The 56,572-nt window shown below is 49.4% G+C and carries 64 protein-coding genes, 2 pseudogenes and 1 other annotated feature (1 of these 67 running past the window's edge); of the genes and pseudogenes, 3 read left to right on the forward strand and 63 right to left on the reverse strand.

Annotation, left to right across the window (positions count from 1 at the left end):
* Positions 1-14: 14 nt before the first annotated feature.
* The 3 genes from PLA01S_RS22585 to PLA01S_RS22595 all read right to left on the reverse strand — a co-directional run bounded on the left by PLA01S_RS22585 (position 15) and on the right by PLA01S_RS22595 (position 1,985).
* Entirely contained in the window at positions 15-440 is a 426-nt protein-coding gene (locus tag PLA01S_RS22585; protein ID WP_127594132.1) for a DUF2487 family protein, read from the reverse strand.
* A gap of 104 nt (positions 441-544) precedes the next feature.
* Positions 545-724: an IDEAL domain-containing protein gene (locus PLA01S_RS22590; RefSeq protein ID WP_006209497.1), complete on the reverse strand. Its 180-nt coding sequence runs from the start codon at positions 722-724 to the stop codon at positions 545-547.
* 109 nt (positions 725-833) lie between these two features.
* Positions 834-1,985 carry a hypothetical protein gene (locus PLA01S_RS22595; protein ID WP_127594133.1) on the reverse strand — a complete coding sequence of 384 codons (1,152 nt, stop codon included), beginning with the start codon at positions 1,983-1,985 and terminating at the stop codon, positions 834-836.
* A gap of 364 nt (positions 1,986-2,349) precedes the next feature.
* Here PLA01S_RS22595 and PLA01S_RS22600 point away from each other — a divergent pair.
* Positions 2,350-3,106, forward strand: a pseudogene (locus PLA01S_RS22600) (methyltransferase domain-containing protein).
* A gap of 69 nt (positions 3,107-3,175) precedes the next feature.
* Here the strand turns inward: PLA01S_RS22600 and PLA01S_RS22605 are convergent.
* The 45 genes and pseudogenes from PLA01S_RS22605 to PLA01S_RS22820 all read right to left on the reverse strand — a co-directional run bounded on the left by PLA01S_RS22605 (position 3,176) and on the right by PLA01S_RS22820 (position 40,746).
* Positions 3,176-3,763: a histidine phosphatase family protein gene (locus PLA01S_RS22605; RefSeq protein ID WP_127594134.1), complete on the reverse strand. Its 588-nt coding sequence runs from the start codon at positions 3,761-3,763 to the stop codon at positions 3,176-3,178.
* 29 nt (positions 3,764-3,792) lie between these two features.
* Complete coding sequence (locus tag PLA01S_RS22610) at positions 3,793-4,395, reverse strand: anti-sigma factor family protein (RefSeq protein WP_127594135.1); 603 nt, start codon at positions 4,393-4,395, stop codon at positions 3,793-3,795.
* Positions 4,392-4,985, reverse strand: a complete 594-nt coding sequence (locus tag PLA01S_RS22615; protein ID WP_015734542.1) for an RNA polymerase sigma factor — start codon at positions 4,983-4,985, stop codon at positions 4,392-4,394. The genes PLA01S_RS22610 and PLA01S_RS22615 overlap by 4 nt, the downstream gene beginning before the upstream one ends.
* A 410-nt stretch (positions 4,986-5,395) precedes the next feature.
* Positions 5,396-6,490 carry a prephenate dehydrogenase gene (locus PLA01S_RS22620; RefSeq protein WP_127594136.1) on the reverse strand — a complete coding sequence of 365 codons (1,095 nt, stop codon included), beginning with the start codon at positions 6,488-6,490 and terminating at the stop codon, positions 5,396-5,398.
* Between the two features lie 47 nt (positions 6,491-6,537).
* Positions 6,538-7,635: a histidinol-phosphate transaminase gene (hisC, locus tag PLA01S_RS22625; RefSeq protein ID WP_127594137.1), complete on the reverse strand. Its 1,098-nt coding sequence runs from the start codon at positions 7,633-7,635 to the stop codon at positions 6,538-6,540.
* 40 nt (positions 7,636-7,675) lie between these two features.
* A complete protein-coding gene (trpA, locus tag PLA01S_RS22630) occupies positions 7,676-8,482 on the reverse strand; it encodes a tryptophan synthase subunit alpha (protein ID WP_127594138.1) in 807 nt (268 codons plus the stop codon).
* Positions 8,479-9,675 (reverse strand): tryptophan synthase subunit beta, encoded by a 1,197-nt coding sequence (trpB, locus tag PLA01S_RS22635; protein WP_127594139.1) that lies wholly within the window; start codon positions 9,673-9,675, stop codon positions 8,479-8,481. The genes trpA and trpB overlap by 4 nt, the downstream gene beginning before the upstream one ends.
* Positions 9,672-10,346, reverse strand: coding sequence for a phosphoribosylanthranilate isomerase (locus PLA01S_RS22640; RefSeq protein WP_127594140.1), 675 nt, complete (start codon positions 10,344-10,346; stop codon positions 9,672-9,674). Before PLA01S_RS22640 ends, trpB begins: the two co-directional genes overlap by 4 nt.
* 12 nt (positions 10,347-10,358) lie before the next feature.
* Positions 10,359-11,168 carry an indole-3-glycerol phosphate synthase TrpC gene (gene trpC / locus PLA01S_RS22645; RefSeq protein ID WP_127594141.1) on the reverse strand — a complete coding sequence of 270 codons (810 nt, stop codon included), beginning with the start codon at positions 11,166-11,168 and terminating at the stop codon, positions 10,359-10,361.
* A complete protein-coding gene (gene trpD / locus PLA01S_RS22650) occupies positions 11,158-12,198 on the reverse strand; it encodes an anthranilate phosphoribosyltransferase (protein WP_127594142.1) in 1,041 nt (346 codons plus the stop codon). Before trpD ends, trpC begins: the two co-directional genes overlap by 11 nt.
* Positions 12,199-12,217: 19 nt before the next feature.
* Positions 12,218-13,771: an anthranilate synthase component I gene (gene trpE / locus PLA01S_RS22655; RefSeq protein ID WP_127594143.1), complete on the reverse strand. Its 1,554-nt coding sequence runs from the start codon at positions 13,769-13,771 to the stop codon at positions 12,218-12,220.
* 357 nt (positions 13,772-14,128) lie between these two features.
* The gene (gene aroH / locus PLA01S_RS22660; protein ID WP_009595253.1) at positions 14,129-14,503 is read right to left on the reverse strand and encodes a chorismate mutase; all 375 of its coding nucleotides are present in this window, start codon (positions 14,501-14,503) and stop codon (positions 14,129-14,131) included.
* 3 nt (positions 14,504-14,506) lie between these two features.
* Positions 14,507-15,601, reverse strand: a complete 1,095-nt coding sequence (gene aroB / locus PLA01S_RS22665) for a 3-dehydroquinate synthase (RefSeq protein WP_127594144.1) — start codon at positions 15,599-15,601, stop codon at positions 14,507-14,509.
* Between the two features lies 1 nt (position 15,602).
* Complete coding sequence (gene aroC, locus PLA01S_RS22670; RefSeq protein ID WP_127594145.1) at positions 15,603-16,772, reverse strand: chorismate synthase; 1,170 nt, start codon at positions 16,770-16,772, stop codon at positions 15,603-15,605.
* Positions 16,773-16,941: 169 nt separating this feature from the next.
* Positions 16,942-17,745 carry a CheR family methyltransferase gene (locus PLA01S_RS22675; protein WP_127594146.1) on the reverse strand — a complete coding sequence of 268 codons (804 nt, stop codon included), beginning with the start codon at positions 17,743-17,745 and terminating at the stop codon, positions 16,942-16,944.
* A gap of 40 nt (positions 17,746-17,785) precedes the next feature.
* Complete coding sequence (ndk, locus tag PLA01S_RS22680) at positions 17,786-18,229, reverse strand: nucleoside-diphosphate kinase (RefSeq protein ID WP_127594226.1); 444 nt, start codon at positions 18,227-18,229, stop codon at positions 17,786-17,788.
* A 111-nt stretch (positions 18,230-18,340) separates the two neighbouring features.
* Complete coding sequence (locus tag PLA01S_RS22685) at positions 18,341-19,315, reverse strand: polyprenyl synthetase family protein (protein WP_127594147.1); 975 nt, start codon at positions 19,313-19,315, stop codon at positions 18,341-18,343.
* Positions 19,312-19,459, reverse strand: a pseudogene (locus PLA01S_RS32690) (ABC transporter substrate-binding protein); the annotation flags it as partial. The gene PLA01S_RS22685 and the pseudogene PLA01S_RS32690, both read right to left, overlap by 4 nt.
* 44 nt (positions 19,460-19,503) lie before the next feature.
* Positions 19,504-20,106: a UbiX family flavin prenyltransferase gene (locus PLA01S_RS22695; RefSeq protein WP_127594148.1), complete on the reverse strand. Its 603-nt coding sequence runs from the start codon at positions 20,104-20,106 to the stop codon at positions 19,504-19,506.
* Positions 20,106-20,978: a UbiA-like polyprenyltransferase gene (locus PLA01S_RS22700; RefSeq protein WP_100536315.1), complete on the reverse strand. Its 873-nt coding sequence runs from the start codon at positions 20,976-20,978 to the stop codon at positions 20,106-20,108. Before PLA01S_RS22700 ends, PLA01S_RS22695 begins: the two co-directional genes overlap by 1 nt.
* On the reverse strand, positions 20,971-21,702 hold the full coding sequence (locus PLA01S_RS22705) for a demethylmenaquinone methyltransferase (protein WP_164817500.1): 732 nt from the start codon (positions 21,700-21,702) through the stop codon (positions 20,971-20,973). The genes PLA01S_RS22700 and PLA01S_RS22705 overlap by 8 nt, the downstream gene beginning before the upstream one ends.
* Before the next feature lie 36 nt (positions 21,703-21,738).
* Complete coding sequence (locus PLA01S_RS22710) at positions 21,739-22,599, reverse strand: heptaprenyl diphosphate synthase component 1 (protein WP_127594150.1); 861 nt, start codon at positions 22,597-22,599, stop codon at positions 21,739-21,741.
* Between the two features lie 112 nt (positions 22,600-22,711).
* Positions 22,712-23,254 carry a hypothetical protein gene (locus PLA01S_RS22715; RefSeq protein WP_127594151.1) on the reverse strand — a complete coding sequence of 181 codons (543 nt, stop codon included), beginning with the start codon at positions 23,252-23,254 and terminating at the stop codon, positions 22,712-22,714.
* A 113-nt stretch (positions 23,255-23,367) separates the two neighbouring features.
* The gene (locus tag PLA01S_RS22720) at positions 23,368-24,330 is read right to left on the reverse strand and encodes a 1,4-dihydroxy-2-naphthoate polyprenyltransferase (RefSeq protein ID WP_127594152.1); all 963 of its coding nucleotides are present in this window, start codon (positions 24,328-24,330) and stop codon (positions 23,368-23,370) included.
* A 172-nt stretch (positions 24,331-24,502) separates the two neighbouring features.
* A complete protein-coding gene (gene mtrB, locus PLA01S_RS22725) occupies positions 24,503-24,727 on the reverse strand; it encodes a trp RNA-binding attenuation protein MtrB (protein WP_071223937.1) in 225 nt (74 codons plus the stop codon).
* 84 nt (positions 24,728-24,811) lie between these two features.
* A complete protein-coding gene (gene hbs, locus PLA01S_RS22730) occupies positions 24,812-25,084 on the reverse strand; it encodes a non-specific DNA-binding protein Hbs (RefSeq protein ID WP_006209463.1) in 273 nt (90 codons plus the stop codon).
* Positions 25,085-25,343: 259 nt separating this feature from the next.
* On the reverse strand, positions 25,344-26,822 hold the full coding sequence (gene spoIVA, locus PLA01S_RS22735) for a stage IV sporulation protein A (RefSeq protein WP_113056935.1): 1,479 nt from the start codon (positions 26,820-26,822) through the stop codon (positions 25,344-25,346).
* A 605-nt stretch (positions 26,823-27,427) separates the two neighbouring features.
* Positions 27,428-28,180: a YphF family lipoprotein gene (locus PLA01S_RS22740; protein WP_127594227.1), complete on the reverse strand. Its 753-nt coding sequence runs from the start codon at positions 28,178-28,180 to the stop codon at positions 27,428-27,430.
* Positions 28,181-28,204: 24 nt separating this feature from the next.
* On the reverse strand, positions 28,205-28,564 hold the full coding sequence (locus tag PLA01S_RS22745) for a 2Fe-2S iron-sulfur cluster-binding protein (RefSeq protein WP_100536308.1): 360 nt from the start codon (positions 28,562-28,564) through the stop codon (positions 28,205-28,207).
* Between the two features lie 62 nt (positions 28,565-28,626).
* Complete coding sequence (locus PLA01S_RS22750) at positions 28,627-29,217, reverse strand: hypothetical protein (RefSeq protein WP_127594153.1); 591 nt, start codon at positions 29,215-29,217, stop codon at positions 28,627-28,629.
* A gap of 42 nt (positions 29,218-29,259) precedes the next feature.
* On the reverse strand, positions 29,260-29,439 hold the full coding sequence (locus PLA01S_RS22755) for a DUF2768 family protein (protein ID WP_071223929.1): 180 nt from the start codon (positions 29,437-29,439) through the stop codon (positions 29,260-29,262).
* Between the two features lie 142 nt (positions 29,440-29,581).
* Positions 29,582-29,857, reverse strand: coding sequence for a stage VI sporulation protein F (locus PLA01S_RS22760; RefSeq protein WP_006209456.1), 276 nt, complete (start codon positions 29,855-29,857; stop codon positions 29,582-29,584).
* A 63-nt stretch (positions 29,858-29,920) separates the two neighbouring features.
* Positions 29,921-30,961 (reverse strand): NAD(P)H-dependent glycerol-3-phosphate dehydrogenase, encoded by a 1,041-nt coding sequence (locus PLA01S_RS22765; RefSeq protein ID WP_127594154.1) that lies wholly within the window; start codon positions 30,959-30,961, stop codon positions 29,921-29,923.
* Positions 30,954-31,580, reverse strand: a complete 627-nt coding sequence (plsY, locus tag PLA01S_RS22770; protein WP_100536305.1) for a glycerol-3-phosphate 1-O-acyltransferase PlsY — start codon at positions 31,578-31,580, stop codon at positions 30,954-30,956. The genes PLA01S_RS22765 and plsY overlap by 8 nt, the downstream gene beginning before the upstream one ends.
* Before the next feature lie 11 nt (positions 31,581-31,591).
* Entirely contained in the window at positions 31,592-32,914 is a 1,323-nt protein-coding gene (gene der / locus PLA01S_RS22775) for a ribosome biogenesis GTPase Der (RefSeq protein ID WP_071223925.1), read from the reverse strand.
* A gap of 211 nt (positions 32,915-33,125) precedes the next feature.
* Positions 33,126-34,343: a 30S ribosomal protein S1 gene (gene rpsA, locus PLA01S_RS22780; RefSeq protein WP_100536304.1), complete on the reverse strand. Its 1,218-nt coding sequence runs from the start codon at positions 34,341-34,343 to the stop codon at positions 33,126-33,128.
* A gap of 120 nt (positions 34,344-34,463) precedes the next feature.
* Positions 34,464-35,054 (reverse strand): lysophospholipid acyltransferase family protein, encoded by a 591-nt coding sequence (locus PLA01S_RS22785; RefSeq protein ID WP_127594155.1) that lies wholly within the window; start codon positions 35,052-35,054, stop codon positions 34,464-34,466.
* A gap of 21 nt (positions 35,055-35,075) precedes the next feature.
* Positions 35,076-35,756, reverse strand: a complete 681-nt coding sequence (cmk, locus tag PLA01S_RS22790; RefSeq protein ID WP_100536302.1) for a (d)CMP kinase — start codon at positions 35,754-35,756, stop codon at positions 35,076-35,078.
* 176 nt (positions 35,757-35,932) lie between these two features.
* Entirely contained in the window at positions 35,933-36,220 is a 288-nt protein-coding gene (locus PLA01S_RS22795; RefSeq protein ID WP_127594156.1) for a DUF5359 family protein, read from the reverse strand.
* A 64-nt stretch (positions 36,221-36,284) separates the two neighbouring features.
* Complete coding sequence (locus PLA01S_RS22800) at positions 36,285-36,947, reverse strand: flagellar brake protein (RefSeq protein WP_127594157.1); 663 nt, start codon at positions 36,945-36,947, stop codon at positions 36,285-36,287.
* Between the two features lie 198 nt (positions 36,948-37,145).
* Complete coding sequence (gene ypeB / locus PLA01S_RS22805) at positions 37,146-38,495, reverse strand: germination protein YpeB (protein WP_127594158.1); 1,350 nt, start codon at positions 38,493-38,495, stop codon at positions 37,146-37,148.
* Between the two features lie 89 nt (positions 38,496-38,584).
* Positions 38,585-38,731, reverse strand: coding sequence for a hypothetical protein (locus tag PLA01S_RS32095; RefSeq protein ID WP_009595221.1), 147 nt, complete (start codon positions 38,729-38,731; stop codon positions 38,585-38,587).
* Positions 38,732-38,804: 73 nt separating this feature from the next.
* Positions 38,805-39,500, reverse strand: a complete 696-nt coding sequence (prsW, locus tag PLA01S_RS22810) for a glutamic-type intramembrane protease PrsW (RefSeq protein WP_076320947.1) — start codon at positions 39,498-39,500, stop codon at positions 38,805-38,807.
* A 57-nt stretch (positions 39,501-39,557) separates the two neighbouring features.
* Positions 39,558-40,169: a genetic competence negative regulator gene (locus PLA01S_RS22815; RefSeq protein WP_071223917.1), complete on the reverse strand. Its 612-nt coding sequence runs from the start codon at positions 40,167-40,169 to the stop codon at positions 39,558-39,560.
* 202 nt (positions 40,170-40,371) lie between these two features.
* Positions 40,372-40,746 (reverse strand): hypothetical protein, encoded by a 375-nt coding sequence (locus tag PLA01S_RS22820; protein ID WP_127594159.1) that lies wholly within the window; start codon positions 40,744-40,746, stop codon positions 40,372-40,374.
* A gap of 93 nt (positions 40,747-40,839) precedes the next feature.
* Between PLA01S_RS22820 and PLA01S_RS22825 the strand changes: the two genes are divergently transcribed.
* A complete protein-coding gene (locus tag PLA01S_RS22825) occupies positions 40,840-41,751 on the forward strand; it encodes a polysaccharide deacetylase family protein (protein WP_127594160.1) in 912 nt (303 codons plus the stop codon).
* A gap of 51 nt (positions 41,752-41,802) precedes the next feature.
* On the opposite strand, the gene PLA01S_RS22830 is transcribed toward PLA01S_RS22825, so the two are convergent.
* From PLA01S_RS22830 to PLA01S_RS22840, 3 genes are all read right to left on the reverse strand, one after another.
* Positions 41,803-42,621: a metallophosphoesterase gene (locus tag PLA01S_RS22830; RefSeq protein WP_127594161.1), complete on the reverse strand. Its 819-nt coding sequence runs from the start codon at positions 42,619-42,621 to the stop codon at positions 41,803-41,805.
* Positions 42,618-42,875 (reverse strand): hypothetical protein, encoded by a 258-nt coding sequence (locus PLA01S_RS32695; RefSeq protein ID WP_246059776.1) that lies wholly within the window; start codon positions 42,873-42,875, stop codon positions 42,618-42,620. The genes PLA01S_RS22830 and PLA01S_RS32695 overlap by 4 nt, the downstream gene beginning before the upstream one ends.
* A 139-nt stretch (positions 42,876-43,014) precedes the next feature.
* A complete protein-coding gene (locus PLA01S_RS22840; RefSeq protein WP_127594163.1) occupies positions 43,015-43,614 on the reverse strand; it encodes a CPBP family intramembrane glutamic endopeptidase in 600 nt (199 codons plus the stop codon).
* A gap of 226 nt (positions 43,615-43,840) precedes the next feature.
* Positions 43,841-44,071 (forward strand) — a binding site (T-box leader).
* Positions 44,072-44,263: 192 nt separating this feature from the next.
* Here PLA01S_RS22840 and serA point away from each other — a divergent pair.
* Positions 44,264-45,856, forward strand: coding sequence for a phosphoglycerate dehydrogenase (gene serA / locus PLA01S_RS22845; RefSeq protein WP_127594164.1), 1,593 nt, complete (start codon positions 44,264-44,266; stop codon positions 45,854-45,856).
* Positions 45,857-45,980: 124 nt separating this feature from the next.
* On the opposite strand, the gene PLA01S_RS22850 is transcribed toward serA, so the two are convergent.
* From PLA01S_RS22850 to PLA01S_RS22905, 12 genes are all read right to left on the reverse strand, one after another.
* A complete protein-coding gene (locus PLA01S_RS22850; protein WP_127594165.1) occupies positions 45,981-47,414 on the reverse strand; it encodes an ATP-binding protein in 1,434 nt (477 codons plus the stop codon).
* Position 47,415: 1 nt separating this feature from the next.
* A complete protein-coding gene (locus PLA01S_RS22855; protein ID WP_009595176.1) occupies positions 47,416-48,132 on the reverse strand; it encodes a response regulator transcription factor in 717 nt (238 codons plus the stop codon).
* A 101-nt stretch (positions 48,133-48,233) separates the two neighbouring features.
* Complete coding sequence (gene ccsB, locus PLA01S_RS22860) at positions 48,234-49,487, reverse strand: c-type cytochrome biogenesis protein CcsB (protein ID WP_127594166.1); 1,254 nt, start codon at positions 49,485-49,487, stop codon at positions 48,234-48,236.
* Positions 49,474-51,177 (reverse strand): cytochrome c biogenesis protein ResB, encoded by a 1,704-nt coding sequence (gene resB, locus PLA01S_RS22865; protein ID WP_127594167.1) that lies wholly within the window; start codon positions 51,175-51,177, stop codon positions 49,474-49,476. The genes ccsB and resB overlap by 14 nt, the downstream gene beginning before the upstream one ends.
* On the reverse strand, positions 51,174-51,701 hold the full coding sequence (locus tag PLA01S_RS22870) for a redoxin domain-containing protein (RefSeq protein ID WP_127594168.1): 528 nt from the start codon (positions 51,699-51,701) through the stop codon (positions 51,174-51,176). The genes resB and PLA01S_RS22870 overlap by 4 nt, the downstream gene beginning before the upstream one ends.
* Before the next feature lie 125 nt (positions 51,702-51,826).
* Positions 51,827-52,582 carry a pseudouridine synthase gene (locus tag PLA01S_RS22875; RefSeq protein WP_071223906.1) on the reverse strand — a complete coding sequence of 252 codons (756 nt, stop codon included), beginning with the start codon at positions 52,580-52,582 and terminating at the stop codon, positions 51,827-51,829.
* A 21-nt stretch (positions 52,583-52,603) separates the two neighbouring features.
* Positions 52,604-52,942, reverse strand: coding sequence for an N-acetylmuramoyl-L-alanine amidase (locus PLA01S_RS22880; protein WP_100536287.1), 339 nt, complete (start codon positions 52,940-52,942; stop codon positions 52,604-52,606).
* Positions 52,943-53,069: 127 nt separating this feature from the next.
* The gene (locus PLA01S_RS22885; protein ID WP_076320934.1) at positions 53,070-53,603 is read right to left on the reverse strand and encodes a spore maturation protein; all 534 of its coding nucleotides are present in this window, start codon (positions 53,601-53,603) and stop codon (positions 53,070-53,072) included.
* A gap of 6 nt (positions 53,604-53,609) precedes the next feature.
* Complete coding sequence (locus tag PLA01S_RS22890; protein ID WP_127594169.1) at positions 53,610-54,242, reverse strand: nucleoside recognition domain-containing protein; 633 nt, start codon at positions 54,240-54,242, stop codon at positions 53,610-53,612.
* A 62-nt stretch (positions 54,243-54,304) separates the two neighbouring features.
* Positions 54,305-55,486, reverse strand: coding sequence for a D-alanyl-D-alanine carboxypeptidase family protein (locus PLA01S_RS22895; protein ID WP_127594170.1), 1,182 nt, complete (start codon positions 55,484-55,486; stop codon positions 54,305-54,307).
* Positions 55,487-55,642: 156 nt separating this feature from the next.
* A complete protein-coding gene (ytfJ, locus tag PLA01S_RS22900) occupies positions 55,643-56,092 on the reverse strand; it encodes a GerW family sporulation protein (RefSeq protein ID WP_127594171.1) in 450 nt (149 codons plus the stop codon).
* Positions 56,065-56,572, reverse strand: partial view of a DUF2953 domain-containing protein gene (locus PLA01S_RS22905; RefSeq protein WP_127594172.1) — the 3' portion only. Its footprint extends 176 nt past the window's final position; only the last 508 of its 684 coding nucleotides appear in the window; its start codon lies off the right edge, out of view — the gene reads right to left on this strand; its stop codon occupies positions 56,065-56,067. Before PLA01S_RS22905 ends, ytfJ begins: the two co-directional genes overlap by 28 nt.

Here is a 56,572-nt window from a genome sequence, read left to right on the forward strand (position 1 = left end):
TGTCACATTTGAACTCAGCTTTCCTGCTGCCACATTTCACTGATTTGACCGGAAACGATAGCTGACAGGGGGATACCCTCATTGCCTTCCAACCTGCGCCGGGACAGTACAAGCGTGCTTTCAGGCACATCCTCTTTAGAGAGCTCAACATCCGCTGTCATGATAACAACAAATTTAAACCCGATGGATTTGACATTGTGACAAACCTCATTTAGAAGCTTTATATCTTCAGTATTTCCATATTGTACAGCAGGATATGTAACCAATCTTCCCTTAAACGGAATTTCTGCCAAATCCATAAAATCCCGCAGCCGTTCAAGCGCAGCTGTAGCCTCCCATGGCGTTTCCAACCCCGATAATCCGGTAAACGGAATCAGGCAGGTATCAAAAAAAGGTTTAAGTTCCGGCCAAGTCTGCTTGTCTACTTCACTAAATTTCATGCATGGTACATCCTTTCTGCTCACTCATCATCATTTTGTTATCATTATACGAGTGGAAGAGCGGATAAAGCAAAAAAAAAGAAGAAATGCGATAAAGCATTTCTTCAATTCAAAGTCCTCAGTTCATCCGTCAGGTTTCGGAAAGCCACTTCGTCGCCGGAAGCCAGCGCTTCGTCAATTTCTTTATACAGCTCTTCACTCCGATGCTTGCGCAATGCTTCGTCCCACACCATTTCGGCCGCCAGACCTAACATAACCTCGTAAGTAACCTTCATCTTATCCATTAGGATGCACCTCCAAACTAAATTTTGCGTATACCTTATATTCTTTCCCTTTAAATGCTTTACTTCCAAAAATTTTTACGGCTGCTGCAAATGTAACCAAACAACCATGCTAGAGAATCAAATCGTTCGAATCGCTGATATGTATGCCGGCTTCCGCGGCCTTTAAGCCAAGAGCGGTCATTTTGTACGAAATTCCCATACTCTGACTCTCTCCTATTCTGAGCATCCCCAAATGCATCAGCATGCGGATAATCCGCTGCTCCAAAATGTTTTGCGGACTGTCATAATAGAAAGGACGGATTAGCCAGCCCAGCGATTCGTAAAGAGAGGCTGCGGTGACCCAATCTCTTGCGCATTGACTGATCCAGTATACAAGAGATGTGATATTGGGAATTGCGCCTTTATAAAGTCTTAACCAAAAGCGGAATATCTGTATCACGCTAACTTGATTTCCTTCCTCCATAAGCGCAGCTCCGCTTTCGGTCAGGATCAACCGGGCATTGTTTTCCCTGATCCATTTTTTAGCGTAAGCATAATCGTACAGCAGCGCAAACCGATCGGGATATTCAATGCAGGAGCGGCCATACCCGAACCGCCATGCTCCCTTGGTAATGAGCGGTTCCGTAATATGCAGCGTACTCATGAGCTGTTGCTGATTTCGCCTATACATGAATCCTTCCTGATTCAACTCGATATCATGTCTGCCGACATATTTAAGAATCAGCATGAGATCTTCTGCGGCTAGTCCCTGCTCATCCCGGTACACTTCCGGGTCATCACTCAATCTATGCAGATTTTGATGAAGCCGTTCACGCAGCACGTCACGAAACCGCTCCTTCAAATCCGAAGGCACTTGAAACAAATACTTGGTGGAATGGGTAAAGCCGTTAAACAACCAGCCGCTTCGGCGATAACGTGCGACCGCCTCACGCGGACTTTCCGGTTTGGCAGCGGCAGCTTTCTTATTTGAAGAAGCTTGATCATCTTTCTCCTCCATTTCCGCCGCATGACGGATCGCGGCCGTCAATTCTTCCAGACTGTAGCCTGTTCGAGTGTCAAATGCCAGGTTGTTCAGAAAACGCAAATCGCTTGGTGACAAGCTGCTGACCTGCTCCTCGATAAACTCTCTGCGTCCGAGCTTGGACAGGATGCTCTGGATCAGTTCATGCTTTGAATTCCGCTTAGCGTCACAATCATAGTGATTCGCTATATTGCTAAGCTGTCCAATATCGGCATATGTGAGCATATCCGCTAGATTCATCTTCCATCGCCTCGCCGTTTTACAACCATTATGGGAAGGTTTTGGACATTTGATACCTGATACACTTCGGTTTAACTAAATATTTTTTTATTTTTTTGTATATAGAAATGACTATGCTCTCTTATTTAATGATAGAATACTTACCGATTGTTGCAGAGAATTCGCTTATGATGTATTACATTTAAATAAAATGAAAAACCGCTTATATGAAGGTAATTATTCAACCACTACAGGAGGAACAAAATTATGAGAACTCCAGAACATGAGATATAACTTGGTGCAAATCGAATTCGGGGGCCTCCCTTAAGAGCTTTTTAAAAAATGAAAGAACCTTTCATTATCAAAAGCTTGGAGGTTATGAGAAATGATAAAAGATGCAGAATTTATGGCCTTTATTCAAGATGTGGATCAACATTTTTCAGGATGGGACTTTTCGCGCATTACAGCTTCAGGACGCATGCAGTCCCATGCTCTACCCTGGTCTTTGGGCAGCATGGTGATTCCGTTCATGCGAGACTCCACAACGATGCTGGACATGGGGACAGGCGGAGGAGAGTTCTTATCCTCCCTCCATCCACTGCCGAAAACGGTCTATGCAACCGAAGGGTATAAGCCAAACGTACCGATTGCACAGCAAAAACTTGAGCCGCTTGGCGTAAAGGTCGTCTATTTTGAAGAGGATGCCTCGCTGCCTTTGAAGGATCATTTTTTTGATCTGATCATCAATCAGCATGAGTCCTATTCCGTAGCGGAAATCCAAAGAATTCTAAACGATCATGGCGTATTCGTAACCCAGCAAGCCGGGGGAACCGACTGTGATGGAATCAACGAATGGTTTGGCGTTCCGTTAAATGAAGAGTTCGCTCATTGGGATCTGGAAACCGCTGTCCAAGAACTGCAGGACATGTTTCAACGTCACCTTCAGCCGGGAGGACTTTTCACCGCAGCGGTTTTATGACATCGGTGCACTGGTCTATTACTTAAAAGCCATCCCCTGGCAGATTCCTGATTTTACGGTTGAACGCTACGTCGAACCCTTATATCAGATTCATCAGGTTATCCGGACTAAGGGCTACTTCGAGGTGCAGCAGCATCGGTTTATTTTAGTAGCAGAAGCGTAAAACTCATCTTAGAAACAAATAAGAGCCTTCCCGCGGGAAGGCTCTTACTTCTATTCATGAAGCTCCATGTTACGACTGTTTTGTCAACAGATGTTTGGTACAGTTAAACAGCAGGGGCGACCAGTCATCGTCTTTTCTCTCCAGGACCGTGAGCGACAGATTGCCGATCCGCTCGCTCAGAACGCCGCGGCACACCAGCCTGTATAGCTGCGCTAAAAATCCACCGTGGCTGACAACCAGAATATTGGCATCCGGGTGTTTATGCCACATATCATCCAGAAAGACAAGCCCTCTGGATTGGAGCTCCAGATCCGTCTCCTGTCCCAAATCGAGCAGGTGCCAATCAGCACCGAACCGGGATTCACGCTCCTTCGCTGTCAAACCTTCCACCTGACCGTACTTGCGCTCCCGCAAACGGTTATCCGGTGGCATCAATGGAATGTTCAGCATGGACGAGATGATCTTAGCTGTTTCCTCAGCCCGGGAGAGTCCGCTGCTAACCGCAAAGTCCCATCGGTAAGGCTCCTGCAGAAGTCTATCCCCAAGCAAACGCGCTTGACGACGACCTTCCTCATTCAGTGGAATGTCCGTTTGGCCTTGGATTTTGCCTAACGCATTCCAATCCGTTAATCCATGACGAACCAAGCCGATTTGCATGCCGCATCTCCTCCATCCTAACCATTTTTTTATCTTCTGACCCGATTTAATCTCTTCAGGAAAAACATGGCGAATCCAATGCCCAACAGGGATAATATCATCCAATATTCTGGCTGGGTCGGATTCATATCAACCACAAAAGGATCAATAATGCCGCTGTTCGTTTTCGGAATGTTGTAATCGTCCTGAGAGTTCAGGGTTTGGGCCGTGTCAGCCACCCCCGTAGGGATGATCCCTGTCGTTACCGCTTCCGGAACCGGCTCCGGCTGGTTGCCGGTCGCTGCAAAATAAACGAAGCTGCAAACAAATAGAGCCAAAAAACCGGCAATCATGAATGTCAGCCGCTTGCGGAACACTCGGCTTACCGCCCGACTCTTAGACGTTTCCTCCACCAGCCATGGGAAATCGCGATAGATGCGGTCCATCACGTTGCGGTTGATCTGTTCAGCGTCCATGTCGGGGATCTCATGTTCCAGAACATGAACCATGTTCTGGCTTTCCACCCACATTTCGTACTCCGCTGCACACGATCTGCAGGTTTGAACATGTGCGATCAGCCGTTGTCGCCGCAGATCATTGTCCGGCAAATCCCAGACCGTTTCCATCAGCTCTTGGGCTTCATCGCAAGTCATCTATTCTTCATCCCTCTCAGATCCTCAAAAACCGGCTCATAAAAATAGGGTTCGAGCTGAATTTTGACACTGCCGCGAGCTCTGAACAACAATGACTTAACCGAGCTGACGCTTTGACCTAAAATATCTGCGATTTCCTGATAATCCAGTTGATCATACTCCCGAAGAATCAGCGCCGATCTCTGTTTCTCCGGTAAATTATTAATTGCTTCCCTTACCATATGTACTCGTTCACTGCGTAGTATCGCCTGCTCAGGAGCAACCTCCAGCGGAGCCACAGGCACGACCCCGCTCTCCTCCAGCGGCAATGTGCCGCTCCGATGCTTGCGCAGTTCGCTGAGCACCGTGTTGCGGGCAATGGTATAGAGCCATGTCGAGAAGGATGCATCCACTTCCCGGAATGAGTGCAAACTCCGGAACGCCTTATAAAATGTTTCCGAACATAAATCTTCAGCCATAAGCTCCATGTGCGAACTTTTTAACATATGATAGACAAATGCTAATATTTTTCTCTGATAACGCCGCATTAATTCGGAATAAAGTTCGGTATTGCCTTGCTTAATTTCTTGGATTAGCTGGGAATCCGTCATATGATTTTTCGTTCCTCCTTCACCATCCGGTGCCTCTTCCCTGTCCTTTACATCTCCGCGGATGCAATGATCATGGATTTGTGCAAAAGTACCGTCAAACCATATATAGTTACGCCTCAAGATGTCTGACTATTCTATGTATTTGGCAATTTCCCCAAATCTTCTACACTAGCACTCTAGCATTATAGCACATATTGGAGAAAAGTTCAGGTTTGTGGCAGTAGGTTTGCCACGGATAGGAAAAAAGACAAAAAAAATCCGCCTTCAACATTGAAGGCGGTTGCACACAGTGCAATATTTTGGATAGGAGTGGAGAGAAACCATACTGTACTTTTATTATATGTATACGTTTTCATTTTGTCAACACTGAAAACGCATTTATTTCCGGTTGTTTAAAAACAACCGGAAAATTACTGGTACACCGAGTGTCCTTGCGACAACAATAGCTCTTTAGCCCGCTCCTGCTCGATTTCATTGCGGAAGGAAAGCCGCATCACGCCCGGAACATCTTCCCGACTCTCAATAATCTGCATGTTGCTGAGGTTGATGCTGTTCGTCCCCAAGTCCGTCGCTATGCGGCCGATGATACCCGGATGGTCAGGCACGTCCAAATACAGATCGTATTGGGATACAATCATCCCTTTCCGTCGCTCTGGGAGCACGCTGCGGAATTCCCCCGCTCTGCGGAAAGCCTCTTCGATAGCAGCCCCGTCCTTCGACTCCAGCATATCCATGAAACGCTGGATGCCTTCGTTCCAGTCTCGTAACAGCGGCAGCATGACATTGCGATTATTTAATAGAATGTCCCGCCAAACGACCGGGTCGCTGGAAGCGATGCGGGTAATATCCCGAAAGCCTCCTGCAGCCAGCGTACGGTACAATGGGTTATCGTCATTGTAGGAGCTGATCTGGTTCACCAAAGCCACGGCGATCACATGAGGCAGATGACTGATGGCTCCAACAATTTCATCGTGCAGTCTTGGATCAACCTTGACAATATGTGCGCGCGTATACGACAGAAGCTCTACAAGTACGTCCAGCTTCTCCTGTGGGACTTCATCCGGTGGAGTAAGCACATAATATGCATTCTCGAATAATACGGTGGAAGCAGCGCCTACACCGGATCTTTCCGAGCCGGCCATCGGATGTCCTCCGATAAAATAGGCATCCTTAAGCGCAAGCCGGGATGCGCATTCGGCAATACTCGCTTTGGTACTGCCTACATCCGTAATAATGCACCCGGGTTTAAGCTGCATTTCACTCAGACGTTTTATGTACATCTCCAGACTTCCTACCGGAACACACAAAAATATGATGTCCGCGTCCTGGACAGCTTCTTCTACCGAAAGCGTAACTTTATCGACAACACCCTTGGCGATAACCTGGTCGGCATATTCTTGCGTGTGGGCATAACCGGTAACGGTTATGCCTGGTTTTCCTTTGAAGTTTAAAGCTAACGAACCGCCGATCAAGCCGACGCCGAATATAGAAATTTGTATTGTCATGTTCTCTCTCACTCGTTTCAAGCTGCGATTATTGTTATGTCATTAGATTAGGCTCGTGCATTCACTTCTTGAAGCACTTGTTCCAATGCGCCGATGAAAGCCTTGTTCTGTTCTTCAGAGCCAACGGTTACGCGAATGTAGTTCGGGTATACTTCAAATCCAGGACGTACGATAATGCCTTTGCTTAGCAGGGACTTGAACACTTCGGTGCCCGGCTTTTTCACATCCACCATGATGAAGTTCCCGTTCGCAGGAAAATAGGATAACCCAAGACGATCAAACTCCCGCTGGACATAAGTGATTCCCTCGGCATTCAATTGACGGCATTTAGCTACGAACTCCTGATCTTTCAGAGCTGCCTTCGCCGCTACTTGGGCCAGCCGTCCTGTATTAAACGGCTCACGCACTCGGTTAATTAAGGAGATAACCTCAGGTTGCCCGATGCCGTAGCCGATGCGAAGTGCAGCCAGGCCGTATATTTTGGAGAAGGTACGCAGGATGACCAGATTCGGATAACGCTCCATTAATTGGATGCTGGCCGGATACGAAGCGTCCGTAACATATTCATAGTAAGCTTCATCGAGAACAACCATCACGTGAGCAGGAACTTCATTCAGGAAAGATATCAGCTCGCTTTCAGAAACGATGGTTCCGGTCGGATTATTCGGATTGCACACCCAAATGATTTTGGTTTGGTCCGTAACGGCTTTTGCCATGCCCGGCAGATCATGCTTCCCGTTAACCAGAGGTACCTCAATGCTTGTTGCACCTTCAATATCCGCATTCGTTTTATAAACCGAGAAGGTCTGATCGGCCATAATGGTTTCGTCTCCCGGCTCCAGGAACGCCCGAATAATGAGAGCGATGATTTCATCGGATCCGCATCCAAAAATAATCTGATTGCGTTCAATACCAAGCTGGTCAGCAAGCTCCGCCGTTAAATCGGCTGCACTACCATCCGGATACAGGCTGAGCGCTCCCAGTTCAGCGGTAATCGCTTCGGTTGCGCGCGGCGAGCAGCCATACGGATTCTCGTTGGAGGCCAGTTTAATGACAACATCCAGGCCTAATTCTTTTTTGACTTCTTCGATTGGCTTCCCGGGTTGATATACAGGAAGATTAACAATTTGTGCTTTCGGTTTCATTCGTTATTCGCCTCACCTTTCATAACTGCTTAACACAACACTATCCTTTTAATTGTGCCACAAACTCTCTGATTTGCAAAAGTCCCTGCCGTCTTGTCTCTTCCTTCTCAAGCAGAGGAATGGTTGATTCGATCTGACGCACAATAGCACTGCCAACAACGACGCCGTCGCAGATTTTCGAGAATCTGGCAACTTGTTCGCCCGACGAAATACCAAAGCCAATCGCGATTGGCACGTTACTGTACTGCTTCACCGTCTCAAGGAATGATTCCACTCCCGTATAAAAATCGGTGCGCTCGCCTGTTACGCCAAGCGAGGATACGCAATATACAAAGCCGGTCGCTTCCGAAGCGATGCTCGCAATCCGTTCATGGGAAGTAGGTGCCACCAGCGGAATTAGGTGAACGTCCGCGGCATGAGCCCGTTTCCTAACCTCTTCGGATTCTTCTACCGGCAGATCCGGAATGATCAGTCCGCTGATATCATGCCTTACCACTTCTTCGAAGAAGACATCCAGTCCGGTCTGCAGAACCGGATTGTAATAGGTGAACAGAATGAACGGCAGCTCGCTGCCCCGTTCTCTCGCCAAGCGTGCGGTCTCCATGCAAGTGCGAATGGTCACCTTGCTCTTCAGGGCGCGCTCGGAAGCACGCTGAATGACCGGGCCATCGGCAAGTGGGTCAGAATAAGGAACGCCGAGTTCGATAATATCGGCCCCTGCAATTTCAAGCTCATCAATAATATCCAGCGTCGACTTTACGTCCGGATCCCCAACGGTCAAATAAGGAATCAGGGCCGTCTTGTTTTGCTGTTTCAACGACGCAAAGGTCTGGTCTATTCGGTTCATTCGGTTTTCCCTCCCGTGTAAGCCATGATGGACTCCACGTCCTTGTCACCGCGACCGGACAAATTAATGACGACGATATCGTCTTCGGTCCACGCGGACGCCATTTTTACTGCTTGCGCTACGGCATGCGCGGATTCCAACGCGGGTATAATGCCTTCCGTGCGGCAAAGCAGCTGCAGGGCATCCAATGCCTCTTGGTCGGTTATAGGCACATACTGCACACGCTCAATATCTTTTAAGTAGGAATGTTCAGGCCCAACGCCGGGATAATCAAGGCCGGCAGAAATGGAATGCGCCTCCTGAACCTGTCCATACTCATCCTGAAGCAAATAACTCATCGATCCCTGGAATACGCCCTGGGTCCCCTTGGACATGGTAGCCGCATGAAAATCGGTATCTACCCCTTTGCCGGCCGCTTCGACACCGATCAAACCGACTTCCTTATCTTCCAGGAACGGGTAGAACATGCCGATCGCATTGCTTCCTCCCCCGATTGGTGCAAGAATCACGTTTGGAAGTCTTCCTTCCGTCTCGAGAATCTGTTTGCGGGTCTCGTCACCGATGATCCGCTGAAAGTTCCGCACCATCATCGGATACGGATGCGGACCTACTGCGGAGCCAAGCACATAGAAGGTATCCTCTACGTTGCTGACCCAGTAGCGAAGCGCCTCGTTGCCGGCATCTTTAAGCGTTCGGCTTCCCGACGTCACCGGAATCACTTCGGCACCGAGCATTTTCATGCGGAATACATTCAGCTGCTGCCGCTTGGTATCCTCTTCGCCCATGAACACCTTGCATTCGAGACCGAGCAGAGCGGCTACGGTTGCAGTGGCAACGCCATGCTGCCCGGCGCCCGTTTCGGCAATGACCTTGCCTTTGCCCATGCTCTTGGCTAACACGCCTTGAGCAATGGCGTTGTTGATTTTGTGTGCGCCTGTATGGTTCAAATCCTCACGCTTCAGATAAATTTTCGCCTTGCCGAGGTGTTTGCTGAGTCGTTCGGCATAATATAACGGCGTTTCCCGTCCGGAATACTGTTTAAGCAAATAAGCAATCTCCTCTTTGAAGGCAGGATCCTCCGAAAAGCGGTTATACTCTTGTTCAAGCTCTATTAAAGCGTTCATGAGTGTTTCCGGTACGAACCGGCCACCAAACACTCCGAAACGTCCATTACGGTCAGGAAGTTGTGTCATTTCCCCTTCACCCTTTCTACGAATGCAATCACTTTGTTTATATCCTTCACGCCAGGTTCACTCTCAACGCCGCTGGATACATCCACGCCGTACGGAGCGTATTGACCTATTAAATGCGATACATTATCCGAATCCAATCCGCCGGCTACAAACAAGGGGATCCCTTGCTTTTTCGCCCACTTCTGGTAAGGCGGAATGAGCTCCCAGGCAAATGTCTTGCCAGACCCTCCGCCATACACCGGATCGTACGTGTCGATCAGCAATCCGTCGATGGCGCCCGCATACGCATCCAGTGCTGACAGACGTTCCGCTTCCGGACGGTCACTCTCGATCGATACCGCCTTAAAAACGGAAACCGGGAAGCGCTCCTTCACTTCCCGGCAAAATTGCGGCGATTCCTGACCATGCAGCTGCACGACGTCGAGCGCTGCTTCTCGTAGAAGCTCTTCCAGCTCATTCACATCAGGGTTAACCAAGACGCCGACAGCGGCGGGAATCCTGTCATGATCCCATTCCCGCAATACTTGCATCAGCTGCGAAGCCTGCTGCGGCGTTACCTTCCGCCGACTCTTGGCAAATACGAATCCGATATAATCCACAGGTAAGTTTATCATAGATTTTAGCACTTCAACGCTTTGAAGTCCACATATTTTTAGCGCCGTACTCATCATCCAATATCCCCTTTATTCGAGGTCTGCAGCGATCGGCAAGGGTCCCATCAGATCGTTTACCGCGCGGAACACGTCCTGCTGGCGCATGAAATGCTCCCCTACCAGAACACCATGTGCCCCAACATAATGCAAGTAGGAAATATCGGCGGGGCCTGATATTCCGCTCTCGCTGATCAACGTAACTCCCTCCGGAACTTGTGCCGCGATATCGGCCGTTGTCTGCAGCGAGGTTTCAAATGTCCGCAGATTGCGGTTGTTAATCCCGATAAGCTGCGCCGTTCCCAGTTCAAGAACCGATTCCAGCTCTTGCCCATCATGGACCTCAATCAGGCAATCCAAGCCAATGGAACCAGCGATGTCTATAAAATCCGCGATCCGCCCCGGCTCCAGTATGCTCGCTATCAAGAGAACCGCGTCCGCACCTAAGAGGCGCGCTTCGTAAATCTGAGTCTCGTCGATAATAAAATCCTTGCGCAGCAAAGGAATGTTGACGGCTGCCCTTACCGCCTTCAAATACTCTCCACTACCCTGAAAATAGTCCTTGTCGGTCAGCACGGATAGGCAATCAGCATCGGCTGCCTCATAAGCTTTGGCGATCATAACCGGGTCAAAGTCCGGACGAATTAACCCTTTGGACGGCGAAGCCTTCTTCACCTCGGCGATTAACCCCATGCTGCGTTTACGCCCCGTGGACAACGCCTTCTCAAAACCGAGAGTCGGCGGTAAATCCGCTATTTGCCTCTCCGCCTCCGAGATGCTGAATGTATCTCGCAGCTGAGCAACCTCTCTGCGCTTCGTTTCTACTATTCGATCAAGATACATAACTCATTTCCCCCGTTCTTGAGATCAGCTGCTCCAGCTTGGACTGAGCCAGCCCTGAATCGATGGCTCCCGCTGCGCGCTGCACACCTTCGGCCAAACTATCTGCAAGCCCGGACACATAGATGCAGGCACCGGCATTGGCAAGCACGATATCCCGATAAGGACTGCGCTCACCACGCAGCACCGATCCGATGATGGCCGCGTTCTCTTTTGCATCGCCACCCAGAATATCGCTCATCGGATGAACCGACAGTCCCAGATCATGCGGATGAATATCATACGTTCGGACTTCTCCGCCGCGGAGCTCGGATACTCGCGTAGGCGCAGAGATGCTGATTTCATCCAAACCGTCATGGCTGGTTACCACCATGGCCCGCTTCAAGCCAAGCTCTTTGAGCACCTGCGCGATGGTTTCCGTTTTGTTCATATCGTAGATCCCGAGCATCTGCCGATCCGCCCCCGCCGGGTTTGTCAAAGGCCCCAGCATGTTAAATACGGTTCGAACCCCGAGCTCTTTGCGAGGAGCAGCCGCATATTTCATCGATGGATGATAGATTTGGGCAAATAGGAAACAGATGCCGATATCGTTCAGACAGGCTGTCGCTTGCTCTGCAGTCAAATGAATATTGACGCCCAGTGCCTCCAGCACATCGGCACTGCCCGCCCGTCCCGATGCTGAGCGGTTGCCGTGTTTGGCCACTCTGACCGAAACCGAGGAGGAGATAATGGCGGATACGGTAGAAATGTTGAATTTATGAATCCCGGATCCTCCGGTGCCGCATGTATCCAGCAGCTGATTTCGCTCGGTAACGACGCGCCCGCCCGCACCACGCATCGCCTCGGCAAAGCCGGTGATCTCTTCGACCGTCTCCCCCTTCATTCTCAAGGCCGTAAGCAGCGCCCCGATTTGAGAATGGGTTGCCTGGCCTTCCATAATGGACTGCATGACCCCGCGCGCTTCCTCTCGGCTCAGATCTTGACCTTGAATCAGCTTCGTAAGGCTGGATTGCATCGTTTCCATGACGTTCATTACGTTCTCCTCCTTCGGTTTAAGGTGTGTATTGGTACAGGTAATCCTGATTAATTAAATCGTTAGCATTCGTGCTGGACGGGAACATCGCTTCCGCGACGCGGATTGCCTTCAGCATCCCCTTGGCTTTGTTGACGGTTTCTTCATATTCCTTCTCCGGTACCGAGTCCCATACGATGCCTGCCCCCGCCTGGACATAAGCTTTGCCATGACGAAAAATGATCGTACGGATCGTAATGCAGGAATCCATGTTACCGCCAAAGCCCAGATAACCGATGGCCCCCGCATATGCGCCTCTGGCCTCCCGCTCCAACTCGGCAATGATCTCCATTGCTCTTAGTTTCGGAGCACCGGATACCGTTCCTGCCGGCAAGCAGGACAGAAAAGCATCGAAGAAATCCTTATCCTTGCTCAGCTGACCGGAAACGCTGGATACCATATGCATCACGTGGGAGTATTTTTCAATCTCCATGAACGTGTCGCACTTCACCGTGCCGAACTCTGACACACGGCCCAGGTCATTGCGGCCCAGATCCACCAGCATCAAATGCTCGGCGCGTTCCTTCTCGTCCTGCAGCAGATCATCAGCCAGCGCCTGGTCTTCGGCCTCGTCACGGCCTCTAGGTCTGGTGCCTGCAATCGGTCTTGTTTCCAATCTTCGTCCATCTACCTTCACCAGAGCTTCCGGCGAGGTTCCTACGATAATGTCGTCGTCCATTTTGAGATAATACATATACGGCGAAGGATTCAGCGTTCTCAGCACCCGGTAGACGTGCAGCGGCGATACTTCGGTCTCAATATGAAAGCGCTGGGACAATACCACCTGAAAAATGTCACCTGCGCGAATGTATTCCTTCGCTTGATCCACGTTGGAAAGATACTTCTCTTTTGTCATATTGGATTTAATGTCACCCATATCAACATCAGCCGGAATGCCTCTGGAGTTCACGTTCTCCCGCGGTCCCTGTTCTTGCAGCTGCTCGGCGGCTGCCTCTAAGGTACGGCATACTTCCCGATAGCTTTGCCCTATGGTTTCATCCGAATCCCCCGGGTTCACGTGTACGTTGCCCACCAGCATGATCTGCTGCTTCACATGGTCGAAGACAATGACTTGATCGCAAAACATGAACCGGATATCATCCATTCCGAGATCGTCCATCGCATGTGGCGGAAGCTTCTCATAATATTGGAGCAGGTCATATCCGAAAAATCCGATAGCCCCTCCGGTAAAAGGAGGCATCTCCTTCAGCTGCGGGCTGCGGTACGTCCGCAGCAGCGCCTTTAACTCCTCGACAGGTTTTCCTTCCAGAAGGGAACGCTCTCCGTTCCTTTCAATTTCGATCTTGCCTTTTTTGCCCGTGATCATTAAGAAGGGGTCTGTTCCGATAAACGAATACCGTGCCCACTGTACTCCACCCTCAACGCTTTCAAGTAAAAATGCCCGTTTCCGCTCCGCATACCGCTGAAAAATGCGAATCGGGGTTTCCATGTCGGCTAACAGTCTGATCGCTACCGGAATCAGGTTATATTCACCTGCCATAGCCACCACTTGCTCCATTGATGGATTCGCCATGTCAATCCCTCCTTAATTGATGATATACAACAAAAAAACCTCTACCGAAGTAGAGGTTAATGTTCAGAAAAAGTCTATGAAAAAAGAGCGCGGTCAAGGAATTACAACCCATTCAACGACGAACTACAGCGGCTATTGTTCCAAAGACGGATACAAGAAATAGGCTTGTAACCAGCCGTATGAACATGCTGTACTATTCATCATGAAATCAAGTTCATCCTTAATCCCGATTATGTTATTACCTAAACTGCCTCAGCTCTTCTCAACTCAACTCATCTGTAAAACCTAACTCTACTCAACTATTCTGATATCACTATACAGGATGATGCCGTGTTACTGCAACCCTAAATTTCTACATCAAGCGTTGGAGCCTGATAAATCCGGACGCAGCCGCTTGGCTTCGTTCAAATACACATGCTTAATCTCGCTCTGGCTTTTATCCGTATTGACCTGCACCATAAACCGGATGCAGCGCGGCAGACTGCCTTGAACCGGTATTTCAACCGAACACATTAAAGGGACGAGATCCCAGCCCTCCAGCTGGCGTATCGCTTTCGCCGGAAATGTCGCATCCAGATCCTGTGTCATCGTAATCCATATGTTGCTGATATACTCCGGCTGAAGCTCGTTTCGTCTCACCATCTCTTCAAGCAGCCGCAGCGTTTCCTGTACAATCTCCTGCTCATCGTTGCGGGTGACGGTTGTCGCCCCCCGGATTCCCCGATTCATCATGAACTATCCCTCTCCCTTCAACTGTTCAACCACGGATCGAACAGCTTCTACCGGTACATCCTTAACGATGCTGACGGTGCCGATGGATTCCGGTACGATAAATACCATATTCCCCTCGGCGAACTTTTTATCGTGCTGCATAGCGTCCATAATTCGCTCAACCGAGACGTCACACGGCAAGGTTACCGGCAGATTGACCGCCTTCAACATGCTCACTGTCTCGTTGTGCAGATCCGACGGTCTGCCGAGCTTTTCGGCAAGGCGGGCCGAACCGGCCATTCCGATTGCAATCGCCTCACCGTGCAAAAAGCGTCCGTAGCCGCCAACGGCTTCAATGGCATGACCGATGGTATGCCCCAGATTAAGGATGGCACGCAAACCGCCTTCCCGCTCGTCCTGGGATACCACATCCGCCTTGATCGCGCAGCCGCGCTCCAGGCCATATATCAGCGTATCGGGATCCAGGCTCAGCAGCTTCTGACCATTCTCCCGGCACCAATAGGCAAAATCACGGTCCAGGATCAAACCATGCTTCACCATTTCCGCAAGACCTGAGGATACCTCACGCGGAGGCAATGACATCAGCGTGTTTACATCATAAACGACCATAACGGGTTGATGGAACGCACCGATCATATTTTTGGCTAACGGATGATTGACCGCCACTTTGCCGCCGACGCTGCTGTCATGGGCCAGGATGGTGGTCGGGATCTGAACAAACGTCACGCCGCGCATGTACGTTGCCGCGACGAATCCGGCCAGATCACCTACAACGCCTCCACCCAGCGCGAATACTGCGGAGCTGCGGTCCAGCTTGCCGTTGATTGCTGTAGTCATTACCTCTTCATAGACTTGAAGCGACTTGGAGGATTCACCGGAAGGGACAATATGGGAAATAACCGTGTATCCTTCCGATTTTAACTGCTCCTCGACTTGAGACAAATAATGAGGCGCCACTTTATCATCCGTAACGATCAAATGTGGGCTCTTCCTAGTAATCCCATGCTTCGCGCTCAGCTCACCGATGGTATCCAATATCCCAGCTCCGATATAAATCGGATATGAGCGCTCTCCCAGTTCCACCTGAAGTGTTCTCATATTAGTAGTTCTCCAGCTGCTTCAGGTAGCTCTGGTAATTCGCATGAATCTCTTCCATCGAATCACCGCCAAACTTCTCCAGAAACGCCTTTGCTACCTCCCAGGTAACAACATGCTCCATGACAACGCTGGCTGCCGGAACCGCACAGGCATCCGAGCGTTCAACCTGAGCCGTGAAAGCTTCCTTCGTATCGATATCCACGCTTTGAAGCGGCTTGTACAGCGTTGGAATCGGCTTCATGACGCCGCGAACGACGATCGGCATGCCGTTGGTCATCCCGCCTTCAAATCCGCCCAGGCGATTGGTTGCGCGGTGATATCCGCGCTCTTCACTGTACATAATCTCGTCATGCACCTGGGAACCGGGCAATTGGCCTGCTTCAAATCCGATTCCGACCTCAACGCCCTTAAAGGCATTAATCGACATCACGCCCTGTGCGATGCGGCCATCCAGCTTGCGGTCATATTGGACATGGCTGCCCAGTCCGACCGGCACTCCTTCGATGATGCATTCCACGATGCCGCCGATGGAGTCGCCTTCTTTTTTGATCTGGTCTATGTAGGCTTCCATTTTCTTCTCGGTCTCTTCGTCCACCACGCGAACCGAGGAGGCTTCCGTACGCTCGATCAGCTCATCAATCGAAAGATTGTGCGGGGGAGCTTCGATCTCGCCAATCCGGATGACCTGGCCAGCCACTTTAACGCCGAATTGTGCCAGGAATTGTCTCGCGATAGCGCCAACCGCTACGCGAACCGTGGTTTCACGGGCACTGGAGCGTTCCAGCACATTACGCAGATCCTTCAGGTTGTACTTCAAACCGCCGTTCAAGTCGGCATGCCCCGGTCTTGGGCGGTGCACCCGTCTTTTCACCTCGTCGCTACCTTCAATCGGCTCCACGTTCATAATGTTCTGCCAATGCTTCCAGTCGTTATTCTGCACGACCAAGGCGATTGGCGCACCGGTTGTATATCCGTGACGCACGCCCCCAAGGATTTGCGCGGTATCCTTCTCGATCTGCATGCGGCGCCCCCGGCCATACCCCTTCTGTCTCCGATGAAGCTGAAAGTTCAATGCTTCGAAATCAAGCTCCAAATTACTTGGAAGTCCTTCGATTATGGTTGTCAACTGAGGACCGTGTGTTTCCCCAGCAGTTAAAAAGCGTAAGCTCATGATGCTTTTCCCCCTTTAAACTTTTAAGCGTTAAACCGCTAAACTCCGTAAATATCTTCTGCTCATTATAGTATAGGTCTAACGCTTTGACAAGAATGTCGCAAGACAAGCAAAAGCGCCTCTCATCCTACGGATTGAAAAGCGCTTTTGCGTTTATTGACAGCTGTCTCTATTGAATTTTACGGTAGAAAAAGGTCTCGTTGCTCTCCAGGCCATATTGTCCCGGATTAAAGATTTGTTCCGTGCTGCCCACAAACAAAAATCCGCCTGGCTTCAAGCTTGACGCAAACTTCTGGTACAGCTTATGCTTGGCCCCTTCCGTGAAATAAATCATCACGTTTCGACAAACGATCAGATCATACCCAGTCTCAAAGCGGTCCGTCAGCAGATTCTGCTTATGAAAGGTGACTTCTTTCTTCAAATGCTCACTGAAGCGATACACCGAACCTTCTTCCTTAAAATAGCGGGCGGCTACATCCGGAGGCACATCCTTCAATGACCTCTCGACATATAGGCCTTCCTTCGCTTTATGTAATGCCCCATCATCAATATCCGTCGCCGCGATTCGCGCACGGCCCAGCATCTTCTGTTCGGACAGTATCATGGCAAGCGTATATGGCTCCTCACCCGTGGAGCAGGCGGCGCTCCATATTTTCAATACCCCGGGATTCTGCTGGGATATCTCTGGCAATATTTTGTCACGGAGAACTTCCCACCGGTTGGGATTGCGCCAAAACTCCGAGACGTTAATTGTCATCCGGTCCAAAAACTCATGAAATAATGGCTTGTCCTTCATCATGGCGTCATAGAAGTCCGAAAAGGTTTCAAACCCCTTCTTCATACGCAGCGTTGTTAGCCTTCGCTTCATCTGGGCCTCTTTATAATCTGCCAGATTGATCCCCGTGCTTCGTTCGATACTGCGAACAAAGCCGATATAATCCGGATCATCCAGCACAGGTTCATGTTCCGTCATCGTATCATCCTGTTTAATCAGATTATTCCGCGTCCTTAGCTTACAGCCAAGGGGACAGCGTCTTGTTATATTCAACTAATTCCTTCTCTTCAAAAAAATTGGAAATTTCGCGTTGGGCGCTCTCCGGTGAATCCGATCCATGAATCAGATTGTGCGGCGTATGAGCTGAAAAATCCCCCCGAATCGTCCCGGGCAGCGCATCCTTCACATTCGTTTTGCCGATCACCTGACGGGACAAAGCAATGATGTCGTCCCCTTCCCAAACCATCGCAAACACCGGTCCGGACGTGATAAACCCAACCAGGTTCTCAAAAAAATCTTTGCCTTCATGTTCCGCATAATGGCGCTTGGCCTGCTCGTCTGAAATCTGCAGGAACTTGCCTGCAACCAGCTTGAATCCTTTATCCTCCAAACGGCCGACGATTCGGCCGATCAGCCCACGCTGTACACCATCGGGTTTAATCATTAAAAAAGTACGTTCCATTGGCCTCATCACGCTTCCCCTCATTCTAGGATATTGAACAATCATTCCATGCTCAGGTGATGTTACATGTTTGTACCCGTATTTTAACAGAAAGCAACCTCATGGTTAAGGCTAATATGACCGCTTCGTAATAAAATTTGCGATATCTCTTAGCTGTTTTTTGGTCTTGATGTCAGGCAAAGTATCCAATGCGGCCAATGCTTTACGGATATACCGATCAGCCAACGCCTCAGATCTCGATATACCATCGCTTGAGGTTACAAGCTCCACGGCGTCCGTCACATCACACTGGCCATTCAGTGCATGAATCCGATCCAGCGCTTGCAGCAGCGGCTCCCTCCGTTTGCTATCTTCGAGAGCAAATATAACGGGCAGCGTAATATTCCCCTGCCTCATATCGCTCCCCGGCGGCTTGCCAATCTGCTTCTCCGTCCCGCACAGATCCAGAAGATCGTCCTGAATCTGAAAGGCCATGCCGACGTTATATCCGAATCGATACAGAGCGTTTGCGACCTTGCGGTCCGCATCCGCAGCCAGTGCTCCGAGCTGGCAGCTGACGGCGATCAAGAGCGACGTCTTGCGGCGAATGCGAAGAAGGTACCTTCTGACGTCCTGATCGGTATTAAAGAAATCACGAATCTGCTCCATTTCGCCGATGGACATCTCGACCATGGCCTTGGCGAGAATTTGATGAATCTCTGGCTGCTTCAGGTGGGTCGTCAACTCCAGGGCCTTGCCGTAAATATAGTCGCCGGTATACATGGCAATCCGGTTGTCCCATTTCGCCTTTACCGTTGGCTTACCGCGCCGCGTGTCCGCATCATCGATCACGTCATCGTGAACGAGCGATGCGCTGTGAATCATCTCGAGCGGCACGGCCACATGCTTCAGCTTGTCAATGTCATAGTCGCCGAACTTACCGCCCATGAGCACAAAAACAGGACGGAGTCGCTTGCCCCCTGCTCGGAGCAGATGCAAAGAAGTCTCTGTCAGCTCGGGGCTGTCGCCTTCGACACTGAGATAGAGTTCCTTCTCGATAACGTCCATATCTTTTTTTAATGTTCCGAATATGTCAAATCGTTTCATCTTTTCACCCGTATGCTTAGATTCTCATTCCATAACTCCGGCACTACCTTGCAATCTTAGCAGGCCAAGTTCATCCACGAACTTGAAATATAAGCGTAACCCTTCCTGTTGTCGTTCGCCAAAATCGTAGCACAGGTTCGTAAAGCAGAATTGCAGCAGCCGCTAACTCCCCGATACACTCCGGCCTGCTAGTCACCCCATCTTGTATACAATTGATGTTCAATGCGTAAGCTGTCCAATACCTTGCCGACCAGAAAATTCACGATATCATCAATGGTCTTCGGTCCGTAATAGAACGCAGGCATCGCGGGAATGATTTTAACGCCAAGCTTGGCCAGCGCCAGCATGTTCTCCAGGTGAATCGCATGCAGAGGCGTTTCTCTCGGGACAAGCACCAGAGGACGGCCTTCTTTCAGCATCACATCCGCGGCGCGTCCCATCAGATTGTCGGAAGAGCCGTGTGCCACCGAGGATAATGTCCCCATGGAGCATGGCATAATGATCATGCCTTCCACCAGGAAAGATCCACTGGCTATCGTAGCCCCGATGTCGGAGATCGGATGGTACATCACATTTCCCTCGTATCCGCCGAATTTCTCGGCCAGCACTTCTTCGCGGTTGCCCGCCTGAAAGCCCATTTCCTCCTTCAGGACACGCCAGCCCGCATTGGAAATGATCAAATGCACATCATAGCCCAGCGAGAGCAGGCTCTCGGTGAGGCGAACACCGTATATGCTGCCGCTGGCTCCCGTAATACCGACAACCCAGCTTTTTCTGCGCATGGATTTCATCAGATATACCGCACCACCAAATCAATCAGAGTGAATACAAACAGGATGATGCTCAGTGTGCTGTTCATTGTAAAAAAGGCGGTTTGCAGACGGCTCATATCGTTCGGCGACAAGATGTAATGCTGATAGAACAAAATTCCGCAGGCGATGATCATGCCGATCAGATACCACCAGCCAACCGGTGTGACAAAGAAAAGAACGATAAAACCGATGGCTGTTACTACGTGAAAGCCGCGCGCGAACCACAACGCTTTATGCAAACCGAACCGGGATGGAATCGAGTACAGCCTTTCTTTGGCATCAAACTTCTCATCCTGGCAAGCGTAAACAATATCAAATCCGGCTGTCCAAAACGCAAGCGCGATATAGAACACAATGGCCTTCCAGTCGATTTGACCGGTTACCGCAACCCATCCGCCAAGCGGAGCCAATGCTGTTGTAAGCCCGAGCACCAGATGACAAAGCCAAGTAAACCGTTTGGTGTATGAATAAATAATGAGCATAAAAATAGCGATAGGCAGCAAACGGAAAGCAAACGGATCCAGCATGTAAGTCGCCCAGAAAAACACCGCGAAAGACAGAATAATGAATAAGATAACTTCCAGCGGTTTCAGCAGCCCAGCCGGAATGGCCCGATTTGCGGTGCGGGGGTTCTTGGCATCGATATGCTGGTCCGTGAGCCGATTCAATCCGAAGGCAGCGCTGCGTGCACCGAACATGGCAAGAAAGATCCAGCCGATATCTCCCCAGGATGGTAAGCGGTCAAACACAACGGCCGATCCTAGAATCGCCCCCATAAAAGCGAAAGGTAGAGCAAACAGTGTATGCTCCACTTTAATCATTTCAAGATAAGTTCCTATTTTCTTAAACATCCAGATTCTCCTTGATCCCAATATGTAAGGCTGCTATGCCACCAGTCAAGGGATAGGCCTGAACCTGTTTAAGTCCGGTCTGACGGAAAGCTTCGGCAAGCTCCTCTCGTCCTGGGAACAAAGCCAGCGATTCCGGCAGCCACTTATACTGCTCGTAACGCTTGGCTACCAGTTTCCCCATCCGAGGCAGCACTTGTTGAAAGTAGAAATAATAAATGCCTTTGAACGGCTGCCAAGTCGGCTTGGACAGTTCCAAACATACAACCATCCCGCCAGGCTTAACCACGCGTTTCATCTCATGCAGAACCTGCATGTAATCCGGCACATTGCGAAGACCGAAACCGATCGTCGCGTAATCGAACTGATTGTCTTCGAACGGCAGGCTCATGGCATTCCCCTGAACCAGTTCTATCTGTTGGTCCAGCCCCTGTTTGGCAACCTTCCCCCGGCCGACATTCAGCATCCCCTCACTGAAATCGAGTCCAACTATGTGTCCGGATTCACTTGCCTGTGCCATACTGATCGTCCAGTCGCAAGTACCGCAGCATAGATCGATGGCCGTATCGCCGCGACGCATATTCATCTTCTTCATCGTAAACTTGCGCCAGGCTTTATGTCTTCGAAAGCTGAGAATGTCATTCATAATATCATATTTTCCCGAAATGCTTTCAAAGACGGAATGGACGTATTGCTCTTTCGGATTTTTGCCGTCATGCTTGCTCATGTCTAACTTGGTTGTTTGATTATCCACAGCATCCCCCTACCCTTCACTTACGACGGACCGGTACGTGCTTAGCCGTTTCAGGAACGGGTCCAGCATACAGGCGTACGGGCTCTCTCCTACACGGCTTGCCAGCAGCAGCTGTACGGCATGAACGGACTCGCGCAGCTTGTCCAGCAGCTTCTCCGAAACCTTGTGCTTCAGGATCAGCTTCCTCCAGTCCTTCATATCCGTCTTCTTGCCAACCAGCATTTTCCGTTCCTCGTCGCTCCCCGACTCGATCAGATGCCAGTACACGTAACTGCATCTGCCGATTTCAGGCGTAGCACAGCGTTCCATCTCCTGAACAAGCGTCTCACATTCCGTAATTTCCTTGAGCAGCTTCTCCCATGTTTCTTGTACGGACTTCTCAAGCAGCGGAGTAAAAGAAAGAAACAGCTGCATATTCAGCTGTACCGTTAGCCGTAGATATTCTTCAGAAGGCAGCAACGTTTGTTTCATTTTGCCGTATAATCTCATCTTCATCACGTTAACTTCGCTAACAGCCTTGCTAAGAAGCGAGATGACAGCAATTTCGCCCTTTAAGGCAAGGAGTTGATAAAAACGGCTGCTGAAATAATCCCCTGCGAGCACTTTTAACTGCCGGGATCGCATCATCGCCTCTCCTTGATTGCCCTCCGTAACGTCGATGCTCTCATGCGTATCGAGTCCCACCTGAACCAGTGAGGTAACCAGTGCGTACAATTCTTCATGTCCGGCAAGATTTCGTCCCGAATCCTTTAAAAATATGTATAGCAAATGAACACGGGCATCCGGAAAATTCGGAAGTTCCGTGTGGTTCTGAATCATATCATAATTTAAATATTTCTCTGCCAGTTCTGGTACGCGATACGGTTTCATTCTCAGCCTCCGTGCACTTGATGTTCTTTTGTCCAATTGAGCCCACAATCCAATCTATTATAACACATGTTCAAGGCGCGTACATGCCCTGTCATCTACTATTTTACCCCTTTCAGGGGCTGCTGAACTGCTTAAGCCAAAGATTCGTAAATGTTAGGTTAAGAGCGGCTGCAATGGATGGCGGAACATCGCCGTTCTCGAGCTGGGTCAGAGCTTCTGCATAGCGTGAGTCCCAGGCATCCTTGTTCATATTCGAAGCCAGCAGCATATACCGCTTCCCTCCCCAACGATCGATGGCTACCACTCTTAGATACAGCTGCTGCACATTATCCGTTCCTTCGAACGTAAAGGACATAATGCTGGCGATATCCTCATAAACCTCGGCGGCCGTCTCCGAGGGATCGCTCAATTTGATATCCAGCGTCAGCGCGCCTTCATCATAATCTGCCCGGCTTATTTTCAGATGAAGAGGAAGATTCATTAGGGAGTCCACTAATCCGGCATCGCTTAATTCCCGGCTGTGATAGGGTATCGCCGCTGTCACAGCGCCGACCTTATAACGGGCTTGCGATTGAAGCCCCATTAACAGTGCGAGCAGGATACATGCAATCGCCGCGGGCAGGAGTACGGCTCGTACGGATTGCCAGTGCTTCATGTCCTAAACCTCCTCTATTCCTAGTTTCTTCCGCACCTCATTAGTCCATACCTCATTGTATAAAGAAAAAAAGCAGGCTATGCCTGCTTCAGGTAAAACGAGCCTTATTCGGTTTAGAAGAACGATCGAGAAGTCCACGCCGCTGCCACCCCCAGCGCTGCGATCCTCGCTAGATTCATGAGCACAAAATTTTGCACCGCGATCGCAAATGTTTTCTCTTTGGAAGGATGGGCGGTGAATACGGCGCTTTTTTTATAAACCGGGGCAAGCGTGACGAACACCAGAAGAACTAACACGGGGTGCACCTTCATCAGGAGAAGAGCCGCCAGGTCCAGATAAGCAAGGCAATACAGAATTCGGAACAGCTTTAGAGAAGGCCTGAATCCTATATATACGGGCAGCGTATACCGCTTGTTCTCCATATCCTCATCCATGTCGCAGATGTTATTGGCCAGCATGATGTTGGCAATCCCAAGTATGGCCGGCAGCGATACCACCAGCAGCAGCAGTACCTCAGGAAGGTTCACCTGAAGGGACAGAACGCTGCCGTGCAGGTCCAGAACCGCCAGATGGCTGTCCTCCGCGTGGATCCAAGCCGAAATAAATATAATGACAAATCCCATAAACAATCCGGAGAACAGCTCGCCCAGCGGCATCCGCGAGATCGGAATCGGTCCGAACGAATATAATATCCCTACGGCAAAAGACAATCCGCCCAGCAGCAGGATCAACCAGCCCGTAGACAGGAAAAGCGCGATCCCTGCACCAACGGCTGTCAAGAGCAGCACGATGATGACGGACACAACCGCAGGCTCCTTAAGGTTATAACGTACAATGGCATTGTGCTGCTCGTAACCGAAGCCGTTCTTTTTAATCGCTTTTTTGTAATCGTAATAGTTATTGATCGCCGTTGTTGCCATATCAAACGAGAGCAACGACGCGAGCATCAGGGCAAAATGATACCCGTCGAACTGCTGAAAACGAAACAGTGCATACAAAGTTCCGAACAGGAACGGAATCATGCTGGCTACCTTCGTCTGAATTTCCACCAGTTTAAAAAAAGCTCGGATTCCCATGACCATCATCCTTTATCCAATTAATCTGATTTCAGATTAAAGGATTTCATGGCCGCGGTCTGTTGGAATTGTACTTGACAAACGCGTTTGCAAAAGTGACGAATGTTACTTTTGGAGCGAGATAAAAAAGCCCCACCAATTTGGTGGGGCTTTGCCAAGATGGTAATCCTATTCAGATGCCGGATTCAATCTTCCCATGCTTGGTCATGACCTCAGCTTTGCCGCGTATTTTAACCGCAGACGTATGATCCGTGAACTGGGCGATGATGACCTCGCCTTTGTCCAGCTTCTCGGTATGATGAAACCGGGTGTCCTGACCGCGGGTAAGGCCGATCACCTGCACGCCATGGTCCAGCGCTTTGACGATAAAATAATCCCCGTTTTGAACGTTCTCCATTGTTCAGACCTCCTCACCGTAAGCTAAAAGAAAAGGCCGTGAACGAATTCACGACCTGTGCTCTTAGGTAATATGTAGAAATCTTTATTTGATTCCGTCTTTGAGCGCTTTACCAGGTTTAAATGCAGGAATTTTGCTCGCAGGGATTTCGATTTCTTCACCTGTTTGCGGGTTGCGGCCTTTCCGTGCGGAACGCTCGCGAACCTCGAAGTTGCCAAAGCCGACCAGCTGTACTTTGTCTCCACTTTGCAACGCTTCGGAGATTGCATCGAAAACGGCATCAACCGCTTTAGTTGCATCCTTCTTGGAAAGCTCAGTAGATTCAGCTACTTGTGTAATCAGATCCGATTTATTCATTCTTTCACCTCCCTAACAAGGAATGTGCTCCACTTGCTATTCACTGTTTCCGTTTTACCGCAAATTATACGTGCAATCGGGTATTTTACCCCTATCTCGCGTTTAGAATGCATGACGCGGAACAAATTTATAGTAATACAGCCATCTCATAATTTCAAGCGTTTTGCTCTGCACTACCAAAGAAAACACGAAAAACAGCCGCTAATCGGGACTTTAGACCCGTTAGCGACTGCGTATTCAACACCTTAGCGATACTCACTTAAAGAATGATCGCGATCAAACCGCCGGAACCTTCGTTGATGATCCGACCCAAAGTTTCTTGCAATTTATATCTCGCATTGTCAGGCATCATTGCAATTTTGCCTTGAATTCCTTCACGGACGATCGAGTGCAGCGAGCGTCCGAATATATCGGATTCCCAAATCTTGATCGGATCGTTCTCGAAATCCTGCATCAGGTAGCGCACAAGCTCTTCGCTTTGCTTCTCTGTGCCGATAATCGGCGAGAACTCGGATTCCACGTCGACCCGAATCATATGGATGGAAGGCGCGGTCGCTTTCAATCTTACCCCGAAGCGGGTGCCTTGACGGATAAGCTCAGGCTCATCCAGCGCCATCTCAGCCAGGGAAGGAGCAGCAATACCGTAACCTGTCGTTTTAACCATTTCAAGCGCTTCAGCGAAGCGGTCGTATTCCCGTTTGGCATGGGAGAACTCCTGCATCAGCTGCAGCAAATGATCTTTACCGCGAATCTCGACACCCACAACCTCCATCAGGATCCGGTCATACAGTTCATCAGGTGCAAAGAGATCGATCTCGGCAACGCCCTGACCCATATTCATGCCGCTAAGTCCGGCATGGTTGATGAAGTCATACTCCATGAACTGGCTGACCACCCGGTCCACGTCACGCAGACGGCGGATATCTTTCACGGTATCTCTGACCGAGTTCTCATAGTTGCTGCGCAGCCAGTGGTTCTCGTTAAGCACCATAACCCAGCTAGGAAGATTAACGTTCACTTCATGCACTGGGAACTCATACAATACTTCACGAAGAACACCGGTTACATCATCTTCGGTCATCGTGGCTGCACTCAGTGTCATCACCGGAATGTCGTATTTCTCTGCCAGCTCATTGCGCAGCTGAAGCGCTTCTTCACTGCGTGGACGCGTCGAGTTAATGACCACCACGAATGGCTTGCCGACTTCCTTCAGTTCCTCGATAACGCGCTCCTCAGCCTCAACATAAGAGCTGCGCGGAATTTCCGCAATGCTTCCGTCTGTCGTGACGACGACACCAAGCGTGGAGTGCTCCTGAATAACTTTGCGCGTTCCGATTTCAGCCGCTTCCTGGAACGGAATCGGTTCTTCGAACCATGGCGTCGAGATCATTCTCGGGCCATTCTCATCCTCGTAGCCCTTAGCGCCTTCAACGGCATAACCTACACAATCCACCAATCTGACGTTGACCTCAAGACCTTCCGTAACTTTGATCTGTACCGCGTTGTTCGGCACGAATTTCGGCTCGGTTGTCATGATTGTTTTCCCTGCAGCACTTTGAGGCAGCTCATCCACAGCTCTTACTCGATCCGCCTCGTTCGTAATGTTCGGGAGAACAATCGTCTCCATAAACCGCTTGATGAAGGTTGATTTTCCCGTACGGACGGCACCGACAACACCTAAGTAAATGTCCCCTCCGGTCCGTTCGGCAATGTCCTTAAAAATGTCCACTTTTTCCAAAAGAGATCCCCTCCTCAAATTACTCCGAAGGAAAAATGCTTTAAGAGCATCCGCTTCGTGTTCCACTCATAGCCAAAGCCATTGCAACAGATGAGCAGCCTTTACAATGTCGCCAGCATCCCGCCGCCGGTATTCCATGAGTTTTGATGGAAACGGCAAAGCGGCGTAACTCGTACATGCATTTGGACTAGTAACATCATATGTACCGGGTTCAAAAATATGACGGTTGCCCCTTAAAGTCCGTCCAGTTTTTTTTAAGGATATCGAATAGGCCTAAACCAACTAGACACTGCCCTCGAATACCGTTAAAAACAACTACCGCTAAGGGCGCGGTTTGTCTTCATGCTGTGCGCCTTCAGACGTTTTCGTATGCCTCATGATGGGGGCAACCGGCTCTTGCCCGCACTACTCTTTCAGATTATGAATATGCGCGCACTTTAATAGATATTCCAAATAGATTCAACCAATTTCAAAAAATCTATCGAAGAAGGGTCTCAAGAAAAAAATGTTGGTCCGATCATTGCTTCCGAATCCCCTATCTTCACCAGTTATCGGTAACCATGTAGGTTCAACAAAAATACCCGCCGATCACGGCGGGTATAGGTTCAGGAAAGCGGCTGAGCTACGGGCTGCCCATCCTTCCATATATAAGGTACAGATTTTACGGGGACATAATAGGATTCCTTCTCCAGGAACACCCGTAAATCCTCTCCTTCTTGAGGATCGGAACCGTTCTTCTGGATAGCCTGCATAATATCGAATGCATAATCGGCGTATACCGTTCCCTCTTCATCCATCATAAAGGCCATCTCCTGACCCGAGTATACACTCAGTAATGAAAGGGATTTGGCATCGGTCTTGGACAGGTCCACTGCCGTATATCCCGGGTACAGGGCTTCCCCTGCAGGAAGAGCGTTGTCATGCGCCATTTTGTACAAATTCACGGCTCTCTGAACGTCATTCACCTTCTGGGCCGTGGTCAAGTCCATAACCTTCACGGTTGGCTCGGTTTCCTCATTGATAATGAGAAAATATCCACTTCCGCCCTTCTCAAATGCCGTATCCGGAATTTGGTCGATGTATCCCCGGTTCTTCAGCTGATCCAAATCGACCCGGTATTTCTCATACCGAGGAATTTCCGGACCTGCCGTAATCATCGGCAAGATTCCCTGTTCTTTATAAAAATCATCTACAGCCGATTGTATCCGTTTGACACTTTCCCTATATGAAACCTTGTTCTCCTGCAATTTCTCGTCAGGATAAAGACAACCTGTCAGCAACATCGGAAACAGCACCAGGATTAAGACGGTAGACATCCGCCTCGAACGGCCTGCCGCTTGGGTCATCCAAGTGATCATACTCAACTAACATCATCCTTCGCTTTAAATAAAGTCATCGGACTCCCGGTTTCTCGCTGCTTCGAGCTGTTTGCGTATCGCAGCTTTGAGCGGGTCCTCGGGAATCATTACCTTTATATGATTCGTGATTCTCGTCTGGCAGGATAGCCGGTAGCCTTGTTCCATCATCGATGTCCCCAGCTTCCTGATTTCCTTGGGCTCCGGAGCAGAGCAATGATCGCGTTCCTCGCTCGGAACTATGATTTTGCACATCAAACAACCGGCTTTGCCTCCGCAACGGGTAGGAATACGCACGCCGGCCCGACGGGAGGCATCCAGTACATTCGTGTTCGGACGAACCTTGACCTTCTTCTGATCCGGCAGAAATAACACCTCGTAGTCCAACGGTAAACGCGCTCCTTTTCTTATGTAAACATTCATCCATGCTGCCGGCCCTATTTGCCGTGTTATGGGTGTAGTCCGATTAATCGGTTCAACACCATCCGATGTTCCATGCTCAAACGGTTCCGGCTTAACAGCTGCTGAAGCAGCGGCATATGTTGGTCCATGTCCCTCAGGATCGCCTCTGCAATGGCATCGTACCGATCCGGCCGATCCCGAAGCACATTAAACACCAGTTCATGGGATAACGGCATCAGCCGTACCGTGACGCCCTGTATATGACTCTCTGGTGCTGCAGGATACAGCAATGGATCGATCTCAACACAGTAGGTGGACCCGTTTGAATTCACTTCAAATCCGCCTACCAGTTCAATCGGAACTTTCTCTATTTCATAGTGGCTCAGAATCGAAGAATATATCCCCTCTTGGTCTAATCGGGGAGCATCCACGGCCATAAAAGCCAGCGACTCATGCAATGGCTGGACGCCCCCTGCATCGGTATATATATCGATATCTCTCGGCGGCTTGTCCAATGTTACATCCTGCAGAAGCAAGCTGCAGCTTCCACCCAGCAGCCAAGCAATAGGTACCTGATTCAGCTTATGAATGGCGGTAGCTAACACACTCTCCAATTCCGGCAGATCATTCAGCGTCATGCTGCACCCCTTTACCGTATCGTCCCGGATTGACTTCCTACGTTATATGATGGAGGCCAGTCCAATAATAAAACCAAAAATCATCATCATAAAGGCCACGAACGACAGCGCGCCGCGCAGAAAACCCTTGGTCTTGCTTCGAGCAAGCGTAACCACTATGACGGACAGTGCCATAATCAATAATGCGACTAAGGACAGCCACATCTTTTGCATCGGATCCATGTCACGAAACTCTCCATTCTCTCATCAATTTCAACCTATTATATCACGAAAATGATAGCGCCTCACCCCAGGTATGTCGAAAAAAAGAACAAAAGCCGCTATCCAATCCGGAGCGTCTTTTGTTCAACATCATCATCGTATCTTATTTGTTCATCATCATTTTCATCAAGGCTTCCATATTGCTTGGATTCATGCCACTCTTCTTCACCGCGCCGACAATCTCTTGGATCGTGTCCTCACTAACAGGTATGTTCGCCATCGAAGATACCTGCTTGATCAGCTGGCGGAGCTGGGCTTCATTTTGCATTGTAGACGGCTTAACCGTGCTAGCCAGCTTATTGACAGCCCCTGAAGAAATTTTCTTGCCGCTTTTCTTGTTAATCGCATTCAGTACATCCTTGTGAAAGCTTTTGCTCATTTCCACCCCTCCTCCGACATCCTCACATCAATATATGAGTCAATCATCGGAATGGTGAATAAGCTAGGTGTGCCATTGCTCCCATGTTTCAAGCGGCATCATTTCCATCTCTGTCTTGGGATCCCGCCCCATCAAGGCTTCCACGGCGATGCGGGGATTCCGGTCTTTAAACAACACGTGATACAGCTGGTCAGCAATCGGCATCTGTACGCCGTATTTCTCGGAGATGGCATGTGCGGCTTTGGTCGTGCGTATTCCTTCCACAACCATACCCATGGAACCCAGAACCTCATCTAACTTCTTACCCTGACCAAGCATCGAACCAGCCCGCCAGTTTCGGCTGTGCTGGCTGGTGGCGGTAACCACGAGGTCACCGATTCCAGCAAGCCCGGCAAACGTCATTGGATTCGCGCCCATTTCCATGCCGATTCGCAAAATTTCTGCCAAACCTCTCGTGATAAGCGCTGCCTTGGCGTTGTCACCGAAGCCCAGCCCGTCGGACATCCCGGCGCCCAAAGCGATTATATTCTTCAGGGCCCCGGCCAGTTCAACACCGATCATATCCCGATTCGTGTACACTCTGAAATACGTGTTCATGAACAAATCTTGAGCGGCTACAGCCGCCTCGGCATTCAAAGACGCCACTACGACCGTTGTAGGGCAGCGTCTGACCACTTCCTCCGCATGGCTTGGTCCTGATAATACCACCACGCGGCCTTCCTCACAGCCAAGCTCCTCGGATATGACGGTGGACATCCGCTTCAAGGATTCAGTTTCGAATCCTTTGGTCGCATGAATCACTAGCATGTCCTCGGTCCAAAACTGCTTCAGCTGCCCCGTCACTTCCCGCATCGCGGACGAAGGTGCAACGATAACTACAGCAACAGCCGATGAGACAGCCTCTTTCATATCGGTTGTAGCCCGAATATTCGGTGATAACTCCACCCCGGGTAAATAACGGTTATTGGTATGCGACTCGTTGATTTCACGAGTCTGTTCCTCCGTTCTTGTCCAGACGACAACCTCCAGATCATTTGAAGCGAGAACACTTGCCAAAGCGGTTCCCCAACTGCCTGCCACCAGAACAGCGACTTTGTCAGACAACGCGCTTCCCTCCTTTGTCCTTTCCTTTTCCAGAACCCAGCTTGTTTTCACGCCCCTGCACAAGCTTCACGATGTTCGAGCGATGCCGCCAGAAGGCGAATATGCATATGATCAAGCTCGTCCAAAAGATTGGCCACGAATAATCCGCGATCAATAGAAAAACAGGGGTAAGCACTACAAAAATAAGGGAACCCAAAGATACATAACGGGTAAAAACAATGGATAGAATGGCGATAATGCCTGCTATAAACGCTGGTATAAAGCAAAGCGTAGCAAGCACCCCAATGGCTGTTGCAATCCCTTTGCCGCCTCGAAAGCGGAAGTAAAGAGGCCAATTATGACCGATAATGGCCGCAATACCGCACAATCCCGGCAGCCACGCATTGTCTCCCCCGAGCCATCGTCCGATCCAAACCGCAGCGATGCCCTTAATTACATCCAAAGCCAATACAAGTATGGCAGGTCCCTTTCCCAGGACGCGAAGGGTATTGGTTGCCCCGGCGTTGCCGCTGCCATGCTGACGAATGTCAATCCCTTTCAGGATTTTGGCAAGCAGCACGCTGAAGCTTACCGAACCGAGTAAATAACACACTACTATCGCTACGATCTCCAAAATCAAACTATTCTCCCCTAACTCTCATCAGACTTTCTTCGAGTAAATATCCTGATGGGTGTACCTTCAAAGTCAAACGCGGCCCGAATCTTGTTCTCAAGGTAACGCTCATATGAGAAGTGCATCAATTCCGGATCGTTGACAAATACGACCATGGTCGGCGGCTTGACCGCGACCTGTGTTGAGTAGTTAATACGCAATCTTCTTCCCTTATCCGTTGGAGGCGGATTGATGGCAATCGCATCGGAGATGACATCGTTAAGGAGATGCGTCTGCACGCGCAGTGAATGCTGATCAGCCACATGCTTAACGACAGGGAGCAGCTTCTGCAAACGCTGCTTTGTTTTGGCCGACAGGAAAACAACCGGCGCATAGGTCATGAACAAGAAATGATCGCGGATCTTTTTCTCGAACTGCTGCATCGTTTTGTCATCCTTCTCGACCATATCCCATTTGTTGACGACGAACAAAGACGCTTTACCGGCCTCATAGGCATAACCGGCAATATGCTTGTCCTGCTCGATGATGCCTTCTTCCCCGTTGATCAGTACGAGAACGACATCCGCGCGCTCGATAGCACGCATGGCCCGCATGACGCTGTATTTCTCCGTGGTCTCATATACTTTCCCACGTTTGCGCATGCCCGCTGTATCGATGAGCACATACCGCTGCCCATCCTTCTCGAACGGCGTGTCAATAGCATCGCGCGTAGTACCCGCAACGTCACTGACAATGACGCGCTCTTCTCCCAAAATGGCATTAACGAGAGAGGACTTGCCCACATTCGGTCTGCCAATCAGGGCAACTCGAATAACATCCTCGTCATATCCGTCGTCTTCCAGTTCCGGCAGGTTCTCGACCACAACGTCCAGCAGGTCGCCGATCCCTGTGCCGTGACTTCCCGATATCCCGACAGGATCGCCAAATCCGAGGGAATAGAACTCATAGATATCATCCACGCGCTTCAAATTATCCACTTTGTTTACGCTGAGTATGACAGGTTTACCTGATCGGAACAGAATCTGTGCAACTTCCTCGTCCGATTGGGTAACCCCTGTCTTCGCATCGCACATAAATACGATGACATCCGCTTCTTCAATTGCAAGCTCGGCTTGCATGCGTATCGATTTCAATATCATGTCATCGCCATCGATTTCGATACCTCCGGTATCGATGACACTGAACGCTTTACCGTTCCATTCGGCACTACCGTAAATCCGGTCACGGGTAATACCCGGTTTATCTTCAACGATGGCTAATCTGTCGCCAATCAATCGGTTAAATATGGTGGATTTACCGACGTTTGGCCGTCCGACGATAGCCACTACGGGTCTTGCCATAGTCACTCCTCCTGTCAATTCTTACGATTATCATCATAGCAAAAAACGTTACAATTGGCTAACCTTTCATCTGCATTTCTATTATGCTCTACCCCATGTTACAACATCCGTAAACGTTCGTCCCCTAAAAAAACAAATGGCGAACCCAGGTTTCTGGGTTCGCCGACTTCGTTATGATAGGTCAATAGACCGAACAAAACTGTTCCCGGGCTTACTTGAATTTGCTCAGCTTATCGCCGAAACGCTCTCCAAGCGTAACGCTCATGCCTTGATTGTTCAAAGAAACGTTCGGATTGTCTTTCAGGTCGATTTTAGGACCTTTGGACGGTTTTTCAGCTCGCGGAGCTTGAGCTGGCGCTTCTTCCGTTTCTTTGATGCTCAGGCTGATACGTTGCTCGGAAGTGTTGATATCAAGCACTTTAACCTGAACTTCTTGGCCTTCTTTCAATACTTCTTGCGGTGTACCGATATGCTTGTGGGAGATTTGGGAGATATGAACCAAACCTTCAACACCTGGTGCCAGTTCAACAAATGCCCCGAACGTAACCAGACGTTTAACAACGCCTGTTACGATGTCGCCTGTGTTGAATTGCTCGCCAGCTGTTTCCCAAGGACCCGGAGCGGCTGCTTTGATACTAAGGCTGATTTTGCCCTTTTCAGGATCCACCTTCAGTACCTTCACACGCACTTGATCACCTTCGGACAATACATCGGCAGGCTTGTCGACGTGGCTCCAAGCGATTTCGGATACGTGAACCAATCCGTCTACGCCGCCAACATCAACAAATGCTCCGAATTGCGTAAGGCGTTGAACTGTACCTTCCAGCACTTGGCCGTCTTGAAGCTCGGACATCACTTTAAGTTTGTTTGCTTCGAACTCTTCTTCCAGAACATCCTTCTGGGAAAGAATTACTTTGTTGTTCTCGCGGTCCAGTTCCTTTACTTTCACGCGAAGCGTGCGGCCTTTATAGTCGCTGAAGTCTTCAACGAAATGACGCTCTACCATGGATGCAGGAATAAATCCGCGTGCACCAACATCGGCTACGAGTCCGCCTTTCACCACGTCAGCCACCGTTACTTCGAATACGTCTTGATCCGCAAAATGCTTCTCAAGCTCTTCCCATGAATTCTCAGTGTCGATCGCGCGCTTGGAAAGAACCAGGCTTTCCTTGTCGTCGTTAATGCTAACGACTTTGCATTCTACCTCTTGGCCAACCTGAACCGCATCAGATGCATTATCAAGTTGTACAGAAGACAGTTCGCGAACAGGAATTACGCCGTCATATTTATATCCAATGCTTACGTAAGCTTGGTTGTCCTCCAGTTTGACGATCGTCCCTTTCACGGTGTCCCCTTTTTTCAAGGATACGATTTGGTCCATCTGCTCTTGGTTTTCAGCAGCCTCTTGATTTCTTGTTTCTTCCGACATGTCAAATAACCTCCTCAATTCAAACCCCATTTATTTAAACTCGCATTGGCGAAGTTCAAAACATAATTGCTGTAGTATCTTTCCAATCTTCCCATGCTTTTTATGCATGGAGCGAATAAATCAGTTCACGGTTGGCTTGCCGCTTGCGCGCATTTCGTGAATTTTTGCCATGATCAATTCGGTTGCCGCATCCAGAGCTTCCGGTGACTTGTCACCTTCAAACCGGGATAGGTCCACAGGTGCACCATAGATGATCTTCACTTTGCGAAAAAGCTTGTAATCTCCAATGATGGCAGCCGGTATGACCGTCGCCCCGCTGCGGAGAGCGAAGCTTGCCGCACCTCGTTTTGCCGCGGTTGAATCGGAATTGCGCGTCCCCTCAGGAAAGATACCCATGATCTCACCCGTGCGCAATATCGTGAGGGCGGTTTTGATCGAATCTTTACTTACTCCGCCGCGCTTGACCGGAAATGCTCCAAGCTGACGAACCAGCCATCCGAACACCGGAATGTTGAACAGTTCCGCTTTGGCCATGAACTTAACCTGGCGCTTGACGTGAATGCCCACAGATATCGGATCTCGAATGCTAATATGATTGCTACAGATTAGCACGCCGCCTTCTGAAGGTATGTTATGTACGCCGACAGATTCGAATCTGTAGAGAATAGCGAACAAACCGCGGACCACCGCTCTGCAAAAAACATAAATCATGCCCATTTCTCCCCATCCCACTTAAGTTTCGCAATATGAAAGAATTGCTTCCACAACCTGGTTGATATCCATATGTGTCGTATCCAGTATGATGGCATCCTCTGCGCATCGGAGCGGCGACACTTCACGTTCCTGGTCAAGCCTGTCACGTTCTGCGATATCTCTTTCCAGTTGTTCCAGCGATATGCCTTCATCACTCAACTCATTGAAGCGGCGGAGAGCACGTTCCTTGACACTGGCCGTCATGAAAATCTTCACCTCAGCATCCGGCAACACCGTCGTGCCGATGTCACGTCCATCCATGACAACGCCCTTGTCCTGTGCCATTTGCTGCTGTAAACGGACAAGCTTTATCCGCAAACCCTCGATTCGTGCATATTGGGATACCACTGCACTAACCTGATGTGAACGAATATAGGGTGTAACATCTTCCCCGTTCAGCCAGACCATTTGACCATTTTCATGCGGTTTTAATTCAATCACCATGTTTTGTGCATGTTGAAGCACTTTTTCGGGATTTTCTGGAGAAATCCCTTGGTTCAGCATGAACCAGGTGACTGCCCTGTACATGGCTCCGGTATCCACGTAGATGTACTGCAGCCTGCTGGCTACCATACGCGCTACGGTGCTTTTTCCCGCGCCTGCCGGACCGTCGATGGCAATATTAATTCTGTCGCGATAACCTGTCCCCTGCGTAACCAACGGGGCATTCCTCCTCAAACATATACCTCGAAATCGAAAGGGCTTACCATCCCTTACGGACGGAATCACCGTTTCTCTAGTGAAAATATACAAGATTGCGCGAATGAAACAAAGGCACAATCTTATATTTCAAGAAAAAAGCAGGCGCCCGCCTGCGACGTGAAAATTATACCACACTAGCTAGAGTGATGCAAAAGAGAAGGGGTGTTTTCCCCCATCCAATCGTTTACATTTGGCTCGTTAACGGGAACACCCTCCATCTGCTGAATGGGCGAAATATAGGGCCGGCTGGGCTCATAATGCAATAGCAGCTGGAAAATCACCAGGGCAAGCACAAGCCAGATCAGCAGCTTAAGCAGCACTTTTCCATAGCGGTCATGCAGGGCTTGTCCCTTCTCCTCATGCTTAACTTCCAGTCTTGTTTTTTTGAGCAGCTGATCTTGATCGTTTACTATTTTTGACATGGCAGGCAGTCCCTCCGGGACAAAATTTTCGGATAGTGTTCCACCGGCCTGTCCTTTTTATGCATTAACGATTGCGAAAATCAAACTGTCTCTCAAAACAAAAACGAATCAGCTTCTGCCGTTCCATATCTGCGATCTGATTAAACTTCAGCATAACGATGCTTCGATTGGTAGGCACCTGCTTCACCCTTACAACCTCGCCTTCAAACGGGACATGCTCCACGGATCCGTTCTTAAACGGGATGAGTATCCAGCAAGTTAATATACTTCCTTCCGCAATCGTTTGATCCGGCTGCAGATGAAAGGATACGCCGCCGCCGCCGACATCATCGGTTTTGGCTAAAAACTGGGTGCCGTCATTGGTCATGACTGCTACCTCGAGCTCGGCTTGCACCCTCAGGAAGCTCCTTCTCTGCACCTTCGTAATTTGATCCTGCTCCGGCTTCTTGATGCGAACCAGACGGATAATATCCTCATGGTGACTCAGGACGTAGGAATTGAAGAAATTCTTGACTCCGCCTTCCGTCAAAAAGTAAGCGGACAGCTCGTCCCCAATGTACAGCTTTTTCAGCTTGCCCGTCCCTTCCTGCAGCGGAACCTCCATATACATCGATTCGTCATCCATGTCTGAAACGCGGGATTTATATACAATATTGGCTTCCTTCTCATCCCCCGTATCCAATTGGATATAGAGGACATCGTTAATCTTTGGATACAATGCGCTCACCCACTAATTCATCATAATCTTATTTCCCATTATATCATGGGATGCCACGGCCCATAGGACAAAATCTTCAAAATCAAGGTCGATTCATGTCCTATCCTTGGGAAACATGGAACGGTCCCGGTTGCTTCAACTCCTTCATCCAAACAAAAAGCCGATTCAGGAAAGCTCCTGAACCGGCTTGAATCACGCAATCTTCGATTATTTGATTCCTGCCTGCGCATCCTTTACAACCTCAACCGTCTCCTCAAGGCCGGTATCCGAATTAATGTAAATCCGATACTGAGCCCCGTTGATTCGCCCGCCAAACTCATAACACAGGACATCCTCGGAACGGTCGTTTTTGATTAAGGCTTTACGGTGATAGAGCACCTTGAACTCAGGATTCAAGACCTTCTCCGCTTCGGCAAGACTAATTTTGGGCTGCGGGATTTCTCGCTTGATCTGATGCTCATACACAAAGTCGCTGGCCTGGAATCCAATGACATCCCCATTGTCCATAGCCGAACGAACGGTGATTTTCTCAGGATAAATCAGCACACCGTCCTCTTCACGGACAAAGGAAAAGTTGGCCAGGTTGTCATATTGGTCAGCTGAAACAACGGTCATGTCGGAGTAGCCTTTTTTCGTCAGGAATTGCTGGGCTTTGTCGATTGCAGCCTGAACGGACGCTTGCTTGGCGCCAACATTTCGCTCATCCGTATAGGAAATCAGCTGGCCGCCTTTTTCGGTAAAGTCCATGCTGAGCATATGCCCATTCGGATGTTGTACCTTCGCTGTATAAGATACCCACTCGGTGCCGCTTCCGTTCTTCGTCACTTGTACTTTGGCATTATTGCCCACATCCGAGAACTTCAGTGCTTTGCGTTTCACATCCTCTTCCGATATCGGCATGCCTGCCAATTGCTTCACGGAACGGCGGTCATAAATGCTGCTTACCGATGGTCCCCAGTCAAGCTCAGGGTAGGACTCCACCTTTTTGTCCACCGTTTTGAAGCCGTCAATAATGGAATTGTCTTCGACTTTATTCGTTGCCAGGGCCGTCTCTACATCCATCCAGCGCAAGCTGTTTGCGATAACCTTGTTCTGCACATGCTGCAAGTCCTTCGTAATTTCGCCGGAGTTGGTGTACAGGGATTTCAACGTTTTGACTTCACCCTCACTGAGCGGCTCCTTCGTTAAATCACGTACACCTGTTTTGTAAGCAAAATTAGAAATTCGGGAAAGGAACTCTTCGGTCTTGTTGAAGGGAAGGAGCGTAAGCGGCAGCTGGCTGATCTCATTTTGAGCCTCGCTGGTTAGGCGCCATACATTCATCAAGCCCTTCCGGTGCATCCCTTGGGAGGTAGAGCTTACCGCAAGTGTGTTGCCGAGCTCGGCATGAATCCTGTCCATATTGTATGACAAGTCATGGAATGCACGTTGGTATTGGTTCTCGGCATTAATCAATATGGCGTTTTTCTCTTTATTCTCTTGATAACCCCATACCAGAGCCCCGATCAATAAAATTGTGGCCACAGGAAACAGAATAGCGCTTAATCGTTTGTACATGATGCGATAGTCTCCTTTCTTCTACTCACTGCCGTTAGTTTGACTAGAAGAAAGAAGTCTTATGCATCTCTGTATAATTCCTTCATCCCTTAGAAATCTTCCTCAATATCGAAGTGATCGCGATTGTTGCACAGACACTGCTTAAATCCGGTTTCAATCCGGCCCTGCTCCTTTTTTCCTCGCAGCACAAAACGTTCACCGCAATCTTTGCAAAGAATTTTCACTTTTACACGCAAAAAAAGACACCTCCCTTTCTATGATTCCCTGGCTGTCAGCCGAGGTCTATAGAATGAAGTGTGCCCTGATTTGTTAAGTGTTAACCTCTTCCTCCCGCTTAATGAAACGAAAAGGAGAACGGTTGTTAGCTCTAGAGATTTTGCCCATGCCGCCATACCACAGCAGAACCATAAGCGGTACGATGAACCATACCCATGTGTGGGTCAGCAGGTTCAGAATCAGGTCGTACAGACCATGCCACATCCAAGGCAGGAACAAGGATAGAACGAGGAAGAATCTTCTTCGTTTCCCTTCCGTGAACCTCGCATGTCCCATGTAGTATCCCATGATCACGCCAAACATCGCGTGTCCCGAAACGGGCAGCAGTGCTCTTAAGAACATCGGACCAAAGGCTGCCTGGCTGTACCAGGCGTAAAGCAAATTCTCTACCGTAGCAAATCCCAGCGATATCGCCACTGCATAAAGGATGCCGTCATAAGGCTCGTCAAATTCCGTATGGTTAAAAATGATATGATACATTACGAACCATTTCAGAAATTCCTCAACGCCCGCCGAAACGAACAATGAGTTGACTACCGGATTGTCGCCAAGCCATAGTATCATTCCCCGCTGCAGAATCATAACCGGGAAAACGATCAGAACCCCTAACATGAACACCTTGATCACCATGTGCAGGGGCTCTTGATCATACCTATCTTTCAGGTAAAAATACGTGAGCAATGCGAGTCCCGGCGCCAAAGCTGACGCAATTACCGAGAACACCAGCACTAAAATTCCCCTTCCGTTAGTTGCGGGCCTGAAGTCCGGCACGCACGCCCACCTTCATTAATGCTGACGCTGGAAGTGTGTACAGATAACCTCAACTGCTTGCTGAGGCATGACTTTCTTCCCGTATTCCTCCAGCATCGCCTCGGTTACTGAAGAGGATTCACCGAATTCAGCCAGCATCGCAATAACCGCCGGCAGCTTCTCGCTATCCAATTCCTCAGGATCGAAGTATAAAAACCATTTATCCATATAGTGATAGAGCTTACCCGCTCCGCCTACAAGGTCCTTCAACATATGCGATGCTTCAATGAGCACTTCAAAATCCTGAAAAACATAGACGATCGTATCACTTTGATCCAGCGTTACTTCCATTTCATAAATCTCGTCCGGCATATCTTCTTCGGATAAGCCGCCGAAATGATGATCGTATTTCCCTCTCGTCACAATAACCACCATGCCCTGGGCAGGCAGTGCAAACACCTCAACGGCAAGAGGTCCGGTGGCATCAAATCCGAGTTCACTGTATGCCTGATCCATCATCTCCGTAAACAGGTCATAAACTTTCGGTATTTCCTGCCACATCTCTTCCTTCTGGATCCCTCGCTCACTCAGATCGTCAAACGTGAGGAAAATCCGTATCTTATCTTGACTCAAACGCTCTATTTTCATGACAGGATCCTCCTTACGTAAAACAAAAGTTTATAACAAATTATGATGTCTGGATTATGACGTGATAAAAATGGTTTTATATAATTGATTTTATCATTTAATAACCACAAATGCACGTAAATATGTAGCTAAAGAAAAAAGAATCATTCACAGGGAATCGTGTGGCCGCTCCCCGAGAATGATTCAAAATGGTTCATGCCGTTTACAAACCCGGTATGACGGTATGGGTCTCTTTCAAAATCTGTTCGACTTCGTTTTTGACATCAGGGTTGTTTCGGATGAAATCCTTGACTTGTTTCAGGTTGGCAGCCTTCGAATGAGTCGATGTCTGTACCCCTGCAGTTCCATTGGAATGAGTGGAATCATGTCGGCCTGAACTGGGAGACACGCTTTCTTGGCTGAAGCCAGAATATTGCTGGCTCTTTGTGCCCTGAATTTTACTCATCGCGGTATCCGCGAATCGGCCTAGATTCGCATCTTTCATCATTGAGGAGAAGAACCTGCTGTTGTTACGGGAAATCATCCGGCATGCAACGGCACCGATAATGACACCATATAGAAATGACGAAGTCTTCACAAATGATACCTCCTTCTATGATAAACTCGAGATTATTGTTCTCGCACCGCCAAGAACTCATGCTACATAAATACAGGAAAGTGAGATGGAATCATGGTTAGAACACGAACAGTACTTCTGCTGGCTTTCTGCCTTATGCTCAGCGCATGCGGCAGCAACGGCGCGGCTCAGAAGCAAAGCACGGCCACGGAAGTCGGTAATGACAGGGCAGCGCAGCAAAATGAAACCTCCGGTCAGGTGTCCACTCCGAAAGAAGGTGCCGACATGGCAACCGAAACGGACAAACCTGAAGCTGAGCCTGACGTGGATAAATCCGCGGACCCATCAGATGAAGCTGTCAAGAGTCCTGACACCGAGGCACCGTCTGAACCGAAATATCACATGAATAAGGTGTATCGCATCGTTCCCAATGATGATTCCGTACCAGAAAAAGTCGTGCTGCTCACGTTTGATGACGGCCCTAAGGATGAAACGATGATCAACCAAATGATCGATACGCTGGACAAACATGATGCCAAAGCGATTTTCTTTGTCAATGGATACCGTGCGAAGGAGCATCCAGAGCTGTTAAAACTGATCCATGACCGCGGTCAAATCATTGGGAATCATTCCTGGGATCATATCGACTTGAAAAAAGAAAGCAAACAGAAGGTAAAGGAACAGATCGGGGATGTACAGCAAATCGTCAAAGAAGCGACCGGATCGGAACCGAAGTTTTTCCGTCCTCCGTTTGGCTCAGGCGGAGATACCGTCAAGGAAGTTGCCCTGGATCATGACCTGCTGTTCATGACCTGGTCCAACGGTTCGCTGGATTGGGAAAGCAAAAACAAAAACAAACCCGAAGCCGTAGTCAGCAATGTGCTGGAACAGCTTCACCCTGGCAGCAACATTCTGATGCATGAGCTTCCCTGGACCGTAGAGGCCCTTGATACCTTGCTGACCAAGCTTGAAGCCAAAGGGTATGGCTTTGTGGATCCGCAATTAATCGAACCTAAAATAAGATAATCCGACAAAACACAAAAACCTTAATTCTGCCGTCGCCATTTGACGATCGAATTAAGGTTTTTTGCGTAATGTAAGCACATGATATTCTGCGGGACATTGCAAGCGCAGCGGGATATGGGAGGTACCGAATCCCCGGCTGATCAGCATCCTGGAAGAAGGTTGGGTTTCGCCCGTCTTTCTCGGCAGCGTATACCATCCGGATTTAAACTTCTTGTAAAAGCGCGCCAGACGAACGGCTCCGGCAATTGGCAGCACAATCTGTCCCCCATGGGTATGTCCTGCCAGCACTAGATCCCCATCTACTGCTTCCTTGCCTTTGACCCATATCGGATCATGCACCAGAATGATGTGATACTGGTCTTCGGCTGCATTTCCCCGAAATCTTGTGTACGGGTGCTTCCGGCTGGCCGGCTGCCTTACTCCGCTGAGAGCAATAAGCTCGTTACTCCGCTTTAACGTAACGGTTTTGTCATTCAGCAGAATGACGCCGCTCTCCCGCAATACTTTACGGACAGCGTCCTTGCCTGCATGCAGATCATGATTCCCCAAGACGGCATACACGGGTGCGATACGGACCAGCACCGACATGTTATGCCTCATCCGCTGAAGGGGTACCCCTCTTTCCGTAATATCTCCACCAAGCAGTACGCAGTCCACCGAGGATAGATTGGATAATAGCTTCACTTCTGACAATTGTCTGCGATGTATATCGGTGATGAACAATATCCGAAACCCGTCAAACGAGTGAGGGATACTTTCGGATACCACTTCTTCTTCACGCACTCGATAACCCTTAGCTTCAGCCCTCATCCAGCCGATAGCGCCTGCACCGAGTGCCGCAGCACCTGCTATCCACATCAACACACTCATAATAACTCCTTTAACAATTCCTTTAATGGAGGCGCTCCGATAAGTCCCCACCACAGAAGACCTACCATTAACAATATGAAAATGACGATCAATGAGTTCACAAACCATTTGCTCATTCTTACGCGATAAGAGGAATATGTATTCGTTCGTTTAGGAGCGGACACTTCCTCCTCTGATTGACGCTGGCGGGACCGGGTCGATCTGGAACGGCTCAATCCATCCGCTGTACTGCTGCTCTGGTGCTTTTGCTCCACGGAGCTTGTGGAGGGTGGCGATTTAGATCGATTCCTCGTTTCATCTGCTTGTTGCGACTTCGCTGCCGTTCTTTTTTCTGATTGAGCCGTTGACTTGTTCTTGCGGCTTTTATTTCGGCTCTGATGTCGTTGCATTCTGCTAAGTTCGTTCATGTTCCTCTTTCCTCCGAAACCGAATCAACATTCCTGATATGAAATCAATCAGAAAATGACACAGGATGGGCGCCCAAATGGTACCCGTTTGAATATAGACGTAGCCAAGACCGTAACTGCTTAAGAAAACCCACCCAGTTGGAAGCCAATGTTTTAAATATCTGACATGAATAAGTGCGAACAAGATACTTGTCCAATATGGTCCGAACGCATGCTGGATAGCTCCTCGAAACAATAACTCCTCGCAGATGGATACGATCAGAGCTATAACAAAAATATGCCAAACCGGCCTTTTCCGGAACAACATTTCATTGATTCCGCCATCGTCCATACTATCCTCTGACACAAACCGGGATAATATAAAATCCACGACCAGCATTGCTGCAGCAAGTCCGAGCCCCCAATAAACAAACTCGATATTCTTCGGGATGACAAAGAGCCCAAACGGATTCCTCTGCTGAAACAGGATCCAGATCAAACCTGCAATGAGTGTCAATCCTTGGGTAAGATACAGATTAATAAGCAGCAGCCGATCGTTTAATTGATGGGCTTCGATTCTTTTTACGCGTATTTTAAATTTTTTCATAGAAGATGGGCCTGTCTTTCATCTTGATTTTTAAGATTATCTTCGTGTACAACCACAGTAATATTAGAATAATTCAATCATAGGCGGGCATATGCATCATAGCAAATTAACGGCATGACATTCAAGGCTATCTCTTGTTTCTTCCCCTACTATAAGGCCTATGGACAGAATAAACACCTATTGACACAATGTTAGAGCCATGATACATTATGAAAAAATTAATCTGTGAAAACCGATGATGGAAAAGAGAAGCTGTAACGTCCTCAGAGAGCCGATGGTGGGTGTAAATCGGTGGCGTAAAAGTATTCTTGAGCGTTCCTGAGATATTTCGCTGAAACTTGAAGTAGGCGCAAATCGGATGATATCCGTTACCAATCATGGTCTGAACAGACCGCTTGAGGCTGCCGCAAGTTGGCAGCGAATAAGGGTGGCACCACGAATAACTCTCGTCCCTTACTACGGAGGTAGTATGCGGATTGGGAGTTTTTTTATGTTCCTGTCTCTTTGCCACGACACCGCGTCAAACCTGTATAGACCTCTTGCAGCTTTATTGGAATCTTTGGTGTATAACGGAATACGCCCCAGCGTAATCCTTATTCAATATTGCAGTACCGCATTTTATAGAGGATTTTAAGGAGGAAGAGAAACCATGTTTAAAGTATTGGTATCGGATCCGATCAGTGATTTGGGGATCCAGCAGTTAATGGATGCCGCCGACGTGCAGGTAGACAAAAAAACCGGGCTTAATGAAGATGAGCTCACTGCCATTATCGGTGAATACGACGGGCTCCTCGTACGGAGTCAGACACGTGTGACAGAACGCATTATGAATGCAGGAACCAATCTCAAGGTTGTCGGCCGTGCAGGCGTTGGCGTTGACAACATTGATCTTGAAGCTGCTACGAAGCGCGGGATCGTTGTTATTAATGCGCCTGACGGTAATACGATTACAACAGCAGAGCATACGTTTGCCATGATGATTGCCCTCGCCCGCCACATCCCTCAGGCCTATGCCAAAACTGTGGGCGGATCTTGGGACCGCAAATCCTTCCTCGGCGTTGAGCTGCGCAACAAAACGCTGGGCGTTATGGGAATGGGACGAATCGGCAGCGAGGTGGCTAAACGCGCCAAGGCTTTTGGCATGAACATTCTTGCCTTCGATCCGTTCCTGACGGAAGAGCGTGCGGACAAACTGGGCGTAACGCTTTCCTCGGTGGATAACATTATCCGCAATGCAGACTTCATTACGGTCCATACTCCGCTTACGCCGGAAACGCGCCATATGATCGCAAGACCGCAATTCGAAGTGATGAAGCGCGGCATGCGCATCGTGAACTGCGCCCGTGGCGGCATTATTGACGAACGCGCCCTCGTGGAAGCGATCGATGAAGGCATTGTTGCCGGAGCCGCATTTGACGTATTCGAACATGAGCCGCCTGAAAGCGATCATCCGTTCCTGAACCATCCCAAGGTTATCGTGACCCCGCATTTGGGCGCATCTACCGTTGAGGCTCAGGAGAACGTTGCAATCGATGTGTCGGAACAAGTGCTTCATATCCTGCGCAACGAGCCGTTTAAGAATGCGGTCAACTTCCCGCTTGTAGCGGCTAGCGTGATGAACAAACTGCAGCCATACTTCTCGCTCGGCGAGAAATTGGGCAGTGTGGCCGCTCAGATCACCGCACATGCGGTGAAGGAGATTCACGTCGACTATGCAGGCGAGCTGGCTGAAGTTGATACCCAAGCCCTGACCCGATACATCGTGAAGGGTGTGCTGGAGCGTCACCTCGGAAGCGAAGTGAATATTGTAAACTCCATGCATTTGGCGAAGAGCCGTGATCTGCACGTCGTTGTGTCCCAGACACCAAAAACCAAAGACTTCACCAACCTCGTTACCGTTACGCTTAAGACGCAAAACGGTTTGGAGCGAATTGTCGCAGGTACACTCCTGCTGGGTTACGGCGAACGAATTGTTCGTCTGGATAAATTCCCGGTCGATATCTCTCCGGAAGGTCATCTGATTCTGATCTCCCATAACGACAAACCGGGCATTATCGGTCGTGTCGGAACCCTGCTCGGCGAGAACGATGTCAACATCGCCTCCATGCAGGTTGGACGTAAAGTCATCGGCGGTGAAGCCATCATGCTTCTGACGGTGGACAAAGACGTTCCTAAAGACGTTCTGATCAAGCTTACCGGGCTGTCAGAACTGAACACCGCGCAGCAAATCGCGCTGGGCTAATTTCAGGCCAGTTATAAGGTATAAGGGGTTAATCATTGTTCCACGTAGAACAAGATTAACCCCTTAATTTCAACAAAAAAACACGCTCCTTTCGAGCGTGTTTTGTCTTTTGTGGAGACATTCCCTAAGATTCTGCCGATTTAGTTGGAATAATCATCGTAAACACCGTTCCTTCGCCTACTTCACTTGTTGCGTTAATCGTGCCATGATGCGCTGTCACGATATTTTTCACGATGGCAAGGCCTATGCCGGTTCCCACCGTCTCTCCCCGCACACGCGCTTTATCGGCCTTGTAGAATCGCTCGAAAACAAAAGGAAGATCTTCAGGCGGAATACCGACGCCTTGGTCGCTAATCTTTACCTGGAGAGCCTCTGTGTTCGATACGGTAATCCGATCTGCAATGATTCGGATCTGCTTGCCTGAAGGCGTATGACGAAAAGCGTTGTCCAGCAGATTGGTCAGCACCTGTTCAAGCTTGTCTTCATCCGCCGCTTCGAGCAGAAGATTCGAGTGAAGTTTGTTGAGCTGAAGGTCAATATCTCTCTCCTTGGCGCGTACGGTGAACTTCCGGTATACCCTTTCACACAATTCACCTGCATCCATCTCCCGCAGGGACAACTCTGCATGCCCCGCTTCCATACGGGTTAAATCAAGCAGATCCTTCACCAGCCGGCCCATACGAAGGGATTCCTCATGAATCACCTGTATCAGCTCCCTGCTCTCTTCCGGTGAAGCCGCCATCCCGTCAAGCAGCGCTTCACTGTAGCCCTGCATCATGGACAGCGGTGTACGGATTTCGTGCGACACGTTGGCGATGAAATCCGTACGCATCTTCTCCAGCGTAACTTGCTCGGTAATATCTCTTAACACAACAACGGCGCCGCGGATCACATCATCCGAATATAAGGGAGCCATATGGGCTGACCATATCCCCTGCTTCACATGCAAGTCAGCGCTTTGGTCCTTTCCTTCGTTCACGGTGGCATAATAAAGCTCACTGAGCGGTTTCGGCATGACATCGGCCGCCCAGCCTCCGCCCTGCAGCTCATCATCCCACTGCAGACCTTTCCAGGTTTTCATGATTTCCTGCCCTGGCGGGTTCACCAGAATGACCTGACCATGATTATCAAACGTAATCACCGCGTCGCTCATACTTCTCAGCACACTGGACAGATGCTCCTTCTCATGGTTCAAATTGCGGATATTCGTTTCCAGCTCTGCTGCCATATGGTTGAACGTATTGGCCAGCTCGCCAATCTCATCACTGGTCACAAGATTTAGCCGAGTGCCATACTTCCCTTTACGAATGTCGTTGGCTGCCTCAATGAGCTGCTGCATGGGCTGGGTAATCTTCGTTAACAGAAACAACCCGAAAAAGGTGGTCATCGAAAAACCGATAATGGCCACATAAGTAAATAAACGTTTGATGGCATCCGAATTCGCAAACGTGGTATCGATATAGGGGAGCAAAAATAATCCGAGCGTCAGTAGTACGCACGCGACTAAACAGGTTATCGTAATCCACAGCTTGCCGACGAGTGATCTCCAGAAACTCACGTTACTTTGGTACCTCCAGCTTGTAGCCTACTCCCCATACTGTCGTAATCATCGCTGCGGATTCAGCAGATACCTTATTTAACTTCTCGCGCAGCCGCTTCACATGGGTATCGACTGTGCGAAGATCGCCGAAAAATTCATAATTCCATACGTCCTTAAGCAGTTCTTCGCGGGAGAATACTTTGTCCGGGGACGAAGCCAGGTAGTGCAGAAGCTCATACTCCTTCGGTGTCAAGCTGATTTCATGCCCTCCGGCCGTCACGCGGTGAGCATCATGTTCAATGATCAAATGCGGGAAAACAATGCTGTTGCTTGGGTTCGGTTCCTTGCTCAAATAGGCCGTAGCGGATGATCGGCGCAATATCGCTTTCACGCGATAAATCACCTCGCGCGGACTGAACGGCTTCACAACATAATCGTCGGCCCCCACTTCAAATCCCTGTACGCGATTGATCTCCTCACCCTTGGCTGTCAGCATGAGAATAGGGGTAGACTTCACCTGACGGAGACGCGTGCATACTTCGACTCCATCCATCCCGGGCAGCATCACATCCAAAATAACGAGCCCGTAATCTTCCGAGCTTGCTTTGCGAAGAGCGGTTTCTCCATCCTCCGCCTCTTCGATTTCATACCCTTCCTTCTCCAAATACATTTTTAACAATCGGCGAATCCGTTCTTCATCATCAACAACAAGAATACGATTTCCGTGCTCTGACATTGGCGGCCAACTCCTTCATTTTTATAGGGAAAATCAGAAGCGGCCCTCTTGAATAAGAAAGGGCCCTTCTGATTGATCATTCACTGCTATTCTATTGACAATTAATCGGTTCCCGCATAGGAATGCAGGCCCGCGATAATCAAGTTGACGCCGACCAGCGTAAACATGACCACGATAAAGCCGATAACGGACAGCCAGGATGAGTATTTACCCTGCCAGCCGCGCGAAAGCCGGAGATGAAGGTACACGCTGTAGAACAACCATGTAATAAGCGCCCATACTTCCTTTGGATCCCAGCCCCAGAATCGGCCCCATGCAATTTCTGCCCAAATCATGGCGAATATGAGACCTCCCAGTGTAAATACCGGGAACCCAATCGCAATGGCTCGATAACTGATTTCATCCAGATCGTCCGGATCCAATCTATTAAGTGCTGGCTGAATGAATTTTGCCAGCGGTTTGCGAAGGATCAGGCGAAGCAAACCGTACAGGATCAACCCCGTGATCAGCGACCATATCACCGTATTCAGCTTCCGTCCCGCATTCACGCCGTGCATCCAGGACGGGGCTTCCATGAGTGGAGATTTCATGCCCAAGAAGGACTGCATGCTCTCCGTCTCGCTCTTATATGGTGCGACAAGCGGTGGCATGTTATATTCCACTTTTACTATTGTACTATTTTCTGTCTTCGGGTCAACCAAAGTCTGGTTAAATTCAGCCTGATATCCACCTGCACGGAAGCTGTATACCGACAATATAAATCCGATCAGCACCACGATGGCAAACATGACGAGCTCAAGCCAGCGCTGTTCCTTGCGCGAGCCCTTGTCCGTTCCGCTAAAGTTAACGGTACGGAGCAGATGCATCAGGCCGGCAATAAAACCGACCGCAAAAAACGCATCGCCCAGCGCCGCCAACGTAACGTGGATACCCAGCCAATAGGACTGGAGCGAAGGAATCAGCGGCTGCACCTGCTGCGGGAACACGGCGGCATAGGCCATGATCAGGATTGCCAGCGGCAGTGCAAACAATCCGAGCAGCGATTTTTTGTAGATAAAATAAAGTACGAGGAAGGCAATCATGATTGCCATCGACAAGAAGGACATAAACTCATACATGTTGCTGACCGGCACGTGTCCCGAGCCCGCCCATCTTGTAAAGAAGTACAGCAAGTGTCCGATCAAACCGATCGTTGTCGTAACAAACGCGATCTTGCCCCACTTCGCCAAATGGGCTTCCGGGTCGCGTTTGCGGAACCGGCGTCCCATGACGGCAAGTGCATACATGATAAATGCCACGCAGTATAAGGTAAAGGCCACGATAAATGCGTCGCCGCTAAAATCAATTAGATTCATGCTTAGTCCCCCTGTTATTCTCCAATGACTTTTCATCGACTTCGATATTCATTTGCTTGAGGATCGCGGAGATCTCCTTGCGAAGTCCAAACCAGTTCTTGTTCGTATGCGCGCCAAGTGTCAGCGTTCCGTTATCAATACGCAGCCAGATCCGGCGATGGGTGAAATAAAAGCCCATGACCAGGCCGATCATACCGATAAAACAACCAATCCAAATGAACGGCATGGCTTTATCCACACGAATATTCAGATAAGTCGTAGATTCCGAAAAGTCCACATCGTCCATGCTCAGCACATCCAGTTGTACGAGCGCTTCCCCACCCGCCAGCTGTGCATTGATCGCTTCCTGATTAAAGCGCTCCTTATCAATCTGCTTAGGGAAGTAGAAGTATTGAATGCCTTCCTTCGGCAGTTCAGGTCCCTTAATCAGAAATAAGAATGCAGGCGCATTCGGGTTAGGTGACAGGTTTACCGGTTTGCCGTTATCGCCAAGTCCAAAATCGGTAAAGGATTGTGTAAGCGTTAACGTATATTCTCCCGCCTGATACTCTCTTTGAGGATCGTCGATCGACAATGTGATTTTGCCGTATTCCTTCCCGCTCTTACTGTCTATCAGCACCGGCGAAACCGTACGGAGAATCGGGGTCAGATCATAATCGAATTGATAAGCTTTTAACCCTTTGTAATTGAGTGGATGATTCACCTCAATGTTATGGCGTGTCAATTCCACGAGCTGAGGCTCTTTATCGAGATCGTCACAATTGGCCTCGCACATATACAGAATCGCCTGGGTTTGGAATTCCTTCGGCAGTACTTTATTCTTGCCTTTAAATTCCTCAGGCATATCGTCCTCGGTATAAAACTCCACCTTAAAGCCGTCGTTCAATAAATAATAACTGGTGTTCTTGATATGCACAGGCTCATCCTGAGGGAAAGCCATGTGCTCGTCCATATGCAGTCCAGGAAGATTCCGTCCAAGAACAGCAAGCAGGAAAATAATCAGGCCGATATGCAGAACATAGGGGCCCCAGCGGCTGAACCGCTGCTTCTCTGCCAGTAGGGTTCCGCCATCCGTTCGTACGCGGTAGCCCTTCTTCTTAATAATCGGCTTCACCCGTTCAACCCAGTCGGCACCGTCCTCATCAACATGCCCTTGGTATACCACCTTCTGGCGGGTAAGGAAGGACATATGCTTCGGAACCCGCTGTCTGCTGAGCGCTTTGTACAGCGGCAGGACCCGGTCAAGACTGCAAATGACAAGAGATGCGCCGATCATGACAAGCAGCAGTACGAACCACCATGACGTGTATGTATGAGACAGCCCGAGCAAGTAATAAATATGCCCCAGCTGTCCGTACTCCTCTTTGTAATAGACTGAGGGGTCAATGTTAAGGAATGTGCTTTCCTGCGGAAAGATGGTGCCTAGCGAGGAGCCGATCAGCGTAAGCACTATCAGATATATTGCTACTTTTACCGAAGAAAAGAAATTCCATACCCGATCGATAATACCGGGATTTTCTTTCTGTGAGCGACGAGCAACCCCGTCATACCGCATTTCCAGAATCGGTTGGGCCTCCGCTTCTTCGGTCAGCGGCTTGCCGCAAGCCTCGCAGAGGACCGTCCCCGTTGGATTCTGGTGTCCACAATCACACTTCGTGTTCTGGATCAAAGGCTTGGAACCTTGACTCATTTCGCATTCACCAACTGTTCAATTTGTTTATCAAGGGTGTTCAAATCCAGTTCGCCTATACGAATATGGTCAATCTTGCCAGAGGCCGTAACAAAAAAGGTGGTTGGCATGGGGCCAACCCCGAAGCTGGCAACAGCATTCCGTTTAGGATCCATCAGTATGGGGAACTTCACGCCGGTTTGACCAACAAAATTCTCAACGGTCATTTTGTTCTCTCCCACATTAATTCCGATGATCTCAACGCCTTGACTGTTCCATTTCTCCCACTGGGCTTGAAGAGCCGGCATTTCCCGCACGCATGGCGGACAGTAGGTGCCCCAGAAATTAATAACCCTGGCCTTACCCTCGTATTCACTCATGGTATGTACGCCGCCATCCATGCCTAGAAGTTCAAAATCCGCTGCCTTTTGACCCACTTTGGGAACCTCATCAGAGCCGAATACAACGGTTGCAACGGCGTACACTCCGACCAGGATAATGGCAAGCAGAATCACAATCTGTACGCTTTTCTTTGATTTGCCCATAAAGCAGCAGCTTCCTTTCTATGACATTCATCATATCGTATACTACGGGTGTGAACATCCTATGAACAATTATAACGAAATTTGTCATAAACGCCGCTCGCCATTTTGAATATTATGTGTCGGGTTTAACGTTTTCTCTTCGGTTTCCCGCCCGGCTTAGCGGCTTTCGCCATCTGCAAAAGCTGGTTGATTTCATCTGCTGTCAAATGGCGGTACAAGCCCCGTTTTAAATTTTGCAGCAGCAGATCCCCATAGGATATCCGCTTCAATCGCGTTACCGGATGAGAAATCGCTTCAAACATCCTTCTGACTTGACGGTTGCGCCCCTCATGAATGGTAATCGATATGACGGATTGTTTATTATCCGGATCCACATCCTTATACTCCACCTCGGCAGGAGACGTCATTCCGTCTTCCAGCATAATCCCTTGACGCAGCTTGTCCAGTTCGGTGCCATGCGGCACCCCTTTCACGGTAGCCAAATACGTTTTGGGTACATGATATTTAGGGTGGCTGAGCAGATTGGCAAACTCGCCGTCATTGGTCAGCAGCAGGAGTCCTTCCGTATCGTAGTCCAAACGTCCAATCGGATATACCCGCTCTTTAATGCCCTTGAGATAATCCGATACAATTTTTCGGCCTTCTGGATCAGAAGCGCTTGTAATGACACCCTTCGGCTTATTCAGCATAATGTATACCTTTTTCTCATTCTTAATCGGTTTGCCTGAAACCGTAATGATATCCTGGGCTGGATCGGCCTTCGTGCCGAGTTCGGTAACGGTCTCTCCGTTTACCTGCACCTTGCCTTCAAGAATCAATTCCTCGCACTTGCGGCGGGAAGCGACTCCGGCCTGTGCCATAATTTTCTGTAATCTCTCCATGTTCGTTAGGTCACCTCATTCCTAATGATAACCATCGACAGGATAAATCACAAGCGCGTTCCATGGAAAATGTGCCCCGGGGCAGGAGTCGGAGTGAGGAAACAAGTATAACGGGGAAATATCATGGAGTCTGGATAGCTCCAAAATGATTTTGCTGGCGGTAAACAGCTGTGTTTTCTGATCCAGCGACATGGACTCGTAGCCGATGTTGAAGTCGCCCTCCAGACAGATGTGAATCTGTCCCGGCTGAACCAGCACGGATGAAGAAGAGACCGAGCCGTCCGAATGGATTTTAAAATCCCAGTTCCGCGGTTCCCGCTCGCACACGGTATGATGAATAACAAAACCCTCGATTTCCATTTCATCACCCCTACTACAATTTGTAATTGCAGCAGTATATGACAAGGTGGAATCAAGGGTATGGGCATACGTCCTGTTACATAGAAAAAACGCTCCGTCTTACTCAGACCGTTCAAACGATCATCAATTAACCGAACACCAGCAGGCAGACGGCAATCGCCGCAATAAAACCGATCAAATCGGAGAACAGCCCGACCTTCAGCGCATAGCGGCCATTGCGGATACCCACAGCGCCAAAATAGACGGTCAGTACATATAAGGTCGTGTCCGTGCTTCCCTGTATGGTCGAAGCGATTCGGCCAATCATGGAATCCGGACCGTATGCGCGGATCAGCTCCGTTGTGTAAGCGAGCGAGCCGGTACCCGTCAGCGGCCTAAGAATTCCCAATGGCAAAATCTCGCTCGGTACCCCTAGCGATTGCAGAAAGGGGCCCGTCCAACCCACAAAAAATTCCAGCGCGCCGGAAGACCGGAATACGCTAATGGCGACCATCATGCCAACCAAGTGCGGGATGATCCCAATCGCCGTGGAGAAGCCGTCCTTGGCTCCATCCACAAACGATTCATATACGGGCACTTTGCGGGTATAAGCATAAAGCGGAATGAATGCGATAATAATGGGAATAGACCAGGCGGAAACGAGATTAATCCATGACAGCAAGAATCATCACCCCTTCACATCCGGGTTCAGGCTTGTACCGATTCCCGGCGGCTTCTGGCGGCGTATCGTCCTTCTTCGATACCATCGGTCAGCCATAATGGCGGCCGCCGTCGCAATCGCTGTGGCCAAAAGCGTGGTCCCAACGATTTCCGAAGGATTGGCTGACTCATAATTCAGCCTGATCGCGATTAGCGTTGTCGGTATCAGCGTAATGCTGGCCGTGTTTAATGCCAGCAGCGTGCACATCGCCGGAGACGCTGTTTCCTTATCCGGGTTTAACTTCTGAAGCTCCTGCATCGCTTTGATTCCCATCGGAGTCGCCGCATTGCCCAGACCGAACAAATTGGCGCTCATGTTGGACAATATATACCCCATAGCGGGATGATTCTTCGGTACATCCGGGAACAGGAAGCGGACAACCGGGCCCAGCAGCTTGGCAACCTTCTTCAGCAGGCCCGCGTCCTCTGCCAGGCGCATCATGCCAAGCCAGAATACCAGTATGCTGATGAGACCGAAGGAGACGGTCACTCCCGTCTGGGCTCCGTCAAATGCGGCTTTTGTAACACTATCGATGTTCCCGTTAATTGCCGCAAAGCAAAAGCCGATCAGTATCATCCCCATCCAAATCAAATTGATCATCTCTTCGCCCCCGTTTGCTGCCCCGCTGCGTGAGAATACACGATCTCTTAAGCGAAGGCTAGTTATGATTTGGCCCTGAACAGATGCCTAAGCACTTCTCCTGCAGACTGCCACAGCGACAACGAACCGATGGGTCCGGAAGTGCTTCTGGACTTCTGCAAGATCTCAGGGGCTTCAGGAAGCTTGCTTCCTTCCGCATAGACCGGAACTTTGCCGATGCTGACATTATCGAGCAGCAGTTCAATATGACCCCGCAGTCCGAAAGACAAATCGGGTGTACTCGCTTTATGCAGGACCAGTCTCTTCACCAGGCGTGCTTCCTCATCATGCGCAAACGCATACGTAAAAGAACCGCCCGTGACCAGTGGATAGCCCTGGATCTTCTGCCCTTTCTCCATAACCTTTTTCAGTGGAAAATGGGCAAATCCGTAATCCAGCATCTTGGAATGATCATTCCAATCGTTGCCGTCATTCAGCGTGACCGCCGCAATCTGCTGACCGTTTCGGGTGGCGGAGCTCACCAGGCAGCGGAATGCTTTTTTGGTGTAACCGGTTTTGACGCCGTCCGCCCCCTCATAGAAACGAAGCATCTTGTTTTTGTTATCCCATTTGTAGTCCCACGCTTCATTCGGATTGGGCGCTTTCTTGGTCGGGGTTTTGACAATCTCGCTAAAGACAGGGTTCTTGAGGGCATAAGCCGTCAGTTTGGCTACGTCATTAGCGGAAGAGTAATGTTCATCATGATCCAGTCCATGGGGATTCATAAAATGCGAGTTCGTCAAGCCGAGCCCGGCCGCCTTCTCGTTCATCAGCAACACAAAGCCTTCTTCCGTCCCCCCGACATGTTCGGCAATGGCCGTCGCGGCGTCGTTGCCGGATCGCAGCATTAATCCATACAGCAGATTCTCAAGCGTCATCTCCTCACCAAGCTTCAGGAAGAGCGAGGAGCCTTCTTTGGCAAAAGCATTTTTGGAGATCTTGACGCGATCGTCCAGCTTGCCGTGTTCAATGGCCACGATAGCTGTCATGATCTTGGTCAGGCTTGCGATTCTTAAACGCTCGTCCCCGTTTTTGCTGTACAGCACTCTACCGGAAGTGACATCAATCAGTGCAGCTGCCTGCGCATGATTGGTGGGGCCATTCTCATGATCCGAATGCACGGGGACAGCCGTAACCAGCAAGCAGCTTATCGCAATCAACATGGATAACAAAGACTTGCAGTTCGTCCATTTCATTTTCATCATCTTATCCTCCGGTGTTCAGAAATCTTGTACAAGTATATGTCGTCCGCGCTAAAGGTATGTCCATTTCGTAAGAGAAACGCTGAAAGCCCATAAATTCAATAATCCTAACAGCAAAAATCCCTTCCGTCATGAACGAAAGGGATTTGCTTGCTCCAATCAGTACGCAGGCGGAGGCGTAGTGCTGTTCGCGGCATTGCTGCCTGATTGAAACATCGACTGGATTTGATCGAGTAAATACGGGGTCGCATCAATAATCCGTTCAAACAGATGGGTTTGATTGTCCAGCGGCACGATGTGCACGCCTTCTTTACCCACGACCAGGAAAGCAATCGGTCGAATGGACACGCCACCCCCGCTGCCGCCACCAAAAGGAAGGGCACTATGATCGTTGTGCGTCCCGTTAGTGGTCGCTTGGTGTGTGGCTCCCGCCTCAACGTTGTAGTCACTACCGCCGGCTGCAAAACCAAAAGCCACTTTACTGATTGGCAGGATAACGCTGCCGTCAGGCGTATTCACCGGGTCGCCTACAATCGTATTAACGTCCACCATTCCCTTGATGTTTTCCATAGCCGTTTGCATCAAGCCTTGAATAGGGTGTTCTGCCATGATCTAATTCCTCCTTTCACCTTTAACACGCGAACTATAAGTACCAGTCCAGCATACATAGCTTTTCCGCAGGAGATTTTCGCTATGCAGTTAAGCTCTGTGGAAATTTGCGGCGGACCGTTAAAGATCGGCACTACATCGATTTGAGGCAGCTCTTCCATGATCAGGCGATACGACATCCATCCAAGAAGCGTATGCTTTATGCCATGCAGCAGCCCGGTCGCTACCGCCGTATCAGCCGCATGCTCCAAAGCAATTCGGGTGGACCAGCGCACATCCATGAGATGAACGGCCGCCATCGTTTGCCTCATCCATTTTTTGAAACCTTTTGTTGAAAGCACAGCTCGCCCGTAATCCTTAAATTTGATCGTTCTGCTCGAAGCCTTTTCCTTTTTTGAATCGTGTGTATTTCCCTCTTCTCCGTCTACAGGAACGGTTTCCTTCTTAAACTCGATCCCACCGTTCGCCAGGTGAAAGGGG

The sequence above is a fragment of the Paenibacillus lautus NBRC 15380 genome (assembly GCF_004000945.1).
GTDB classification, from domain to species: domain Bacteria; phylum Bacillota; class Bacilli; order Paenibacillales; family Paenibacillaceae; genus Paenibacillus_AQ; species Paenibacillus_AQ lautus.

What these genes read in the sequence shown, in the direction of transcription:
- PLA01S_RS22585 (WP_127594132.1), bottom strand. Translation starts at nt 440, where the DNA reads ATGAAATTTAGTGAAGTAGACAAGCAGACTTGGCCGGAACTTAAACCT.
- PLA01S_RS22590 (WP_006209497.1), bottom strand. Translation starts at nt 724, where the DNA reads ATGGATAAGATGAAGGTTACTTACGAGGTTATGTTAGGTCTGGCGGCC.
- PLA01S_RS22595 (WP_127594133.1), bottom strand. Translation starts at nt 1,985, where the DNA reads ATGAATCTAGCGGATATGCTCACATATGCCGATATTGGACAGCTTAGC.
- PLA01S_RS22605 (WP_127594134.1), bottom strand. Translation starts at nt 3,763, where the DNA reads ATGCAAATCGGCTTGGTTCGTCATGGATTAACGGATTGGAATGCGTTA.
- PLA01S_RS22610 (WP_127594135.1), bottom strand. Translation starts at nt 4,395, where the DNA reads ATGACTTGCGATGAAGCCCAAGAGCTGATGGAAACGGTCTGGGATTTG.
- PLA01S_RS22615 (WP_015734542.1), bottom strand. Translation starts at nt 4,985, where the DNA reads ATGACGGATTCCCAGCTAATCCAAGAAATTAAGCAAGGCAATACCGAA.
- PLA01S_RS22620 (WP_127594136.1), bottom strand. Translation starts at nt 6,490, where the DNA reads ATGACAATACAAATTTCTATATTCGGCGTCGGCTTGATCGGCGGTTCG.
- hisC (WP_127594137.1), bottom strand. Translation starts at nt 7,635, where the DNA reads ATGAAACCGAAAGCACAAATTGTTAATCTTCCTGTATATCAACCCGGG.
- trpA (WP_127594138.1), bottom strand. Translation starts at nt 8,482, where the DNA reads ATGAACCGAATAGACCAGACCTTTGCGTCGTTGAAACAGCAAAACAAG.
- trpB (WP_127594139.1), bottom strand. Translation starts at nt 9,675, where the DNA reads ATGACACAACTTCCTGACCGTAATGGACGTTTCGGAGTGTTTGGTGGC.
- PLA01S_RS22640 (WP_127594140.1), bottom strand. Translation starts at nt 10,346, where the DNA reads ATGATGAGTACGGCGCTAAAAATATGTGGACTTCAAAGCGTTGAAGTG.
- trpC (WP_127594141.1), bottom strand. Translation starts at nt 11,168, where the DNA reads ATGTATCTTGATCGAATAGTAGAAACGAAGCGCAGAGAGGTTGCTCAG.
- trpD (WP_127594142.1), bottom strand. Translation starts at nt 12,198, where the DNA reads ATGAACGTCATGGAAACGATGCAATCCAGCCTTACGAAGCTGATTCAA.
- trpE (WP_127594143.1), bottom strand. Translation starts at nt 13,771, where the DNA reads ATGGCGAATCCATCAATGGAGCAAGTGGTGGCTATGGCAGGTGAATAT.
- aroH (WP_009595253.1), bottom strand. Translation starts at nt 14,503, where the DNA reads ATGATGAATCGGGGAATCCGGGGGGCGACAACCGTCACCCGCAACGAT.
- aroB (WP_127594144.1), bottom strand. Translation starts at nt 15,601, where the DNA reads ATGAGAACACTTCAGGTGGAACTGGGAGAGCGCTCATATCCGATTTAT.
- aroC (WP_127594145.1), bottom strand. Translation starts at nt 16,772, where the DNA reads ATGAGCTTACGCTTTTTAACTGCTGGGGAAACACACGGTCCTCAGTTG.
- PLA01S_RS22675 (WP_127594146.1), bottom strand. Translation starts at nt 17,745, where the DNA reads ATGACGGAACATGAACCTGTGCTGGATGATCCGGATTATATCGGCTTT.
- ndk (WP_127594226.1), bottom strand. Translation starts at nt 18,229, where the DNA reads ATGGAACGTACTTTTTTAATGATTAAACCCGATGGTGTACAGCGTGGG.
- PLA01S_RS22685 (WP_127594147.1), bottom strand. Translation starts at nt 19,315, where the DNA reads ATGAAACGATTTGACATATTCGGAACATTAAAAAAAGATATGGACGTT.
- PLA01S_RS22695 (WP_127594148.1), bottom strand. Translation starts at nt 20,106, where the DNA reads ATGAAATCCATGCGCAGAAAAAGCTGGGTTGTCGGTATTACGGGAGCC.
- PLA01S_RS22700 (WP_100536315.1), bottom strand. Translation starts at nt 20,978, where the DNA reads ATGTTTAAGAAAATAGGAACTTATCTTGAAATGATTAAAGTGGAGCAT.
- PLA01S_RS22705 (WP_164817500.1), bottom strand. Translation starts at nt 21,702, where the DNA reads ATGAGCAAGCATGACGGCAAAAATCCGAAAGAGCAATACGTCCATTCC.
- PLA01S_RS22710 (WP_127594150.1), bottom strand. Translation starts at nt 22,599, where the DNA reads ATGAAACCGTATCGCGTACCAGAACTGGCAGAGAAATATTTAAATTAT.
- PLA01S_RS22715 (WP_127594151.1), bottom strand. Translation starts at nt 23,254, where the DNA reads ATGAAGCACTGGCAATCCGTACGAGCCGTACTCCTGCCCGCGGCGATT.
- PLA01S_RS22720 (WP_127594152.1), bottom strand. Translation starts at nt 24,330, where the DNA reads ATGGGAATCCGAGCTTTTTTTAAACTGGTGGAAATTCAGACGAAGGTA.
- mtrB (WP_071223937.1), bottom strand. Translation starts at nt 24,727, where the DNA reads ATGGAGAACGTTCAAAACGGGGATTATTTTATCGTCAAAGCGCTGGAC.
- hbs (WP_006209463.1), bottom strand. Translation starts at nt 25,084, where the DNA reads ATGAATAAATCGGATCTGATTACACAAGTAGCTGAATCTACTGAGCTT.
- PLA01S_RS22740 (WP_127594227.1), bottom strand. Translation starts at nt 28,180, where the DNA reads ATGATCACTTGGATGACCCAAGCGGCAGGCCGTTCGAGGCGGATGTCT.
- PLA01S_RS22750 (WP_127594153.1), bottom strand. Translation starts at nt 29,217, where the DNA reads ATGACGCTGAATGATCTGCCGGAATTGGAGAGTGTGTTAGCTACCGCC.
- PLA01S_RS22755 (WP_071223929.1), bottom strand. Translation starts at nt 29,439, where the DNA reads ATGGATCCGATGCAAAAGATGTGGCTGTCCTTAGTCGCATTATTGATT.
- PLA01S_RS22760 (WP_006209456.1), bottom strand. Translation starts at nt 29,857, where the DNA reads ATGAGCAAAAGCTTTCACAAGGATGTACTGAATGCGATTAACAAGAAA.
- der (WP_071223925.1), bottom strand. Translation starts at nt 32,914, where the DNA reads ATGGCAAGACCCGTAGTGGCTATCGTCGGACGGCCAAACGTCGGTAAA.
- rpsA (WP_100536304.1), bottom strand. Translation starts at nt 34,343, where the DNA reads ATGTCGGAAGAAACAAGAAATCAAGAGGCTGCTGAAAACCAAGAGCAG.
- PLA01S_RS22785 (WP_127594155.1), bottom strand. Translation starts at nt 35,054, where the DNA reads ATGATTTATGTTTTTTGCAGAGCGGTGGTCCGCGGTTTGTTCGCTATT.
- PLA01S_RS22795 (WP_127594156.1), bottom strand. Translation starts at nt 36,220, where the DNA reads ATGTCAAAAATAGTAAACGATCAAGATCAGCTGCTCAAAAAAACAAGA.
- ypeB (WP_127594158.1), bottom strand. Translation starts at nt 38,495, where the DNA reads ATGTACAAACGATTAAGCGCTATTCTGTTTCCTGTGGCCACAATTTTA.
- PLA01S_RS22815 (WP_071223917.1), bottom strand. Translation starts at nt 40,169, where the DNA reads ATGAAAATAGAGCGTTTGAGTCAAGATAAGATACGGATTTTCCTCACG.
- PLA01S_RS22825 (WP_127594160.1), top strand. Translation starts at nt 40,840, where the DNA reads ATGGTTAGAACACGAACAGTACTTCTGCTGGCTTTCTGCCTTATGCTC.
- PLA01S_RS22830 (WP_127594161.1), bottom strand. Translation starts at nt 42,621, where the DNA reads ATGAGTGTGTTGATGTGGATAGCAGGTGCTGCGGCACTCGGTGCAGGC.
- PLA01S_RS22840 (WP_127594163.1), bottom strand. Translation starts at nt 43,614, where the DNA reads ATGAAAAAATTTAAAATACGCGTAAAAAGAATCGAAGCCCATCAATTA.
- serA (WP_127594164.1), top strand. Translation starts at nt 44,264, where the DNA reads ATGTTTAAAGTATTGGTATCGGATCCGATCAGTGATTTGGGGATCCAG.
- PLA01S_RS22855 (WP_009595176.1), bottom strand. Translation starts at nt 48,132, where the DNA reads ATGTCAGAGCACGGAAATCGTATTCTTGTTGTTGATGATGAAGAACGG.
- ccsB (WP_127594166.1), bottom strand. Translation starts at nt 49,487, where the DNA reads ATGAATCTAATTGATTTTAGCGGCGACGCATTTATCGTGGCCTTTACC.
- resB (WP_127594167.1), bottom strand. Translation starts at nt 51,177, where the DNA reads ATGAGTCAAGGTTCCAAGCCTTTGATCCAGAACACGAAGTGTGATTGT.
- PLA01S_RS22870 (WP_127594168.1), bottom strand. Translation starts at nt 51,701, where the DNA reads ATGGGCAAATCAAAGAAAAGCGTACAGATTGTGATTCTGCTTGCCATT.
- PLA01S_RS22875 (WP_071223906.1), bottom strand. Translation starts at nt 52,582, where the DNA reads ATGGAGAGATTACAGAAAATTATGGCACAGGCCGGAGTCGCTTCCCGC.
- PLA01S_RS22880 (WP_100536287.1), bottom strand. Translation starts at nt 52,942, where the DNA reads ATGGAAATCGAGGGTTTTGTTATTCATCATACCGTGTGCGAGCGGGAA.
- PLA01S_RS22890 (WP_127594169.1), bottom strand. Translation starts at nt 54,242, where the DNA reads ATGATCAATTTGATTTGGATGGGGATGATACTGATCGGCTTTTGCTTT.
- PLA01S_RS22895 (WP_127594170.1), bottom strand. Translation starts at nt 55,486, where the DNA reads ATGATGAAAATGAAATGGACGAACTGCAAGTCTTTGTTATCCATGTTG.
- ytfJ (WP_127594171.1), bottom strand. Translation starts at nt 56,092, where the DNA reads ATGGCAGAACACCCTATTCAAGGCTTGATGCAAACGGCTATGGAAAAC.